The organism is Leptotrichia sp. oral taxon 498 (assembly GCF_002240055.1).
Taxonomy (GTDB): domain Bacteria; phylum Fusobacteriota; class Fusobacteriia; order Fusobacteriales; family Leptotrichiaceae; genus Leptotrichia; species Leptotrichia rugosa.
On the sequence record NZ_CP016753.1, the window covers coordinates 576,715 to 634,385 of the forward strand.

Consider the following 57,671-nt stretch of genomic DNA (forward strand, 5'->3'; position numbering starts at 1 on the left):
ACTTTATTTCATAAAATGGGACATAAAAATTTGATTGTGACAAATAGAAGCGAGAGAAAATCAACGGAATTAAAAAAAGTTTATGACAATATAAGAACCGCTAAATTTAGCCAAAAATATGAATTTATAAAAAAAAGTGATGTGATAATTAGTGCAACTTCTGCACCACATTTAATTGTGGAATATAGTGGAATAAAAGATATTTTACGTGATGAAAAAGAGCGCTTCTTCTTGGATTTAGCGGTTCCTAGAGATATTGACAGTAAAATTACAGCTTTTAAAAATATTTTTTTGTATAATTTGGACGATATTTGGGAACTTTATAATCAAAATGTGGAAAAACGGGAACAAATTGTGGAAAACTTTTTTTATATAATCAAAGAACAACTTGAAAAATTAAAAATTAAATTGGAAAAACAGAAAAAATATTCAAAAATTTAAGGAGAAAATGTGAAAAAGATTATTATTGGGACACGAGGCAGTATTTTGGCATTAGCTCAAGCTGAAAAAATTAAAGAATTGCTGCAAAAAAAATTTGATTTTTTCTTAAAAAATGATACAAAAAAAATTGAATCTATTTTTAAAGAAAATGTGAAAGAATTGGAAATTGAAATAAAAGTTATTGTGACAAAAGGCGACAAAAATATGCAGGATTTTGAAAAAATAAAATCTAATACACAAAAAGATTTGTTTGTAAAAGAAATTGAAAAAGAAATGCTAGAAAAAAAAATTGACCTAGCAGTTCATTCATTAAAGGATATGCCGCAAAAAACTCCAGAAGGTCTTATAAATATCTCTTTTCCTGCAAGAGAAGACTCAAGGGATGTCTTAATTTCAAAAACTGGAAAAAGTTTAAAAAATTTGCCAAAAGGCGTTGTAATTGGGACTGGAAGTGCAAGACGAAAAAAAGAAATTTTGAATTTGCGATGTGACTTATCTGTAAAAGGAATAAGAGGAAATATTCATACAAGACTAAAAAAACTTGAAACGGAAGACTACGATGCGATTGTTCTTGCTGCGGCAGGTTTAAAAAGAGTTGGATTAGAAAATAAAATTACTCAATATTTTAGTGATGATGAAATTATGCCGTCTCCTGGACAAGCTATTTTGTGTGTGGAATGTCGAAATGACGATGAAATTATAAAAAATTTCCTGCTTGAAATAAATGACTGCGATACAAAATTAATATGTGTTGCGGAAAGAGAGTTTTCAAAAATATTTGATGGCGGGTGCCACACTCCAATTGGCTGCTGTGCAAAAATTTTAGATGATAAAATTACGGTAAAAGGAATGTATTACAACGGAAATCAAAGAATTTCCTGCGAAATTTCTGGAAAAAAAGAAGATGCGAAAAAATTGGCACAAGAACTGGCACAAAAAATAAAAAAGCAAATATGAAAAAATTTTGAAAGGACAAAAATGGAAAATAATAAAGTTTTTATAGCTGGAGCTGGTTGCGGCGACGAAGAATTGATTACGCTAAAACTAAAGAAAATTATTGAAAAAGCCGACTGCATAATTTATGACAGACTTGTCAATCCGAATATTTTAAAATATAAAAAAAATAATGCCGAAGTCATTTATATGGGAAAAGAAAATTTTGAAGGTGGCGAGTTGCAAAAGAAAATAAACGAAAAGATTGTCGAAAAAGCGACTCAAAATTCTGAAAGTAAACCTAAAATTGTGCTTCGTCTGAAAGGTGGCGATCCTTTTGTTTTCGGTCGTGGTGGAGAAGAAATTGAAGCGATTTTGGGAAATAATAAAAAAAATGATATTAAAATAAATTTTGAAGTGATTCCAGGAATTACTTCTGCAATCGCTGTGCCAGAATACGCTGGAATTCCAGTTACTCATCGAGGAATTAATACTTCTTTTCACATTTTTACAGGACACACAAGAGAAAATGGGAAAGAGCATGATTTTTCACAAATTGCAAAATTAAAAGGAACGCTAATTTTTTTGATGGGCCTTTCAAACTTGGAAAAAATAACACAAAACCTTATAAAATATGGAAAAGATGAAAATACACTCGTTGCAGTTATAAAAGATGGGACGACTTCCAAACAAAAGACATTTGTTGGAAATTTAAAAAATATTTGTGAAATTGTGCGAAAAAATAATGTTAAATCTCCTGTAATTATTGTGATTGGGGAAGTTGTAAGATTGCGAGAAAAAATGAAATGGTTTGAAAATAAAAAATTGTTTGGAAAAAATATTTTAATTACAAGAAACAAAAATAAACAAAAAAATATTTTGCAAAAAATAAACGAATTTGGCGGAAATGCACTTTTACTGCCATTTATTGACATTCAATATTTAGATTTTGACTTGCCAGATTTAAAAAATTTTAACGCCATTTTATTTAACAGCGCAAATTCTGTAATTGGATTTATGAAAAAAATAAAAGATATGAGAATTTTGGCGAATGTAAAAATTGGTGTTGTCGGTGAAAAAACTGCCGAAGAAATAGAAAAATATAAAATTATTCCAGATTTTTATCCAAAAGAGTACACAGTCGAAAAATTGGCCTATGAAAGTACAAAATTTACATCTAAAAATGACAAAATTTTATTTGTAGTTTCAAATATTTCACCAGTAAATACTAAAAAATACAGCAATTTATACGAAAGAAAATTTGAAAAAGTCGTAGTTTACAATACAAACGGCGTGAAACATGAAGAAGAAATTGTGGAAAACTATGTCAAAAAAAGTGATATTTTGATGTTTTTAAGTTCTTCAACATTTAAAAATTTTTGGCAAAATTTAAAAAATAAAAATTTGTTAAATAAAAAAATTATCGCTTCAATCGGTCCCGTCACAACTAAAACCATTCAAAACTATGGATGTAATGTTCAAATTGAAGCAAAAAGATACACGGAAGACGGACTTTTTGAAGAAATATTAAAATATAAAAAATAATAAAATTGAGGTAAAAATATGGAAATTTATGGAATTGGAACCGATATTATTGAAATATCAAGAATAAAAAATGCAATAAATAACACAGCTTTATTCAAAAGTAAAGTTTATACGAAAAAGGAAATTGAATATATTGAAAAAAAAAGAAATCCATACGCAAGTTATGCGGGACGTTTTGCAGCAAAAGAAGCGGTTTCCAAAGCATTTGGAACAGGGGTGTACGGTTTTTCCCTAAAAGATATTGAAATTTTAAATGACGAATTGGGAAAACCCTATGTTATACTTTATGGGAAAATAAAGGAACCTGCAAAAAATCTCAAAATTCAGATAAGTATTTCACATAGCAGAGAATATGCGGTTTCAACGGTAATCATTTACAAATGAACTATAGATTAAAATAAAATTATTTTAAAAATAAAATATCCATAATCTTGTGTAAATACATGCACAAACTAAGTAATATAGCAATTTTTTTTAGCCTTACAAAAAAATTTACACTCCTACAATAAAAATACAGACTAGAAATATTTTAAATAACAAATTTTTCATTTGCTTTTAAAAATCTAAATTTTCTTATGTCTGTATAATTTTTTTATTTTTTGGAAAAAATCTAAATTTATATTCTTTGGCAGCTTTCCCGCTCAATTAATTCAATCGGTAAAAAAACCTTTTTATGATAGTCCCTTTTACCTTCCAATAATTCAATTAAAGAATTTACCGTTTCTTGAGCGATTAATTTTGTATCAATTTTTATTGTTGTCAAAGGCGGAATAGAATATTGTGATAATTTCAAATCGTTAAATCCTATTATTGATATGTCTTCGGGGATTTTTAACTTATTTTCTCCAATTGCCTTATATGCTCCCATTGCAATTGAATCATTTCCACAAAAAACTGCCGTTGGTCTATCTTCCAATTTTAAAATTTCTTTCATCATAATATAGCCACTTTCCATCGAAAAATCCCCAATTTGCAGATATTCCTCTCTATACAATCCATTTTTTACCATTATTTCCTTAAAATATTTCTCACGAAAATCCACTAAATTTTTTACAACTTTATTTCTTCCTACCAATAGTCCAATTTTTTTATGATTTAATTTAAAAATATAATTTAAAACTATTTCAACAGAATTTCTCATATCAAACTTGATATAATCTGTGATATTATCTGTGTCATATACATCTACGCAAATAATATTTTCATTTAAACTTTTAAAAAATTTCAATTTTTCCTTACTCGTTTCTCCAATGAAAATAACGGCATCTGTCAAAGAAAAATTTGATATTTCATTATATTTTATCAATTTTTCAATTTCTTCCAGATCAAAAAATTTCACTTTTGAACCTTTTTTCTTTAGTATATTTTCCAAATTTATTTTCAAAGAGACAAAATAAGGATCTTCGTTTTCAATTTTTTCATCAAAACACTTTATTACTGAAATATTTGACTGTGATATTCTATTTTTATTTTTCTTTCTTTCATAATTTAATTGTTTTATAACTTTTAAAACTTTTTCTTTTGTAATTTTACTCACATTAAAACTGTCGTCATTGTTTAATATTCTGGAAACTGTTGTTATTGAAACTCCTGCTTTTTTTGCAACTTCTCTGATTGTAGCCATTTTATCCTCCTTTCTATTAATTTAAAAATTTTTATAATATTTTATTTTTTTATTTTATCAAGATTTTTTGAATAAAAATACACCAAAAGTAAGAACTTTTTAAAAATTATAATAGAAATAAACTTATAATGAATATATTGTATAATAAAAAAAGCAAAAAATCATTTATTTAATCAAAAATTTTTACTGCAAATGGGGATAACCCAAACTATCCCCAGTTTTTTTATTCAATTTCTTTTGTCTCTGCCACTTTTTTATACCAATATGCACTTTTCTTCGGATAACGTTTTTGTGTTTCAAAGTCAACATAGAATAATCCATATCTTTTTTCATAGCCATTTGACCAAGAAAATACATCCATTAATGACCATAAGAAATATCCTTTTACATTAGCTCCATCTTTTATCGCATCTGAAATTACTTCCAGATGTTGTCTTATGTAGTCAATTCTGGCATCATCATAAACTGTATTGTCTTCAAAAACATCTTTATATCCTAAACCATTTTCAGTGATATAGATTTTTTTATAGTTTGGATAATCTCTTTTAACTCTTGAAATTTGATCATAAAGTCCTTTTGGATAAATTATCCAGTCCCAGTCAGTTCTTGGGATGCTTTCATTGGCTTTTCTTTGTCCCACGCCTTTTATCTGATATTTGGAACTTCCTTTATTTCCTGTTGCGTTGTGAATAATTTCAGTTTCACCATCATATTCAGCCATCCAGTCACTCATATAATAATTTATTCCAAGAAAATCATTCAAATCTTTTGCAGCTTTCAATTCTTCAAAGTCTTCTTCTCTTAAATCTAATTTTCCGCCATTAACTTGCAAAATATGATTTACACCTTCCATTGTATTCTTTGAATATTCACCTTTAAAAGTTGCATCTAAAATAAATTTATTATGGATAATATCGTCCAGTTCAGCGGCTCTAACATCTTTTGGATTATTTGGATCATAGGGATATTTTGTTGGCAAAGCACAAACCATTCCTATTTCTCCGTGATAGCCATTTTTCTTAAATAAATTAACTGCTTTTGCGTGTGCTAAAACCATATTATGATGTGACTGAAACAATTTTTCAAAATCATATTTTATTCCTGGAGGAAATTTTCCAACAAGATATTGACCATCTCCAATTGGTCCTATTTCATTAAATGTTGTCCAATAGTTTACTTCACTAAATTCTTCAAAACAGAATTTCGCATAATTTACAAAGTGCTCTATATTTTCACGATTTAAAAAGTCTCCATTTGAATGTAAAACTTCTGGTGTATCAAAATGGTGAAGAGTTACAAAAGGTTCTACTTTTCTTTTTTTACATTCTGCAAATAATTTATGATAAAATTCTACTCCTTTTGGATTTACTTCTCCATAGCCATTTGGAAAAATTCTTGACCATGCTATTGAAATTCTTATTCCATTTATACCGAATTCTTCGCAAAGTTTCAAATCTACTGGATATTGATGATAAAAATCACTCGCAGGTTCTGCCGTATACCAATAGTTTTCTTCTAAAAATTTATCCCATGCAACTGGTCCCTTCCCATCAATTTTGATTGCGCCTTCAGCCTGATATGCCGCTGTTGCTCCTCCAAAAATAAAATCTTCTGGTAATTTTTTCATTTTTTTCTCCTATTTTAATTTTTAACAAGAGGAATTTTTCTCCCCTTGTCATTAATAATATTTAATTTTCAAATTGTTTTTTTACAAACTCTAAACTTCCTTTTGGATCTCTTGTTAATTTAATATATTCTGCACCTTGTGTTTTTACTAATTTTATTCCTAATTTATCAGTATCTTTTTTTATATCTTCATAATTTGAAGCAACTTGAGGTGCTAAAACTATTAAATCATAATCTTTCATCATATCATAATGTGCTCCGTAAGCTCCAGCAGCTGCATCAATTGGCTCATTGTACTCTTTTGCCGCTTTTTTCAAGGCATTAGCAAGAAGTCCGCTTGTTCCACCGCCAGCACATAATACAAGTACATTTTTTTGTTCTTTTATTTTTTGTCCACCTGCTGATTCTTCAGTTTTAGTTTCTTTTTCTGGTGTTTTTAAAGCAACTTTAATTTCTTCTCTAGTTTCTACTTTATCATTTGTCATAAACTCTTTTTTACTATTTTCATTTTCTTCAGTAGCAGCTAATTTTTCTTTAGCTAATATTTCTTCATCATAGACTTTAAAGAAAGGATAATAAATAGCTGTATCGACTACAATTAATAGTAACGCTAAAATTATAGCTAAAAAACTAAATCCTGTACCTAGAACTATTCCGATTGGTCCTGGTGTAGTCCACGGCAAGAAGTATGAAAAACTGTTCATATTAAGAATATCAACGAATATTTTAAATAGCCATACATTTACAATTGGTGCTAGAATAAATGGAATAAAGAATACTGGATTTAAAACTATTGGTGCTCCAAATAAAATTGGTTCATTTACTCCAAACGCAGTAGGAATACAAGAAGCTCGACCTATTGCTTTATTTTGCTTTGATTTTGCAAGCCACATAAACATAAATGGCACTACAAGTGTTGCTCCAGTTCCTCCCATTGTTGCAACAAACATCTGTGTCCCTGGTGTTATTATGTGATTTGCATGCTGTCCAGCTTGAAATAATTTTAAATTAGCATCTAAATTTATAAATGCAACTGCTGAAATTGCTGGTTCTACAATTGATGGTCCATGTATTCCGACAAACCAGAACATTGCAATAACTCCATAAATAATTGTTATTCCAACATATCCATTTGCTGCTGAAAATAATGGTTTAAAGATTTCTATTACATTTTGTGCAAATCCATGTCCTGATACTCTCCTAATGAAAATATCAATAATATATAGAAATATTATTACGGCACTAAATGGTATTACATCTTTAAACGTTTGTGATAAGTTAGGTGGAACTTCGCTTGGCATTTTTATTGTAATATTTCTTTTTATACAAAAATTATAAATTCCAACTGTTATAAATGCTGCAAAGAATCCTGTAATTAATCCTGTTGACCCTAAATATCCCTTAGAAAATCCATCTTTTAACGGATCAGCTGCCAGAACCAAAAATCCCACTATTGATGCAAGCATTGTTGAGACATTATTTATTTGATTTGTGCTTTCTAAATTTCTATTAAATGAATCAGTCAACGCTTTTGCAGTTGTTCCTGCAACTAAAAGTCCTAAAATTCCCATCGAATAATTATATGGTTTTATAATTGCATCTTCTATTTCTTTAGGCCATTTAAATCCAAAAATATTAGGAACAAATGCAACTAATACAAATAAACTTGAAAATAAAACTACTGGCATCGCTGCAATAAATCCATCCCTTACAGCTCTTAAGTATATATTTCTTGATACTTTTTCAAAAAAAGGTTTCATTTTTTCAATTTGTTTTATTACTCCAGTCATAATATTTTACCCCTTTCTTTGGTAAAGTTCTATAAAATCTTCTATTATATCCTTTAACAAAATTGTTGTCATAAGATGGTCCTGTGCATGAACGGCAATAAATCCTATTTCAATATTTTCTCCACCTGCTTCCTGCTGTATCATTTTTGTTTGTGAATTATGTGCTTCAACAAGACATTCTTCAGCCTGTTTTACCAAAGTTCTTGCCATTTCAAATTCGTTATTTCTTGCTTTTTTTAATGCTTCCAACAATTTTGAACGTGCATCTCCTGCAAAAGCAACAATTTCAAATCCTATCATTGTTACATCGTCTTTATTCATAGAGAATCCCTTCTTTCTATATTTATTATTTTTAGTTTTTATTTTTCTTTTTCTTTCCAAGATGTAGCTGTTCTTTCAACTACTTCATTTAATTCTTCAATATTTTTTCTTCCAACTGTATTTAACCAGTTTACTGTAGCTTCTTCACCATCTTTTGCGAATACTTCCACTCCATTTGCCCAAGTTGCTCTTCCACATAATACTCCATTAAATTTAGCTCCTGAATCACAAGCAAATTTCAATGTATCTTGGAATAATTTTGCACTAACTCCAGCGCTTAAATAAATATATGGCAAGTTTGTTGCTTTGTCTTGTTGTTTGAAATAGTTTGCTGCTTCTTCTTTAGTATAAACAACTTCTCCATCAGCAAATCCTTCAACATATTTCATATTTACAGGAACTTCTACTTTCAACACATCTACATTATATCTTGGATTTGAAAATTCTTTCATTGCTTCAATAACTTTTCTTGGTTTTAGTTTTGCAAATTCTGCTGTGCTGTTGTTAGCATCTTTGTAGTTATAGCTTAAAATTTCTAAGAAGAACGGAATATCTTCAGCTACACATTCAGCTCCGACTCTTTCCATGTATGCTTTCTTTTGATTATTAATTTCATCGCTTTCATCTACATCATAGTATAACAAGAATTTTACAGCATCTGCTCCTTCTTCTTTTAATCTTTTTGCAGACCAGTCAACAAGACAATCTGGCAATCTTCCAACTGCATTTGCATCGTATCCAGTTTTTTCATAAGCTAATAGCAATCCTGCATTTTTATCTCTAGCTTTTGCTGCATCCAATCCATATTCAGGATCTAATAAAATTGAAGAAGAATATTTTGTTAAATGTTTTGAAACTAATACTTTAAATTCTTTTATCTGTTCAGCTGTTGCTTCAGATTCTTGATGTTTATTTAACATTTTTTTCAATGCTCCTCTTTGATCAATTGCCAAAGCTGATATAAAGCCATTTTTATCACTTAAATTTTCTAAATATTTTCTTTTTTGTGCTGATAATTTCATTATTTTTTCCTCCGTTTTTTTATACTTTTTCACAAAGAGATTTTTCTTCCTTGCTCTATAAATATTTTTGTTAATTGCTTTTTATTTTTGAAATTATATTTCTAAAATTTCTACTTCATTAAATAATTTGTCATAATTTTCCAAATTTACAAATCCTGTCAATTTTTCCATTGCATTTAACATTCCAAGGACATTTGCCTTTCTTAATAAAGTTTCATCACTTGCATTTTCATGAATTGCCGATGTTATTCCTGCAACAGTAGAATCTCCAGAACCTACAGGATTTACAACTTTTATGTCAGGAACATTTACTTTATAAAATTTATCATTGTGTTTTGCAAAAGCTCCATCTGCTCCAAGTGAAACAATTATCCATTCAATTTTTTCAAATAATTTATCTTTTAAAACTTTTTTTAATTCATTTGGATTTTTAGATACGTCTTTTCCAATTAATTGTGATAACTCTTCTGTATTAGGTTTTATTACTTTTGGTTTATATTCATTTTTTAAAACTTCTAACAATGCTTTTCCAGAACAGTCCAATACAACTGATTTTTTATACTTTTCACAAATTCCAATCATTTTTGAATAATAGTTGATTTCCAATCCATCTGGCAAGCTTCCTGAAATAGCGATAATTTTAATTTCTTTATTTTTTACTAATTCTTCAAAGTGTTTCAAAAAATTATCACTTTCAGATTTTGTTATAGTCGGTCCTTTTTCTAAAATTTCAGTTTGATTTCCCTCATGCAAAATTGCAATACAATTTCTAGTTTCCCCTGAAATTTCAAAAAAATTATTTTTAATCCCTTTTTCTAATAACTTTTTTTGAATATCAGTTCCTAAAGCACCACCTATAAATCCTGTTGCAACAACTTCATCATTTAACTGTTTTAGCACTCTTGTAACATTTAACCCTTTTCCACCAGGTGTTTTGCTAACTTTAACTACTCTATTTACAGTATCTAAATTAAATTTCTCCAAGGGATATGAAATATCCACAGACGGATTCATCGTTACCGTCAAAATCATTTAACTAGCTCCTTTCTTAAAATCGAACTTAAGAAGAGAAAATATTATAAATTAACAGGTTTTTTTTAAGTCCGATTTTAAACTTCATTATATAATCAAAAAATTTTGAAAATAAACTTTAAATTTTTTTAGTCTTTATATTCCCCTCTGTCCCATTTTTCCAAAAATTCATCAAAGAAATCTTCATTTTTTTGTTCAGGGTTCACAGTTTCCACCGCTTTAATTTTTTCAATTAATTTTTCACTTTCTTCAGTTTTTTTGTATTTTGCTTTTATAAAGGCTTCCACGATATCAAATAGTAATAATTTTCCAGTTATTGCACCACCAAATCCAATTACATTTGCATTCAAATGTTCTTTTGCATAAAGTGCTGAAGTCATATCTCTTACTAGAGCTGAACGGATTCCTGGAACTTTATTTACACTATTATTAATTCCAACTCCTGTTCCACAAATACAAACACCTAAGTCAGCTTTTCCACTTACTACAGCTTCTCCAACTCTTCTACCATAAATTGGATAATGTGTTCTTGTAAAATCATAAGTTCCACAATCTAAAACTTCATAACCTTTTGATTTCAAAAAATCCGATAATGCCATTTTCACATCGGTTACTATGTGATCACATCCAATTGCAATTTTCATATTTTTTCCCATCCTTCATAATTTTTTTATTATTTTTAAACTAAATAAACTAACACATCTTATTTAACATATCCACTCTAATTTGATGTCTTCCACCGTCATAAGGAGCACTTAAAAAATCTTTTACGATATTTTTAGCAAGTCCTTTTCCCACAATTTCAGAACCTATTGTAATAATTCTAGAGTTGTTATGTCTTCTAGTCATATATGCTGATCTTTCATCAGAAACTTCTGCTGCTATCATTCCTTTTATTTTTGTAGCAACCATAAAACTTCCTGCACCATATGCATCAAACACAATTCCTAAATTATCATCATCTGATAAAACTTCTTTCGCTACTGCACAAGTTGTATCTACAAAATCTTTATCTTCAGATTTATCAATTACATCATACCCATTTTCCAAAAGATAATTTTTGATATAATCTTTTAAATTTTTGCCGTCCGTATCAGCACCTAATATTACTTTCATCACGGTCATCTCCTTTATTTTAATATTCTTTTTACTTTTTCTGTTAAGAGTATACCTCAAAAAAAACAAAAAACAATAGTTTTTGTTCGTATTTCAAACATAAAATTGTTTATTTGTTTAGTAAACAAATTTTTTTATATAATGTTTTTTATATAATTTAAGTGACTTATTTTAAAGTAAACAAAGTTTTAATTGCTATTTTAGATAATAAAATAATGTTTTTAACTTATTGATTTGAATTTAAGATTTGATATAAAAAAAGTACCTCCAAACTTTTAAGTTTTTTGGTACAGTTATATTTTTTTAATTTTTATTAAATAACTAAATTTACATATTTCTCAATTTTATTTAATATTTCTTTTTCAGTATTATTTATTACAATTCCCGTCAATTTATCCAATGTGTAAAAGTTGATAAAATCTATTTTTTCAATTTTTGAATCATCCGCAAGTAAATATTTTTCTTCTGAATTATTCAAAACTATTTCTTGTGTGTAACTTTCTTCAAATGTAGAAGTCATAATATCGTTTTCTTTTATTGCATTGCAGCTAAAAAACATTTTATTAAAATTCATATTTTTTAGTGTCATATTTGCTATTTCTCCCACAAACGACTTCGTTATTTTTCTAAACTCTCCTCCAACAAGAAACACATTGAAAGTCTCACTTTTTTTTTCAGACAAAATTTCAAAGATAGGTAAACAATTTGTCAAAACTCTAAGCGACTTAAGACTGATTTCTTTTGCCATTAATTCAACCGTTGTTCCAGGACCTAAAAAAATTGTATCTCCCTCTTCTATTAATTTCACTGCCTTTAATGCTATTTCTCTCTTTTTTTCTATATTTAAGACATATTTATCCTCATGCGACAACTCCTTATACTGAAATGTATTTTTACTCTTAGCTCCCCCATGTGTTCTTTTTAATATTCCCAATTCCTCCAACTCAGTAAAATCACGCCTCACAGTCATATCGGAAACATTTAAGCTCGTAACTATCTCCGAAACTCTCACCGTTCCCTTTTTCTCAACTATTTTTGTTATCGCTTCCAATCGTTTATTTTTGCTTAGCATTTAAAAACACCCTCTTTTTTTAATTTAATTATCACAAAAATTATCATTATTAAACATAAAGCTACATATTAATATTTTACCAAACTTCTTTTATTTTTCAAAGTATAAAATTTTCAAAAAATAAAAATAATAATTTTTAGTACAAATAAATCTACAAAAATGTTATAATAAACAAAGTTATAAACTAAGAAAGGATATAAAAAAACTTTAAATGAGTATATTATCAGATATTGCAGTACCTGTTGCAAAATTAGTAAATGTGAAAAAATATAAAGAAAAAGATTTCTTAAATCCAAAAAGAAATACTGATTTTTTAAATAAAAAATTTTTTGATAAAACTCTGAATATAAAAGAACAATTTATTGACGGGTTTCAAGTACTGACAATTTTTAAAAATAATACTAAAAATAAACACATTATATTTTTACACGGCGGAGCATATGTAATGAAAGCTGTCAAAGGGCACAAAATTATAATTGAAAAAATGGCAAAAAAGTATAATTTAAAAGTCACGTTTATTGACTATCCCTTGGCACCTGAAAATGACATTCAAAAAGCACATAAAATTTTGTCAAAAACATACAAAAAAATTACTTCAAAATATAAAAATGATGAGTTTTTCTTATTTGGAGATTCTTCTGGTGGAGGGCTGGCACTATCTTTTTTACAGCAACTAAAAAATAGAAATGATATCCCTTTTCCCAACAAAACAGTATTGATGTCCCCTTGGGTTGACGTTTCTATGACAAATAATGAAATTAAAAATTTTGAAGAGAAAGACCCGCTTCTTCCATTAAATGGTTTAATAACTACGGGAAAACAATTTGCAGGAAATTTGGATACTCAAGACCCCTTAATTTCGCCGATATATGGAAATATGGACAATTTAAAAGATATTTTTTTAATTTTTGGTACAAACGAAATTTTTTATCCAGATTGTCTAAAACTAAATAATAAGCTAAAAACTTCAACTGGAACAACTGTCAAAGTGAAGGTCGGAAAAAATATGTGTCACGACTGGATTTTAGCACCATTAAAAGAAACTAATGAAACTATTGATGAAATATGTAATTTTTATCTGAATTCATAAATTTTAGGAGGGATTTTGAAACAAACTACTGAAAATGATTTTGAAAAATCAATAAATAAAGAAAAAAATGAAAAAATTTTGAAAATTTATAAAACTATCAAACCTGAAATAAAAAAAGCAATCAAAGGTTATAAAGAGGCATGGAATAAATCAGAAAAAGAAATTTTTGCAGAAATAGCATTTTGTATCTTAACTCCCCAATCCAAGGCAAAAAACGCCTGGAGTGCAATCACAACTCTTGTTGAAAATAATCTTTTATACACAGGAAACGCCGCAGAGATAGTAGATTACTTAAATATTGTAAGATTCAAAAACAACAAATCTAAGTATTTAATAGAACTAAGAAATTTAATGACAAGAGATGAAAAACTTCAGCCAAAAAAAATATTATCTGAAATAAATGATACTTTTGAAAAAAGAAAATGGATTTTAAAAAACATAAAGGGAATGGGATTAAAAGAAGCAAGCCACGTTCTAAGAAATCTTGGATTTGGAGAAAACATAGCTATTTTAGATAGACATATATTAAGAAATTTAAATGAATTAAATATTATTGACAGTATTCCAAAAACGATAACTGAAAAAAAATATTACGAAATAGAAGAAAAAATGAGAAATTATTCAAAATTTTGTAAAATAAATATGAATGAACTAGATTTGGTTCTATGGTATAAGGAAGCTGGAGAAGTTTTCAAATAAAAAAAGACTAATTTACCAATTCTGAGGAGCCAAGAGCTGGCATTCTTTTTATTTGAACAAAAAAATGGCGTCCCCGGCTGGGCTCGAACCAGCGGCCCTCTGATTAACAGTCAGATGCTCTAACCAGCTGAGCTACGGAGACGCAGAAAAAGAAAAGTTTGGCGACTGCCCATTTTCCCTGGCACATGCCAAGTATCGTAGGCGCAAGCAGACTTAACTGCCGGGTTCGGGATGTCACCGGGTGTATCCCTGCCGCAATGGTCACCAAACAAGAATGGATGTAAAGGGCAATGGGAAATAAATAGCAGGCAAGCAAAAGATTAAAAAAGCCCAAGTAATATTAGTACTGGTCAACTGAACGCATTGCTGCGCTTACATCCCCAGCCTATCGACCACATGTTCTCTGTGGATACTGCGAGCACTCATCTCAAAGCCGGCTTCTCGCTTAGATGCTTTCAGCGATTATCCTGGCCAGACGTGACTACTCAGCCGTGCCACTGGCGTGACAGCTGATACATCAGAGGTCTGTCCAACCCGGTCCTCTCGTACTAAGGTCAGATCTTTTCAGTGCTCAAGCGCCTGCAGTGGATAGGGACCGAACTGTCTCACGACGTTCTGAACCCAGCTCGCGTGCCTCTTTAATGGGCGAACAGCCCAACCCTTGGGACCTTCTCCAGCCCCAGGATGAGACGAGCCGACATCGAGGTGCCAAACACTTCCGTCGATATGGACTCTTGGGAAGTATCAGCCTGTTATCCCCGGGGTAGCTTTTATCCGTTGAGCGACGGCCCTTCCATGAGGGACCGCCGGATCACTAACTCCTACTTTCGTACCTGCTCGACCCGTCGGTCTTGCAGTCAAGCTCCCTTATGCGTTTGCACTCGAAGGCTGATTTCCATCCAGCCCGAGGGAACCTTTGAACGCCTCCGTTACTCTTTTGGAGGCGACCGCCCCAGTCAAACTGCCCGCCTAGCACTGTCTCCGCGAGCGGATTAGAATTCCGGCAGCATATGGTTGGTATTCCAACAGCGACTCGGAAGAGGCTGGCGCCTCAACTTCGCAGTCTCCCAACTATCCTATACACACATTGCCAGAACCCAATGCCAGGCTGCAGTGAAGCTCCACGGGGTCTTTCCGTCCTACTGCAGGTAGCCGGTATCTTCACCGGCATTACAACTTCACCAGGTCTCCAGCCAAGACAGCTCTCAAATCATTTCACCATTCGTGCAGGTCGGAACTTACCCGACAAGGAATTTCGCTACCTTAGGACCGTTATAGTTACGGCCGCCGTTCACCGGGGCTTCAAATCGGAGCTCTCACTCCTCCTCTTAACCTTCCGGCACTGGGCAGGTGTCAGCCCATATACGTCGCCTTCCAGCTTAGCATAGACCTGTGTTTTTGGTAAACAGTTGCTTGAGACTCTTCACTGCGGCCTGTTTCCCCTTGAGGCGCTTCTCCCCTCAGGTATGTCAGGCACCCCTTCTCCCGAAGTTACGGGGCTATTTTGCAGAGTTCCTTAGCTAGAGTTATCCTGTCGGCCTTAAGTTTCTCACTCTGTCCACCTGTGTCGGTTTAGGGTACGGGCGCTGTCCAGTCTCGCTAGAAGTTTTTCTTGGCAGTGTAGGATCTGTGACTTGTGCAGGAGCACTTGCCCATAGGGTCTCACCTTTAGGCACGCGGATTTTCCTGCGTGCCCAGGCTACGCCTTTAGAAAGGCTATTCCGTCAGCCTTCTCACATACCTTGCTGCGTCACTCCGTCACTCAGGCGACTGACAGCGGTACAGGAATATTAACCTGTTTCCCATTCGCAATCACATCTCTGCTTACGCTTAGGTCCCGACTTCCCCGGGGCGGACAAACCTTCCCCCGGAAACCTTGGACTTCCGGCCGGAGGGATTCTCGCCCTCCTTCTCGCTACTCATTCCTGCATTCTCGCTTCTGATGTCTCCAGCAGGCCTTCCGGCCAGCCTTCGCAGACCTACAGAACGCTCTCCTACCAAGCGGCATGGCCGCTTCCACAGCTTCGGTTTATGTCTTCAGCCCCGTTACATCTTCGGCGCAGATACTCTCGACCAGTGAGCTATTACGCACTCTTTCAAGGCATGGCTGCTTCTAAGCCAACCTCCTGGTTGTCTGTGAATATCCACCTCCTTTCCCACTTAGACATAATTTGGGACCTTAGCTGGTGGTCTGGGCTGTTCCCCTCTCGTCCACGGACCTTGTCATCCACGGACTCACTCCGAATCAGTAATAAATGGTATTCGCAGTTTGCTTGATTTCGGTAAGCAGTACGCCCCCTAGATCATACAGTGCTCTACCCCCAGTTATCTAAGATTCAGGCTGCACCTAAATGCATTTCGGAGAGAACGGGCTATTTCCTAGTTCGATTGGCTTTTCACCCCTAGACCTATCTCATCTCCCAACTTTTCAACGGCGGTGAGTTCGGCCCTCCACTGAGTCTTACCTCAGCTTCAGCCTGGACAGGCCTAGATCACTAGGTTTCGCGTCTATGACCAGCGACTTAGCCGCCCTGTTAAGACTCGGTTTCCCTTCGGCTTCATTAATTAGCCTTGCCACTGATCATAACTCGCAGGATGATTAACCAAAATCCACGCAGTCACCCCGAAGGGCTCCTACCGTTTGTAAGCACACGGTTTCAAATTCTATTTCACTCCCTTGCACAGGGTTCTTTTCACCTTTCCCTCACGGTACTCTTCACTATCGGTCAATAACAGTATTTAGCCTTGCGTGATATGGTCCACGCTGATTCACGCCAAGTTCCTCGTGCTTGACGCTACTCGGGAGTTTCAAGTCATGGCTCAGCATTTACGTGTACAGGACTGTCACCTTCTACGGTTCAGCTTTCCAGCTGATTCTACTTGCTGCCAGGCCACTTAGACATTATGGCGTCAGTCGTATGAAATCCCACAACCCCGCGCCGGCAACGCTGCCAGCTTGGCACCGGCACGGTTTAGGCTTCTCCCCGTTCGCTCGCCGCTACTCAGGGAATCGTTTTTACTTTCTTTTCCTCCTGCTACTTAGATGTTTCAGTTCGCAGGCTTACCACTCTCGTGCATGCTCTTCAAGCATGCGGGTTGCCCCATTCGGAGATTCAGGCGTCATTGATTATGTGCATCTCGGCCTGACTTATCGCAGCTTATCGCGTCCTTCTTCGGCTGTTATTGCCCAGGCATCCTCCGTGTGCTCTTAATTAGCTTTTTTTATCAAACAGAATAATCTATTTTGTTGTAATCTTTTACCTACTATTCATTTCCCATTGTCCTTAAAAGGAAAAACTTCAAAGAAGAAGTGCAGGAAAACATGCTCCTTAGAAAGGAGGTGATCCATCCGCACCTTCCGGTACGGATACCTTGTTACGACTTCACCCCAATCACTGTCCACACCTTAGATGCCTTCTTCCGAAAGGTTAGACCGGCAGCTTCAGGTGCAGACAACTCTCGTGGTGTGACGGGCGGTGTGTACAAGACCCGAGAACGTATTCACCGCGGCATTGCTGATCCGCGATTACTAGCGATTCCAACTTCATGAAGCCGAGTTGCAGGCTTCAATCCGAACTTGGACTGGCTTTAGAGGTTGGCTTGGCATTGCTGCGTCGCATCTCTCTGTACCAGCCATTGTAGCACGTGTGTAGCCCAGATCATAAGGGGCATGATGACTTGACGTCATCCCCACCTTCCTCCTGCTCTTCGCAGGCAGTCTCGCTAGAGTCCCCAACCTGATGATGGCAACTAGCGATAGGGGTTGCGCTCGTTGCGGGACTTAACCCAACATCTCACGACACGAGCTGTCGACAGCCATGCACCACCTGTCACTCGGCTCCCGAGGGCACAGCGGCGTCTCCGCCGCCTTCCGAGGATGTCAAGATCTGGTAAGGTTCCTCGCGTTGCGTCGAATTAAACCACATGCTCCACCGCTTGTGCGGGTCCCCGTCAATTCCTTTGAGTTTCAGCCTTGCGGCCGTACTCCCCAGGCGGATTACTTATCGCATTAGCTTCGGCACGGACACTCTTCATGCCCACACCCAGTAATCATCGTTTACAGCTAGGACTACCAGGGTATCTAATCCTGTTCGCTCCCCTAGCTTTCGCACTTCAGCGTCAGTTGCCGTCCAGTGAACTATCTTCATCATCGGCATTCCTGCACATATCTACGAATTTCACCTCTACTCGTGCAGTTCCGTCCACCTCTCCAGCACTCAAGCCGGGTAGTTTCCAAGGCAGGCTGCTGGTTGAGCCAGCAGTTTTCACCCCGGACTTACCCGGCCGCCTAGATGCCCTTTATGCCCAATAATTCCGGATAACGCTCGCGACATACGTATTACCGCGGCTGCTGGCACGTATTTAGCCGTCGCTTCTTCTGCAGGTACAGTCACTTCCTTCCTCCCTGCTGAAAGCACTTTACGATCCGAAAACCTTCTTCGTGCACACAGAATTGCTGGATCAGGGTTGCCCCCATTGTCCAATATTCCCCACTGCTGCCTCCCGTAGGAGTAAGGGCCGTATCTCAGTCCCCTTGTGGCCGTCCACCCTCTCAGGCCGGCTACCTATCATCGCCTTGGTAAGCCGTCACCTTACCAACCAGCTAATAGGACGCAAAGCTCTCGGACGGCATCCCTTTTCATGGGCCAGCCATGCGGCCAGCCCACAGTATCCGGTCTTGCCAGCCGTTTCCAGCTGTTATCCCGGTCCATCCGGCAAGTTCTTTACGCGTTACTCACCCGTCCGCCATGGTTGCCACGGCGCAAGCGCCGCTTCCCCATCGACTTGCATGTGTTAAGCATTCTGTCAGCGTTCATCCTGAGCCAGGATCAAACTCTTCATTCAACATTATATTTCACCTTATTGTTCCTTGACGAGGCCTATTGCTAAGCCTTGACTTCTATTTTCTTATCTATCACTCTGCTTTTTCTTCTTCTCTTTCCATTGTCCTTCCGCCGACCTTTTCCCAATCGACGGAATATATTATATCAAAAAAAATTTCCGTTGTCAACTCTTTTTTTTGAATTTTTTTGCTTTTTTACTTTTTTTGTTTTCTCATTCTTTCGATCTTACTTTTAATTTCTAATAATTTCTTTTTCTTTTGTAATTCTCTTTCTTTTCTTCTTTTATTTCTTTTTATAAGTCTGACACTTGCTTCTCTTTCTGAAATTAAATTTTGATATTCTTTAATCAAATCTTCTAATATAAGAATTTTTCCCATTAAATAATCTTTTCTTTTTACTGATGTCATAGATGTTTTTAAATTTTCTATACTCAATAAATATATTGGTATTTTTGAGAGATTTTTTATATCATTTATTCTGCTCGAAGTGGAAACTATTACTATTTGTCCATATCTTTTTTCAGTTTTGTTTATGCTCTTTTTAAATTCACTCAATTTACAGACTTCCATTATCTCTAAAAATCCTGCCATTTTCTGTATTTCATAAAAAATTTTTGAAACTTTATTTTCTTCTACATCCATTAAAACTAAAGTTTTTGTTCTTTTTAATTCATCAGGAAACACATATATTTTTTTTATTTTTTTATCTATAAATTCTTGATTATTGTGGTTTTGTCTCTTTTCTTCAATTTTATAAAGCTCTATTTTAGTTTCTGTTAAATTTCCTTTTAACAAATTCTCTTTGATTTTATTATTTATGTTTTCAACTTCAGATTTTTCTTTTTTTAAGTTTTTATTCACTTTTTTGTAAAGCTCTTTTATTATTTTGGGATAAAATTTTATATTTTCTTTTTTCAAAATTTTTTCGATCATTTCAAAATATTCTTCTTGCATTTGTTCTTCAAAAAAAATTTCTTTTTTTGCTTCGGATTTTTGAATTTTTAAATTTATCAAAAATTTAGTCAATATTTCATATTTTTCTTTTGTAGAATTTATACTGGTTTTCTCATCCAAATATGAAAATATTGTTTTTTTTATGTATGTAATATTTTTTATGTCCAACGTCAATTCCAAATTTTCAAGATAGAAATTTTCTGAATAAATATTATTCTTTTCTCTTCCTAATCTCTTGGACAAAATTTCTCTTAAAAATTGTTCTCTGATTTTATTTATTTTATACCCTTTACTCTTAAATAATTCTTTTGTATTTTCAAAATTTTTATATTCCGAATACTTTATTTTATATTTAAATAATACTTTTTGAACATCCCTTTTTACTTTATTTTTTTCATCTTCTTTTAAATTCATTTTTTTTATAATTCTGTAAATACTTAATTTTTTGTTACTGAAAAGCAGAAATAGTTCGATTAGTTCTCTTCTATATGTTATTTTTAATTTTTTGTCTTTACTCTCTAATTTAAAAATTTTTGTTGTGTAATTCCCAAAATAATAAATATAATCTTTATTACTGTAAATACTTTCTTCACCAATACTTTTTAAAATTTCATTGAATTTTATAAGCATATATTTTAACCGATTAAAACCGTATCTTTCTTCAATGTCCTTCCGATTTATAATTTTAAAATTTATTATTTCTCTCAAAAAATCTTTTTCTTCCAAGTCCAATTTCATTATTTTGACCCCGTATTTATAATGTTAAAATTATTTTTTATGATAACAATTATAAATTTAATTTTTTAGGTACTTTTATATTTTTCAGACTTGTGATTATTACTAATAAAATTAAAGATTTTATATTAAATTAAAATTAAAATTTTTAATACAGGGATTTTTTTAAATTAATTTAAATGTATTTTTATCACATTTTTTTCTAATTAATTAAATATAATAAAAAAAGAGAAATTAACTCTTTCTCTTTTAAAAAATATCTATTTATAACTTTTTATTTATTTGGCTCGGGAAAATGGATTCGAACCACTACTTTCTGGGTCAGAGCCAGACGTCCTACCATTAGACTATTCCCGAATAAAATTACAGATATATAATAACACTTATTTAAGATTTTTTCAAGAATTTTTTTTTAATTTTTGTATTTTTATAAATATCTTGACAAAAGTATAATTCTATAATAGAATAAAAGCATATAAAATAAGAAAAAAGATTTACTTAATTGTAATTAAAAATGGAGGACAGTCTAATGAAGAATAAAATGAAATTAGTTATAGTTGCAGCGGCAATTTGTGCATTCGCTATATCATGCGGAAATAGCGGAAAAGGTGGAAAAGTCTTATTTGAATCGGATGACAAAAAGATAAAAGTGTATGAAAACGAAGTAAACCTTGAGTTAGAAAAATCCTTATTTTCTAGTGGAGTTTCACAAAAAGATTTAACGCCAGATCAAATAACTCAAATGAAAAAAAATATTATTCAAAATATTGCTTTAAACAGAGCGTTAGTTTTAAAAGCAAAAGAACAAAAACTGGATAAAGACAAAAAATATACAGAAAGTGAAGATATTTTAAAAGAACAATCTCTAGCTTCTCTTGCGATAGTAAATGACTTGAATGAAAAAGTAAAAGTGTCTGATTCCGACGCAAAAGCAGCTTATGATGCGAATGTTGCAAAATTTCAAAGAGCTGAAGATACTGTAAAATTACAGCTTATCGTATTTAGAGCAAGTGATAAGGCAAAAGCTGATGCAGCTTTGAAAGAAGTTATGGCAAATCCAGCAGACTTTACTTCTTTTGTTCAAAAATATAACGGTAATTCAGGCACTGGAACCGGGGAAACTCAAGAAATACCAATGTCACAATTGGCAAAGAGCTTTGAACCAATCAGTAAAGCTGTGCAATCTGTTTCAAATGGCCAAGTTGTAAATAGTGTAATTCCTGTTGGAGCAAATGAATTATACATTGTAAAAGTATTACAAAAAAACCCTAAGGGACAAATTCCTTTTGAAACAGTTAAAGAAGATATAAAAACTCAAATCAGAACGCAAAAAAGGCAAATGGAACAGCAAACTTTTATGAAATCGGTAGCGGACGAATTTAAGCTAACTAATATAGCTGATAAAATAAAAGATGTCAAATAATTAATATTAACTAAATAATAATAAAAAATAGGAGCTGTTTGAAATAGAAAGATTTTCTATTTTTGACAGCTTATTTAATAAGGAGAAATTTATGAGATTTTTAAAATTTATACTCGTTTTATTTTTACTAGTTCTATTTTTTTTGCTTGGCGGAGTAATTTTTTCAAATAATATTATTTCGTATATGACTAAAACAAAAAATTCAGAATTTCAAAATGTGAAATTTTCTTTTAAAAATAAAGAGATGACTTTTGACAATTTTGCAGTAAATGGAAAAAATTTGGGAAAAGGTAGAGCTACTGTCATCCCAACTCGAAGTGGTCTATTTAAAATGATTCCTTCTGTGAAATTGGCAAATCTTAAATTGGAAGAAGTTAATTTGGAGAAAATATATAGCGAAAAAGATGGAAAAATTGACAATTTTGTTGAAAAACTGGAAGTGCCAGTAAATTCTAACAAAGAAACTAAGTCAACGGACGAGTTTGTTAGCCAGACAACACTGAATACTCAAGTTTTAACAAATAACATTGACGATTTTATTTATAATAAAATAAGAGAAAATATAATAAAAACAAATGTTCTAAAAAATGACTACAATACTTCCCAAGATTTGAAAACTAAAGCTCAAAAGATTTTGGATTTGAACAGTGAACTTGATCCGCTTGTAAAATCAATTAATGAACAGAAGGAAGATGCAGAAAAGACTGTTTCAAAAATTGAAGATGAAAGAAATCTTATGCTAGAAAATGTTTCAAATGAACTTGAAAAACTGGAAAAAGAAATTTCTCTAAATGATGTCAATAAAATGAATAATAATAATATTCAAAATATGAATTTATATATTTTTATGGACAAAGGAAAAGTAATTAGCGATACATTAAATAGATCTTTTAAAATTGTAAATTTAGTAAAAGAAATTGAAAAATTAAAACTTTCTATTAGCAACATCAATATAAATAATGGAGAAGTTGTGATAAACGATTTAAAAAATCCACAAAATTTAAACGGATATATTTCTCAAAATAATTTAAAAGCGTTGATAAATAAAAAAGATGGAGATTATCAAATTTCTTCCCATGAAAATGATTTGTTGATAAAAACATTGTATTCGGATAAAAAAATAGATCTTATAATTGAATATTTGAAAAATAATTTAATTCCTGGAAAAGCGATAAAATTGGTTTCTGAAGTTGTATCAGAAAATAATAGTTTTAAAAACTTGAATAACACGGTTTTAACAGATGAAGAAAAACAACTTCTAATGCAAAAAATGGAAAGTTTAAAAACTAATGACTATAACCAATTGATGACAAAATATGCGGAACAGACAAAAACGATTGAAAGCCTTATTGAAAATGTGAATGTTAAAATTAGCAAACTTGATGCGCTAAAAAAAGATTTGTTGTCACTTGATAAAGTTGTAACATTGGAACCACAAAATAATGAGCAAAATAAAAATAATAGTTTACCAAATTCAGAAAATATTAATAACCAAGCAAACGAAAATAATCAAACAGACAAAAAAAATAATTTGAATTCGCAAATTCAAAATTAAATTATATAAATAAAAATAGGAAAATTTTTTTATTTCCTATTTTTTTATTTTATAAAATTTTTATTTTCTTTTTTTTATTATCTCATTAATTCCCAGAATTGCTGAAATTACATAGCCTAAAAAACCAAGTGCTGGAATTCCATTTATTTTTGGCGGAACATTTGACAATACCAATATTGACGAAGCGATGAGCAATGCCGCAATAATTATTGCAGTCACAAGCCTATCCAGTGTCTTTTGCAGCTCTTTAAATCCGATGACTTCGTGTTTATGCTTTAATTCGCCGTTTAAAAGTTTTTGAGATATACTTTTTAAATCTTCAGGAAGTGAGAGCCAACTTTCAGATATTTGAGAAAATCTTTGGCTGCCTTTTTCAAAAACATAAATTGGATTCAATCTTTTTTTTGAAATTTCATCGGCATAAGGTTTCATAACTTCTGTTATATTAAGAGATGGATCCAGATATCTTCCTATTCCTTCAATTTGTCCAATCCCTTTTGCCAAAAGATAAATATCTTCAGGAAGTGTGATTTGATTTTTTCCTAAAATAATTCTTATTTTTTCAAAAATATTTCCCAAGCTAATCTCATTTAATGAATTTCCATCGACCATATACACAATCTCTGTCAATTCCCGCTCAAGACTTTTTTCATCAGGAACATTGTAAATAACCGAAAGCTCTCTAATTTTTTCTATCGCCTTTTTTATATTTTTTTGTATAAAATATAGCAAAAGACTTTCCAAAAGTTCCTTATCTTGCGGATAAAGGCTTCCCATCGCTCCAAAATCAATAAATACAATTTTTCCATCTTCCATCATCAAAATATTTCCAGGATGCGGGTCAGCGTGAAAAAATCCATATTTTAAAACTTGTTTAATATACAAATCTAATCCTGCTCTTGCTATTTCCTGAGGCAAAAATCCATATTTTTCAATTTTTTCCTTGTCTGTAATTTTAAATCCGTCAATAAATTCCATACAGAGAATGTTGTCGTTTGAAAGTTCTCTAAAAGTTATTGGTACATGAATTCTTTCATCATTTTTAAAATTATTTGCAAAGCGCTCCATATTGTTTAATTCATTTCTGAACGAGAGCTCTTTTGTGATAGAATTTGCAAAAGTATTTATTATGTATGATAAATTCATCTTTTTTATTTCTTCATTTGTTTTTTCAAGATACGCCGCTAAATCTTTCATCACAAGCAAATCTGCTGCCACAATTTCTTTTATATTTTCCCTTCTAACTTTTAGAACAATTTTACTTCCATCTTTTAATTTTCCTTTAAAAACTTGTGCCATCGAAGCAGAGGCTATTGGATTTTCTTCAATTTCTTCAAAATGCTGAAGCGGATCAATATTTAATTCTTTTTTTATTTTTTCATAAATATCTATTTTTTCCGGCTCAACTTTATCCTGAAGTTTTTGGAACTCCACGATTAATTCTTCTGAAAAAATGTCCGTTCTATTGCTGCACATCTGACCCAATTTGACATAAGTCGGTCCTAATTCTTCCATCGCAATTCTAATTCTTTCAGGAAATGAAGTTGCCTTTATATTCTCAATCCTCTTGCTTTTTTGTTTAATTCTATTCGGAATAAATTTTTCAATTCCGCTGCGGTCAAAAAGTTCTTCAAATCCATATTTAAAGAGAACTTCTGATAATTTTGCCATTCTTTTAAATTTTTGTACCATTTTTTCCTCTTTCTTTTTTTTATTTTTGGTTTTTTTGTTTTTTCTTCTTTACTCTTTACTCTTTATTCTTTATTTTTTATTCTTTATTCCCCATTCTTTATTTTTACTTTTTTTTTATTCTTTATGTCTACTTTCATTATATCAGTAAATTTCTATTTTTTCTACTAAATTAGAAAATAAAAGATTAGAAAATAAAAAAAATAGCGATAAAATTTAAACTCTTAAATTTTCACTATTTTTCAAAAAATATTTAAAAATATTTTATTTTTTATTAATCTCTCCAGTTTCCAAAATTTCAAGATTATTTCCTTCAGGAAAATCAGCTTTGCTTAAATTAATAATTTTTTTAGCGGCTAAATTTCTTGTGTCCAACATCACTTTAGAAACTCCGCTTTCCTGTTTTATAGATATAATTTTTCCATTGATAAAATTTCCGTTTTTATCAATATTTATTTTAAAAATTGGAGCAATTCCACTTATTCCAGATAAACTTATATTTCCAAAAGTAGCAAAATTTCCAGCGCTATATGAAATAAATTTATTTTTATAAAGTTCTATCGCACGAGTTATGTGCGGACCTTGTCCAAAAACGATATCAGCACCTGAATCTACAGCATTTCTAGCAAATTTAAATACATTTCCCCGATTTTCGCCGTGAAAAATCTCATTATTTCGAGTTATATGTTCATGTTCCTTTCCTTCAGCTCCACCGTGAAAAAATACAACTACAATATCAGACTTCTCTTTTACAGATTTTATAAGATTTGAAGCATATTCATAATCATTTATATCAACAGTTTTAGAATTTGGCGCAAATGATACAAATCCATATTTTATACCATCTTTTTCTAATATTGAATATTCCGCTTTTTCTTTGATTCCTGAATATTTAATTCCCAATGAATTAAGATTTTCCATTGTCTGCAAAATTCCAACTTCGCCAAAATCGTTGCTGTGATTATTTGCCAAGCTCAAATAGTCAAAACCAGCGTTTTTTAAATACTTGCCATATTTTGAAGGCATTCTAAAGACATAACAAACTGATGGATTCTCACATTTTTTTGGATCTCCTCCCTTGTCAAACAATGTTCCTTCCAAATTTCCAGCCGTTATATCGGCATTTTGTAAAATACTTTCAACATTTTGTAAAATATTCGTATTTGGCAGCAAATCTTCGCTTGGATAATTACTTCCCAGCATGATGTCTCCGACACCAATAATTGAAATTTCTTTTTTATCTTTAATTTTTTCATTATTTCCATTTTTTGAATCTTTTTTTTCAAATTTGCTGCAACTAAAACTAAAAATTAAAAATAAAATTAATAAAAAGTATTCTTTTATATTTTTCAATTTTCCTCCAAATTTTTAATAATTTTTTGTGCTTTTAATTTAAAATTATATCACAATTTTTTAGATTTGTAACAAAAAAAAGAAAAATTTAAATAAAAATTTTTATTGATTTTTTTAACTTTAATATTTTATTTATCAAAAATTTACTTTGATTTTTTTTAATAAAAAATTAAAATTTATAACAAATATTTACTATTATTAGAAAAAATGATATACTGATATTAACTTAACTCTTTTAAAAATATATTTAAAAAGTTATTAATTATATTTTGGGAAAGGAAATTTATGTTACTTAGTATAAAAAATATTTCAAAAAGATATAAAAATGGGATAGACGCTTTGAGTGATGTCTCTTTAGATGTGGAAAAAGGAGAGTTTATTTCAATAATCGGACCATCTGGTTCTGGAAAATCAACCTTACTTAGAAGCATCAACAAAATGATTGATGTCACTTCTGGTTCCATTTATTTTGAAAATCACGATATTACAAATATGAAAAAAAAAGAAATCAAAAATATCCGCAGAGAAATGGGAATGATTTTTCAAAATTATAATTTGGTGGAACGGCTTACGGCTATTGAGAACGTACTTCATGGTCAGCTCGGCTACAAATCCACATTTTCTTCCATTCTTGGAATTTACACAAAAGAAGAAAAAAAAGAAGCCTTTAATTTATTAGAAAAAGTTAATATGACTAAATATGCTTATCAAAAGTGTAGCGAATTATCTGGTGGGCAGAAACAGAGAATTGGAATTGCCAGAGCAATTATGCAAAATCCAAAACTGCTTTTATGCGACGAGCCAATCGCTTCTCTTGATCCAAAATCTTCAGAAAATATAATGGACTATTTGAAAAAAATTGTTACAGAAATGAAAATTACTTGTATAATAAATCTTCACCAAGTCGACATTGCAAAAAAATATTCAACTCGGATTGTTGCACTTAACAAGGGGAAAAAAGTTTTTGACGGCAAAGTTGAAAATTTGACGAATAAAATTATTGAAGATGTTTATAAAAACGAAGAGAATGAGTAGGAGGATTTTATGGAGTTAAATCAAAAAGATATTTTCAAAAAACGGCTTTACTCAAAAATCACATTTTTTGTAATGCTTGTAGGACTTTACATAATTTCGGCTATTTTAGCTGGTTTTAAAAATGGGACTGCTTTTTTCTCGATCCCATCTGGAATAATTTGGCTGTTTCAAAAATTTATTCCAACAAAAAATTCTATTCAATATTTTCCAGTAATCTTTGATTCTGCCATAAAAACTATTTTGCTTTCCATAAGTTCTACAATGGTTTCAGCGACATTTGCACTATTTTTGTCAATTATTGGCTCAAATACCACCGGAATCAATATTGTAACAAAAATTATATCCAAAGTTATAGCTTCATTTTTTAGAAACATGCCAGTTGTCGCTTGGTCTTTAATCCTGCTTTTTTCTTTTAAACAAAGTGAGTTTACTGGATTTTTATCGCTATTTTTTATAACTTTCGGCTATTTGACAAGAGCTTTTTCAGAAACAATAGACGAAGTTGCAACCGATAACATAGAAGCGCTAAAATCAACTGGAGCGTCCTATCTGCAAATTATTTTTTGCGGAGTTTTTCCAACTGTTTTTCCGCAATTTCTTTCATGGCTTCTATATTTTATCGAAAATAGCATAAGAGAAGCGACATTAATCGGAATTTTGACAGGAACAGGAATTGGATTTACATTTAACTTATATTACAGAAGTTTTAGATACGACGCTGCAGGATTGGTAATTTTAATTGTTACAATAATTGTAATAAGTATTGAACTGCTTTCTAATAAACTGCGAAGTGAAATGATGTAAAAAAAAAGAGAAAGAGAAAGAGAAAAAGAAAGTAAAGAAAGAAAGAGAGAGAGAGTTTGTGTGAGAAAGAAAAAAAGGAAGTGATTTTAATTTGAATGACAACTATAAAAATATAAAAATAAGAAAAATTACAAAACAAAAGATATATTTATACGTAACTTTTACAATTTTATTTCTTTTGACAATTTATACATTTGCAACGATGGACTTTGGCGGAGTAAATATAAAAATTGCAACAAAAAGTTTGCTTAAAGACTTAAAACTGATGTTTTTTGCACCAAGATTATCTGAAAGATATACTTTTTTAGAAGTTTTAAATAATCTAGTGATCACAATTGCATTGGCTGTACTTTCAACAATAATCGGTTCAATAATTGCACTTTTTTTAGCATTTTTTTCTGCAAAAAATTTGGCAAGCGAAAAAAGTTCAAAAATTATAAAAGTGATTATGTCATTTATTCGTGCGATTCCAACTATTTTGTGGGTTATGGTTTTTTCGGTTGTGGCAAATATCGGAGTGGAAGCCGCTGTAATTGGAATAACTTTTCATAGCGTAGCTTATCTTGTAAAAGCATATTCGGAAAGTTTTGAAGAACTTGACGATGGAATAATTGAAGCATTAAAGTCGACTGGAGCTTCTTTTTGGCAAATTATATTTTGTGCAATTTTTCCAAGCACGATTACTTCTATTTTATCTTGGACTTTTATCCGTTTTGAAATAAATTTTACAAATGCTGTTTTAGTTGGAGCTGCTGCTGGAGCTGGTGGAATTGGTTATGATATGTTTATGGCGGGAACGATGTACTTCGACATTCAAGAAATTGGAGTTTTTGTCTATTTAATTTTTTCAGTTGCAATCATATTAGAATTTATTTCTTATTTTTTGAAAAAAAATTATTTAAAAAAATAAATAAAAAAAATAAAAAAAGTGCTAAAAATGTTAAACATTAAAAAGCACTTTATTTTTTATCTATGTTTTTTTGATATAAAACCCTTCATTTTTTTAACCGCTAGATAAGAATCAATTTGAAGTAGTAATTCTACCGCTGTTCCGACTAAGATTAATAAACTTGTTCCCCCAAGCATAACAGGAAGATTTAGTACATATCCAAACCATATATTTGGCATAATTCCCAATACTGATAAAAACAGGGCACTTCCAAATGTTACTCTCGTTGCAACTTTTTCTAGATAATCTGCCGTTTCAGCTCCAGCTCTTATACTTGGAATTGTTCCTCCGCTTTGTTTCAAATCTTCGGCAACTTTTTCTGGATCAAAAGCTATTGTAAGTGTATAAAAAAATGAAAAAACTGTAATTAATACTGCGAACAATAATAAATATAATGCTCCTTTTGGCTCAAACTGAGCGGTCAATATATTTTTTATTCTTCCACTTTTCATCATTCCCACTAAAAATGGTGGTGCTGCCATTAATACTGAAGCAAAAATGATCGGCATTACTCCAGACATATTTATTTTTAACGGTAAATAAGTTCTTTTTCCAACTGAACTTGTTCCTCCACCAAAACCAAGACTTCCTTTTCCTGCATATTGAATCGGAATTCTTCTTTCAGCTAACTGAACATACACCATAAGAGCAATAAATACAACAAAAGCCACAAATGACAATGTCTGTAAAACTGCTCCCATTCCTGATTTTAGCGAAATCATCATCTGATTTACAACATTTGGCAATCCTGCAACAATATTTAAGAAAATCAACATCGAAGTTCCATTTCCAATTCCTCTTATGGAAATTCTTTCAGAAATCCACATAAGAAATGAAGTTCCACCTGTAATTAAAACTACTGCACTAATTACAAACTTAGCTCCCGGCTCCAATACTAAACCTTGGTTTTGTAGCATAATTGCTATTCCAAATGATTGAATAAATGTCAATACAATAGTTACATATCTAGTCCATTGAGTTATCTTATCTCTCTCTTTTCCACCTTCTTTTTGCATTTCATCAATTTTAGGAAAAATTACTCCTAGTAATTGAAACACAATCGAAGCGTTAATGTATGGAACTATTCCTAATGCAAAAATAGACGCTCTTTCCACCGCTCCACCAGAAAATAAATTTAAAAATTGAGCAATTGCATTGTTACTTTGAAAATTTTTAAAAGCTTCTTGATTTATTCCAGGAACTGCAATATGAATTCCCACTCTTGCGACAAGTATCATAAGCAGCGTAAATGTAACTCTTTTTTCCAGTTCAGGAATGTTAAATATAGCTTTTAATCTACTTGTTACTGCTTCAGCTAGAGTCAATTTCATCACTCCTTTAATATATGAAGAAAAAGCAAGATATTAAAATCTTACTTAACTTCTTCTTCTTTTTTGTTATTTCCTGCTTTAGCTGAATATGATCTAATTTCTAATAACTCTACACTTCCACCAGCTTTTTCAATTAATTCCTTAGCTGTTTTTGAAATTCTGTGAGCTTTTACTGTTAATTTTTTATCAACTTCTGTATTCCCAATAACTTTTAATAAACTTGTATATTCTCTTTCTTTTACATATGAATCAATATTTTCTTTTAAATAAGCTTTTACAGCTTTTCTTCCTTTAATATTTCTCAATGTTTCATCTGAATATTTAGTTATAAATCTTGGGTTTTTAACTACTCCATTTTCAACTAATGTTTCTAAACTAACTACATCTCCGTCATTAAATTTTTTAACAACATCATTTAATGTAATCACGACAAAATCTTTTTTAAATGGGTGATTAGAAAATCCTCTTTTAGGGATTCTTCTAACTATTGGCATCTGTCCACCTTCAAATATAGGCGATACATATGAACCTGATCTTTGTTTTTGTCCGTTATGTCCTTTACCAGCTGTTTTTCCCCAACCAGTACCATGTCCTCTTCCGATTCTTCTTCTTTCTCTTTTAGAACCTTCGGCAGGTCTTAATTCATTAAGATTCATTTATTTTTAAACCTCCTCTACTTTAAGTAAATAAGAAACTAATTTTATTTTTCCTTCTATATCAGCAGTTTTATTATGAACTGCGCTTTGACTGATTTTTCTTAATCCAAGTGATTTAACAGTCGCAACATGATTAGGCTTTCTTCCATTAATTCCTTTAACAAGTGTTACTTTTATTTTAGACATTAATTTTACCTCCTAACCTATATTATCCTAAAATTTCTTCAACTGATTTTCCTCTAAGTCTAGCTACTTCTTCAATTGTTCTTAACTGTCTTAATCCTTCTAATGTTGCTCTTGCAACGTTATCTTTGTTTTTTGAACCTCTAATTTTTGTAAGTACGTCTGTTACTCCTGCTAATTCTAATAATTCTCTTGCTGCAGAACCTGCGATAACTCCAGTCCCTTTAGAAGCTGGTTTTAATAATACAGATGTCGCATTAAATTTACCAATTTGTTCATGTGGCAAAGTTCCACCTTTTAATGATACTGTTACTAAATTTTTCTTAGCACTTGCAATTGCTTTTTTTATTGCATCAGGTACACCATTTGCTTTTCCAAGTCCAATACCTACTCTACCTTTTTCATCACCAACTGCTGCTAATACTGAAAATGATATTCTTCTTCCACCTTTAACAGTTTTTGATACTCTGCTTATTCTTAACAATTTTTCTCTAAATTCATTGTCTTTATTATCTCTTGAATCTCTATTCTCTCTCTCTCTTGCCAAAGTTATTTTCCTCCTTTTCTCCTAGAATTGTAATCCTGCTTCTCTTGCAGCATCTGCCAATGCTTTAACCCTTCCTGTGTAAATATATCCCGCTCTATCAAATACAACAGTTGTTATTCCTTTATCCAACGCTTTTTTAGCAATTGATTCTCCGACTTTTTTTGCTGCTTCAATGTTAGAACCATTTTCAATTTTTGCATTTTTTTCAATTGTTGATGCAGAAACTAAAGTATTTCCAGTCACATCATCAATTATTTGAACAAAAATATTTTTTAAACTTCTGTACACAGAAAGTCTAGGTCTTTGTGCAGTTCCTGCGATTTTTTTCTAATACTTTTATGTTTTTTTTGTCTTAATTTATTTCTATCAAGCTTTTTAATCACTAAAATCTACCTCCTATCTTTCTATCCTTTTTTACCTTCTTTTCTTCTAATAACTTCATCAGCATATTTAACCCCTTTTCCTTTGTAAGGTTCAGGTGGTCTTTTTGCTCTGATATTTGCAGCAACTTGTCCGACAAGTTGTTTATCAATTCCTTCTACTGAAATCTTAGTATTTCCTTCCACTTTGAAAGTAATTCCTTCCACAGCTTCGATTTCAACTGGATGAGAATATCCCAACGATAAAGTTAACCCTTTTCCATTAGCTTGTACTCTGTATCCAACCCCTACTAATTCCAATCCTTTAGAAAATCCTTCACTTACTCCAACAATCATATTGTTTAAGTTTGCTCTTGTAGTTCCGTGAAGTGCTCTAATATTTGGCAAATTACTTGATCTTTCAAATGTAATTTCATTACCATCTATATTTACTTTTATTTCACTGCTAAGTTCTCTTTCAAGTTGTCCTTTAGGTCCTTTTACAGTGAATTTATTACCATCTTGTTTAACTTCTACACCAGCTGGTATAGTTATAGGTTTGTTACCTATTCTTGACATTGTTTATCCTCCTATATTTATAAAATGCGTAAATTACCACACGTAGCAAAGTACTTCTCCACCAACATTATGCTTTCTGCATTCTTTGTCTATAATAACACCTTTTGGCGTTGAGACAATGGCAATTCCTAACCCACCTAATACTTTAGGTAAATTTTCAACAGATGCGTATACTCTTCTTCCTGGTTTAGATATTCTTTTTAAACCTTTGATTACAGCTTCTCCATCTATATATTTTAAAGATACAACTATATTTTTTATAGCTCCTTCTTCTTTTATTTCATATCCTGTTATGTATCCTTCATTTTTTAATATGCTGACCATACTTTCCTTAATTTTAGAAAATGGAACTGCTACTTGTGAATGTTTAGCCATTTGACCATTTCTAACTCTAGTAAGCATATCAGCAATAGGATCTGTTAAATACATTAATTTTCCTCCTCTCAATCTTTTGAAAATTTTTAATTCTAAATATTTTTAGCAATTTTATATAATAAATCGCTTAGTGTAAGACTACCAACTTGATTTTTTAACTCCAGGAATAACTCCTTCTCCCGCTAATTGTCTAAACATAACTCTTGATATTCCAAATTCTCGCATATATCCTCTTGGTCTACCGTTAATTTTACATCTATTTCTAACTCTTGTAGGCGAAGCATTTCTAGGCAATTTTGATAATTCTAAAACTGCCTCTCTATCACCTTTTTTAGCTCTTGCTTTTAATTCAGCTCTTTTAGCTGCATATTTTTCGACTATTCTTTCTCTTTTTAAGTTTCTTTCAACCATCGCTTTTTTAGCCATTGATCAAATTACACCTCCTTCAAAATACAAACTATTTTGCAAATGGCATTCCAAATGCTTTTAATAACGCTCTTCCTTCTTCATCTGTTCTAGCAGTAGATACGATTGTAATTCCCATTCCGAAAATTTTATCCACTTTATCAATTTCAATTTCTGGGAACACAATTTGTTCTCTAAGTCCCATTGTATAATTTCCTCTTCCATCAAATCTTTTAGGGGAAACTCCTTCAAAATCCCTAACTCTTGGTAAAGTAACACTAATTAATCTATCTAAAAATTCGTACATTTTTTCTTTTCTCAATGTTACTTTTACACCGATTTTTTGTCCTTCTCTCAATTTGAATCCAGCTTCTGATTTTTTAGCAGTTCTTGCAACAGGCTGTTGTCCTGTAATCAGTTTTAATTCATTTAACGCTGTATCTATTAATTTAGGATTGTTTACTGCTTCACCAATCCCCATATTTACGATAATTTTGTCAATTTTTGGCACTTGCATGATGTTTTTTAAATTTAATTCTTTCATTAAAGAAGAGATAATTTCTTCTTTATATAATTTTTGTAATCTTGGTATATATTTTTCAGACATCTATTCATCCTCCTCTCTAAAATATTATATTTCGTTACCAGATACTACTGATACTCTCACTTTTTTCCCATCTCTAAATTCTTTTCTAGTTCTAGTCGGTTTTTTTGCGCTTTCGTCCCAAATCATAACTTTAGAAGCAAAAATCGGCATTTCTCTTTCGACAACTTCTCCTTGTGGGTTCATCGCATTAGGTTTAACATGTCTTTTTTGAATATTAACACCCTCAACAATAATTTTTCCAGTTTTAGGAAATACTTTTAATATTTTTCCAATTTTCCCTTTATCTCCAGTTTGAGCGCTTTTTTCATTTCTAGGCAAATCTTTAGATCTTCCACTAATTACAATAACTGTATCTCCAGTTTTAACATGTAATTTTTTAGGTACTGATTTTACTCTTGGTTTAGCCACTTTCAAACTCTCCTTCCTATTAATTTATCTTCTATAAAAAAACTTATTTAATTATAATACTTCTGGTGCCAATGAAACAATCTTCATAAAGTTTTTACCTCTTAATTCTCTCGCAACAGGTCCGAAAATTCTCGTTCCTCTAACTTCTAACGCAGTGTTTAAAATAACAGCAGCATTATCATCAAATTTTATATAAGAACCATCTGCTCTTTTTAATTCTTTTCTTGTTCTAACGATTACAGCTTTTACAACTTCCCCTTTTTTCACATTTCCATTAGGAATAGCTTCTTTAACTGACGCTACTACAATATCACCAATTTTACCGAATCTTCTTCTTGAACCACCTAATACTCTGATAACCATAATTTTTCTAGCTCCAGTATTATCAGCAACATTAAGTATTGTTTGTTGTTGAACCATTTAAAATTTCCTCCTCTCAAAAATTAAAAATATGTCTAAATTTGAATTTTACTATTAATCTAAAACTATTTAGCTTTTTCTAAAATAGTAACAACTCTCCATCTTTTGTCTTTACTTAATGGTCTAGTTTCCATAATTTGAACTCTATCCCCTACGCCACATTCATTTTTTTCATCATGTGCTTTATATTTTTTAGAAGTTTTTACTCTTTTTTTATAAATTTTGTGCAATCTCATTGTCTCTTCCAAAACGACTACTGTCTTATCCATTTTATCAGAAACAACAATTCCTTCTCTTACTTTTCTTTCGTTTCTCTTACCTTCCACTTAGGATCCTCCTATTTAACAGTTTTTTCAGTCACAACAGTTTTTAATCTTGCTATTGTTCTTTTAACATCTTTTATTTTAGCAGTGTTTTGTAATTGTCCAAGAGTTTTTTGAAATTTTAAATTAAATAATTCTTGTTTCAATTCATTTACTTTAGTTTCCAATTCTTCTAATGATAATTCTCTAATTTCTTTGATTGTCATTACTTATCACCACCTACTTCTTCTTTTCTCACAAATTTAACTTTTATAGGTAGTTTATGTCCAGCTTTTCTTAATGCTTCTTTGGCTTTTTCTTCCGATACTCCGCCAACTTCAAACATTACTTTATCTCTTTTTACTACTGCTACCCAACCTTCTGCATTACCTTTACCTTTACCCATTCTTGTTCCTTCAGGTCTTTTAGTATAAGGTTTATCAGGAAATATTCTAATCCAAATTTTACCTTCTCTTTTAAATGTTCTGTTGATTGTAATTCTACAAGCTTCTATTTGTCTTGAAGTAATCCAACCAAATTCTTTCGCTGCAAGTCCAAATTCCCCAAAACTGACTTTGTTTCCTTTAGTTGCAACACCACCTATTTTCCCTCTGAACTGTTTTCTATATTTTGTTCTTTTAGGTATTAACATATTATTTTTCTCCTCCTTCCTTCGTAGTAGAAAGAACTTCACCATTGAAAATCCATACTTTCAATCCTAATGCTCCATATGTAGTATGCGCTGTCGCTGTTGCATAATCAACATCTGCTCTTAAAGTATGTAATGGTACTCTTCCTGAAAGTGTCCATTCACTTCTCGCAATTTCGGCACCATTTAATCTTCCAGATACCATAACTTTAATTCCTTTAATTCCAGCTTTTTCAGCTCTTTGAATAGCTTGTTGAACCGCTCTTTTGTAAGCAACCCTTTTTTCAATTGCTGTCGCAATGCTTTCAGCCACTAACTGTGCATCTTTATTTGGGTTTTTAATTTCTTGAACTTTGATCTGTACTTTTTTACCAGTCAACTTTTCTAATTTTATTTTTAAAGTTTCAATTTCTTGACCTTTTCTACCAATTAAAATTCCCGCTTTCCCAGTTTCAACGATAACCCCTACTTCAGTAGGCGATGTTCTCTCTATTTGAATAGAAGAAATTCCCGCATGGTAATAATTTTTTTTGATATATTCTTTTATTTTTAAATCTTCATGAAAGTTATTTAAATATTCTTTTCCTTCAGCGAACCATTTTGAATCCCAAGTTCTTGTGATTCCCAATCTCATCCCCCTAGGATCTACTTTTTGTCCCACAGACTTACCTCCTTTATTTGTCTAAAATTATCCTTCTTGTCTTTCATCAACTTCAACTGTTATATGAGCAGTTGGTTTTCTTATAACATCTGCTCTTCCCATTGCTCTTGGGCTGATTCTTTTTAATACAGGTCCTTTGTCAATTAAGATTTTTGAAACAAATAATTTATCAGGATCCATATTATTGTTATGTTCAGCATTTGCAATTGCTGATCTTAAAGTTTTTTCTATATATTTTGCCGCTTTTTTATTTGTAAATTTTAATATATTTAATGCTTGCAGTGCATTTTTCCCTCTTACTATATCAGCAACTAATCTTGCTTTTTGAGGACTTAATCTTTGGTATTTTAATTTAGCTACTACTGCCATTTAAAGGCCTCCTTTCGTTAATTTACTTATTTTTTAGCTTTTTTTGCATCTTTTCCGTGTCCATAGAAAGTTCTAGTTGGTGCAAATTCACCTAACTTATGTCCTACCATTTCCTCAGTTACATATACAGGTATATGTTTTTTACCATTGTACACAGCAAATGTGTGTCCGATAAATTGAGGGAATATAGTTGATCTTCTTGACCATGTTTTAATAACTTGTTTTTTTTCTCCTAATGCTTCAACTTTTTCTAATAAATATGCATCAACAAAAGGTCCTTTTTTTAATGAACGAGCCATTCTTTCCTCCTTTATCAAATTTTCTAAACTCATAAAAATGACGCTTACACACCATAAAATAATATTTCAGATGCGTTAAGCAACATTTTCATCTAATATCATTATAATACTATTTTTTTCTTCTTCTAACAATAAATTTATCACTAGGTTTTTTACCTCTAGTTTTCTTCCCAAGAGTTGGTTTACCCCAAGGTGTAACTGGCGATTTTCTACCTATTGGAGATCTTCCTTCTCCTCCTCCATGTGGGTGATCCACAGGGTTCATTACTGACCCTCTAACATGAGGTTTTCTTCCTAAGTGTCTATTTCTTCCGGCTTTACCTAATGATACCAATGAATGTTCAGAATTCCCTACTGTTCCAATTGTCGCCATACATTCTTTGTGAATTAATCTTAATTCTCCTGATGGTAATTCTACGTGGCAGTAAGTTCCTTCTTTTGCAACAAGTCTTGCAGCTGTTCCTGCAGATCTTGCCAACTGTCCACCTTTACCAGGCATAAGTTCTACATTGTGAATTACAGTCCCAATTGGTAAATTTTTCAATTTCAAAGCATTTCCCGGTTTGATATCAACATTTTCTCCAGCTATTACTGTATCACCTTTTTTCAATCCGTTTGGAGCTAAGATATATCTTTTTTCTCCATCAACATAGTGTAACAATGCAATGTTTGCAGTTCTGTTTGGATCATATTCAAGAGTCGCAACTTTTGCAGGCACTCCAATTTTATTTCTTTTCCAGTCGATTACTCTATATAATCTTTTATGTCCTTTATGTCTGTTTCTTCCTGTTCTATGTCCGTAGTTGTCAATTCCATATGAAGAATTTAATGGCTCAACTAAAGATTTTTCAGGTCTTACTTTATCTAATTCATTATTAACTAATATCGACATATGCCTTGTCCCACTAGTTATTGGTTTTAACTTTTTAATTGGCATAACTTTTTTTACCTCTTTTCTTTTATAATTTCTCTAAATTTTTTAAATATTGTATGTATTATAACATTTTTTTAAAATAATTTCCACAAAAAAATTATAAAATTTTTATTTATTTAAAATTTTATTTTTTAAAAATTATTTTAAATCTTTTTATCCTTCGTAAGCTGAGATAGTTTCTCCATCTTTTAATTTAACAATTGCTTTTTTAATAGCTGGAGTTTTATACATAGACATTCTAAATCTTTCAGATTTTGGTTTAATGTTCAATGTATTTACACCTTTAACTTTTACATTAAATAATTTTTCTACAGCTTCTTTTATTTGGATTTTGTTTGCTCTTTTATCTACGATAAAAACATATTCATTGTTTTCTAATAAAGTTCTTGCTTTTTCTGTATTAATTACAGGTTTTTTGATTATATCAGTAATATGCATTACGCTAACACCTCCTCGATAGTTGCTAGTGCTTCTTTTGTAAGAACTACTTTATCTTGTTTAATTAACCAGTAAATATTTAATTCTCTCGTACTAATTGTAGTAACTTTTTCAATATTTCTAGTAGATAGTTCTACAGAATAATCTCTATCAAAGTTTTCTGAATCAAAACTTACTACGAATAATTGCTTCAATCCATCAAAATTTAAAGCTTTTGCAAAGTTTATAAATGTTTTAGTTTTTGGTGTTTCTAATGTGAAATCATCCAATACAATTACATTTCCTTCGTTAATTTTTGTAGCTAATGCAGATTTTAAAGCTAATTTTCTAACTTTCTTATTAACTTTTTTAGCATAACTTCTTGGTTTTGGTCCGTGAGTAACTCCTCCACCTACCATGTGTGGCGCTCTTGTTGACCCTTGTCTAGCTCTTCCTGTTCCTTTTTGTCTGAAGGGTTTTCTTCCTCCACCTCTTACTTCTGCTCTAGTTTTTGTTGATGCAGTTCCTTGTCTAGCTTCCGCTAATTCTGCAACTAAAACTTCGTGCATTACATTTTTATTTGGTTCAATTCCAAAAATTTCGTTGTTTACTTCTACAGTTCCTGCTTGTGAACCGTCTAATTTGTATATGTTTAAAACTGGCATTTTATCCTCCTCTCTTTCCTACTTAATTAATATTTTTTTACTGCTTTTTTTATTATTAAAAATCCGTTTTTAGGTCCTGGAACCGCACCTTTTACTAATAAAAGGTTATTTTCTACATCAAATTTAACAACCTGCAAGTTTTGAACTGTAACTTTTTCAGCTCCCAATCTTCCAGCCATTTTTTTACCTTTAGGTACATTACTGTTTGAAGCGGCACCCCCGGCATTTGATCCTCCAAGTCTATGGTTTCTCGAAACCCCGTGTGAAGCTCTGTTTCCACCAAAGTTATGTCTTTTCATAACTCCAGCAGTTCCTTTACCTTTTGAAGTTCCTGTAATATCAATAAATTCAATTCCTTCTAAAACATCTAATTTAATTTCTTGTCCCAATGAAAATTCTTGTGGATTTTCAACTTTAAATTCTCTTAAGAATCTTTTTGGAGTAATTCCAGCTTTTTTGAAAACTCCTAATTCTGGTTTAGTTGTATTTTTTTCTTTTTTATCTCCATATGCTAAAGTTATAGCGTTATATCCTTCTTTTTCAACTGTCTTGATTTGTGTTACAAAGTTTGTTCCAGCTTCAATTACTGTAACTGGGATTAATTGTTCATTTTCAAAAATTTGAGTCATTCCGACTTTTTTTCCTAATATCATTTTTTACTTTTCCTCCTTAATATATTGGTTGAGTTTACCCCAACTTGTACTAAGCTTACGATTGCTTAATTTCAACTCCCACACCTGATGGTAAGTTCAATGATGCCAACGCATTTACGATTTGTTGATTAGAGTTTTTAATTTCTACAAATCTTCTATGAATTCTCATTTCAAATTGTTCTCTTGAATCTTTGTTCACATGAACAGATCTTAAAACTGTATATTTTTTGATTTTTGTAGGCAACGGAAGTGGTCCTGCTAATTGTGAACCATTCTTTTTAGCTACTTCTGCAATTTTTTTAGCAGATTGGTCTAACAATTTATGATCGTAAGATTGAAGATATATTCTTAATTTATCCAATTTTTTTCCTCCTATTTTTATAAAACACTTTTCAAAGTTACAAAATCTTTTTTTATTATTGGATTCCAAAGGAATAAGAAAATATTTCTCCCAGTCCTTTGAAATTTTATTTTATTAAATTAATCAATTATTTAGTAATAGTTGCAACAACTCCTGAAGCTACTGTTCTTCCACCTTCTCTTATCGCAAATCTTAGTCCTTCTTCCATTGCAATTGGGTGAATCAATTCCACTGTCATTTCAATGTTATCTCCAGGCATTACCATTTCTACACCTTCTGGCAGGTTTACTTCTCCTGTAATGTCAGTTGTTCTGAAATAGAACTGTGGTTTGTATCCTGTGAAGAATGGAGTATGTCTTCCTCCTTCATCTTTTGTAAGTACATATACTTCTGACTTGAATCCTGTATGTGGAGTGATTGTTCCTGGTTTTGCAAGTACTTGTCCTCTTTCCACTTCTTCCTTCTTAGTTCCTCTTAACAATGCTCCTATATTATCTCCAGCTTGTCCTGAATCCAATAATTTTCTGAACATTTCTACTCCTGTTACTGTTGTTTTTGAAGTTGGCTTGATTCCTACGATTTCTACTTCTTCCCCAACTTTTACTACTCCTCTTTCTACTCTTCCTGTTACTACTGTCCCTCTTCCTGTAATTGTGAACACATCTTCAATTGGCATAAGGAATGGCTGATCAACTGGTCTTTCTGGTGTTGGAATGTAATCATCCACTGCATCCATTAGTTCCATTATTGCGTCTACCCATTTTTGTTCCCCATTTAATGCTCCTAATGAAGATCCTTTGATTACTGGTACATCGTCTCCAGGGAATCCGTATTCATTTAATAATTCTCTTACTTCCATTTCTACTAGTTCTAGTAATTCTTCGTCGTCTACCATATCTACTTTATTCAAGTATACTACGATATAAGGTACACCTACTTGTCTTGCAAGCAAGATGTGTTCTCTTGTCTGAGGCATTGGACCGTCAGCTGCCGATACTACTAGGATAGCTCCATCCATTTGAGCCGCTCCTGTGATCATGTTTTTTACATAATCCGCGTGTCCTGGGCAGTCTACGTGAGCATAGTGTCTTTTTGCAGTTTCGTACTCAATATGAGCTGTGTTAATTGTGATTCCTCTTTCTCTTTCTTCAGGAGCTTGGTCAATGTTTTCAAAATCAACTTTTTCAGCTAATCCTTTTTCAGATAATACTTTTGAAATTGCTGCTGTTGTTGTCTTTCCGTGGTCAACGTGACCAATTGTTCCTATGTTTACGTGTGGTTTACTTCTCTCAAATTTAGCTTTTGCCATCTTTCTCTTTTTCCTCCATATTTTTTTTAGATTTCTTTTAATTTTTTTCTTTTATTTATTTTGTTTTGTTTTACTTTACTTTCCTTGTCTTTCATCAATAACTTGTTGTGCAATATTTTTAGGCACTTCTACATATTTTTCAAATTCCATTGAATATGAAGCTCTTCCTTGAGTTTTTGATCTTAAGTCAGTTGCATATCCAAACATTTGAGCTAATGGTACTTGTGCATCAATAATTTTTGCATTATTTCTGTCAGTCATTCCTGAAACTTGTCCACGTCTTGCATTTAAATCTCCGATTACATCTCCCATATATTCTTCTGGTGTTGTAACTTCCACTTTAAAAATTGGCTCCAATAATACTGGATTTGCAGCTCTTAGAGCTTTTTTGATTGCCATTGATCCAGCAATTTTAAACGCCATTTCTGATGAATCGACTTCGTGGTAAGATCCGTCGTATAATGTAACTTTTACATCTTGAACTGGGTATCCAGCAACTACTCCTGCTTCTAGTGCTTCCTGAATACCTTTGTCTACAGCTGGAATATATTCTCTTGGAATAGCTCCTCCTGTAATCTGGTTAATAAATTCATAACCTTTATCTGGATTTGCTTCAACTTTCATCTTAACATGTCCATATTGTCCACGTCCTCCTGATTGTTTAGCATATTTTTCTTCAACATCTGCTGCACCATTGATTGTTTCTCTGTATGCAACTTGTGGTTTACCTACATTTGCTTCAACTTTAAATTCTCTCTTCATTCTGTCTACAATGATTTCCAAATGTAATTCTCCCATTCCTGAAATCAATGTTTGACCAGTTTCCTGATTAGTTGTAACTTTAAATGTCGGATCTTCTTCAGCAAGTTTTGAAAGCGCTGTTCCCATTTTTTCTTGGTCAGCTTTTGTTTTTGGTTCAACAGCTATTTGAATAACTGTATCAGGGAATTCCATTTTTTCTAGAATAATTGGAGCATTTTCATCACACAATGTATCTCCAGTTGTAGTATCTTTCAATCCAACTGCAGCTGCAATATCTCCAGAATAAACTATATCAAGTTCCTCTCTCTTATTAGCATGCATCTGAAGTAATCTTCCCATTCTTTCTTTTTTACCTTTAGTTGAGTTTAATACATAAGAACCTTTTTCTAAAACCCCTGAATAAACTCTGAAGAATGATAATCTTCCAACAAATGGATCTGTAATGATTTTGAATGCCAATGCCGAGAATGGAGCGTCATCGCTAATTTCTCTTTCCATTGGTTCTTCAGTTTTAGGATCTGTTCCTTTTACTTTTCCTTCGTTGATGTCAACTGGTGATGGCATATAAGCAACGATTGCGTCAAGTAATGGTTGAATTCCTTTGTTTTTAAATGCTGTTCCACATAATACAGGTACAACTGTTCCTTCAATTGTAGCAGTTCTTAATGCTTTTTTGATTTCTTCTTCTGTAATTTCTTCTCCACCGAAGTACTTTTCCATTAATTCATCATCAGTTTCAACTACAGATTCGATCATATGTTCTCTTGCTTCTTCAGCTTTTTCAGCTAATTCTGCTCTGATTTCAGTAATATCGTAATCTGCACCCATAGTTTCATCTTTAAACAAATATTCTTTCATTGTTACCAAGTCAATGATTCCTTCAAAATCATCTTCAGCTCCAATTGGTAATTGAATAGGTACACCATTTCCACCTAATTTTTCTTTAATATCATTTACACACATATCAAAATCTGCACCGACTCTGTCCATTTTGTTTAAAAATGCCATTCTTGGCACATTATACTTATCCGCTTGTCTCCAAACAGTTTCAGATTGCGGTTGCACTCCATCAACCGCAGAGAACACAGCAACTGAGCCATCTAATACTCTTAATGATCTTTCTACTTCTACAGTAAAGTCAACGTGTCCTGGTGTATCTATGATATTGATTCTGTGTTTATTCCAAAATGCAGTTGTTGCTGCTGATGTAATTGTGATTCCTCTTTCTTGTTCTTGTTCCATATAATCCATTGTAGCGGCTCCTTCGTGAACCTCTCCAATTTTATGGTTAACTCCTGTATAGAATAAAATTCTTTCAGTAGTAGTTGTTTTTCCGGCATCAATATGAGCCATGATACCAATATTTCTGGTATCTTTCAAAGCAACTTTTCTTGCCATTTAAGTTTTCCTCCTTAATTTATTAACAGTCTTTTGACCAAACAAAAAATTTTTTTACAAAAACTTTTAAAAGCTCTCTTAAATCTGCTATATCAAGAGATTTTTTATATGAAAATTACCATTTATAATGTGCGAACGCTCTATTTGCTTCTGCCATTTTATAAGTATCTTCTTTTTTCTTAATTGATCCACCTTCGTTGTTAGCGGCTGCAATTAATTCTTTCTTTAGTTTAGCTACCATTCCGTACTCTTTTCTTTCTCTTGTGTATCTAACTAACCATCTGATTGCTAAAGTTTGTTGTCTTTCTTTTCTAACTTCAACTGGTACTTGGTAAGTAGCTCCTCCGATTCTTCTTGATCTAACTTCCAATTGAGGTCTAACATTTTCCATTGCTCTTCTGAATACTTCGATTCCCTCTTCGTTAGTTTCTTCCTTAATTTCGTTTAATGCTGTATAAAAAATACTTTCTGCTAATGATTTTTTCCCGTCTTTCATTAATCCATTTATGAATTTAGTTACTACTTTATCATTGTATTGCGAATCAGGCAAAACATCTCTTTTTTCCGCTCTTCTTCTTCTTGACACTATTTGTCCTCCTTACTTTTTCAAAAAATTTAATTATTTAGCTGCTGCCGGTTTTTTTGCACCGTATCTTGATCTACCCTGTTTTCTGTTTACAACTCCTGCTGTATCCAATGCTCCTCTGATTATTTTATATCTAACCCCTGGCAAATCTTTTGTTCTTCCTCCTCTTAAAAGAACGATACTGTGTTCTTGTAAGTTGTGTCCGATTCCTGGAATATAAGCAGTTACTTCAATTCCATTTACTAATTTAACCCTTGCTACTTTTCTTAACGCTGAGTTTGGTTTTTTAGGTGTAGTTGTATATACTCTTACACAAACCCCTCTTTTTTGTGGATTACCTTTTAATGCAGGTGATTTTTTCTTTTTTTCAGTTGTACTTCTACCAAATCTTACTAATTGATTAATAGTAGGCATCTTTTTCCTCCTCTCAAATTTCTTTAATTTATATATATTCTGTCGTTATTTTCAAAACTAAAACTTTTTTCAAATAAAGCTCATTTCTTCAGTTTATGTCCAAAAAACATAGGTGTACATTTATTTTAAATGTAGCAACTTACTTCTAAATTCACTCTATAAAAATATTAAAAATATTTTTAATGATTTAGTTTATGAGTTATAACGGAAAGCTCTTCCTAATATTTAATATCAGGCACACCGGAGGCTCAATCCTGAAGACATGTCACAATTTTATTTTGTAACATTTCACAAAAGACATTTTATACTAAAAAAGTCCTTTTGTCAAGGGTAAACAATAGTTTTTTTAGCTTAGCTCTTTAAAGTTTATTGTAAAAAAATAATTTAAAATTATTTTTTTAAGTTTCAAATAAAGTTATATCTTTATTTTTCTCTAAAATATTTTTCTATTCCGTTTACAATTCCTGTCACCATTTTATCTTGATATTCTTGCGTTGCCATTTTTCTATCTTCTGCAGGATTTGACATAAATCCTAATTCTATTAATGTAGTTGGAACTTTTGACCAGTTTGTCCCTGTTAAGTCATCTCTGTATGAAATTCCTCTGTTTTTAGCACCTGTCGCTTTTACATATTCAGATAAAATATCTCTTGACAATTTTTCACTCGGACGCTGTACGTTTTTTGTGTATGGATTTTTTGCTGAAGCAGTCAATACTGATACTCCGTTTGTACTCGAATTATTTATTCCATCGGCATGTATTCTGATGTAGGCTTCACATCCCATGCTGTTTGCTTTTTCCGCTCTTTCTTTGTTACTTATATTCACGTCATGTGTTTCTCTTATCATATAAACAGGGTATCCCTTTGCTTTTAGCGCATCTCTTAATTTTAATCCAACTTCAAGCGTCAATTCATATTCATTTTTTTTAGTTGCAACTCCTCTTGTTCCAGATGAAACCTTTACTTTTCTAACTTTCGAACCTGGCGCTACAGGTTCAAGTCCCGAGTTTCCTTTTAATTGATGTCCCGGATCAATACAAACTAAACTTTTATTAGCCTCTGCCGCATTTAATGGCGCTGTCGCCAAAAGTCCCATCATCACTAAATACAATATTCCTTTTATTCCTTTAAACATTTCTATTTCCTCCAAAATTTTTTAAAAAATACAGTCAAACAAGTTTTACTAAAATCTTTGCTTGACTGTCTTTTTTTAATAATGATTTTTTAAATCTTAATTATTTTCCCTGTAATAATTCCATTCATCAACTTTCGTACCATCTTTAAATTGGCATTTCCCTGTTTCATTTCCATTTTTATCTTTTACATTGATAGATTTTCCACCGTGCTTTTCGCAGAAAACTGAAGCTGGATTTGGAGTTCCAATTATTTTTTCAGGTTCTTTATTTTCATCTTTATTATTTTCTCTGTAATATTCCCATTCTTCTACTGCTGTTCCATCTTTTAGTTGGCAAACTCCATATTCTCCACCTTTACCTTTTACAATAATTGATTTTCCACCATTTTTAGTGCAATAAACAGAAGCTGGATTTTCCATTCCTACTGCAGGCTCTCTATCTTTTTTTGTATTTCTTTTAACTGCATTACTTTTTGTTGCAGCAACTCCCGTCATAGAAATGGCAATCATTGCTACACTTACTAACGCTTTTAAATTTCTCATTTTTTCTCCTTTTAATTATAATTTTCAGATTAATTTTTTAGCACAGCACTTTGCTTTACTTTAATATTATTTTCTAATTATAATAAGGCAAGAACTAGAAACTTTATTTTTCAAAAAAATTATTTATTCCAAGTTAGAACGAATCTGGTGATGAAACTACATTTAAATCTTTGTCTATTTCAAAAATTAAAGGTTTTCCAGTTGTTAAATTCAATTTCAAAATATCTTCATCTGAAATATTTAACAAATATTTTATTAAAGCTCTCAAGCTGTTTCCGTGAGCTGCTACAATAACATTTTTTCCTTCTTGCAAACTTTTTGAAATATCTGAATGCCAGTAAGGTAACACTCTTGCGATTGTATCCTTCAAGCTTTCTCCAAGTGGTGCTTCTTCATCAGTTAAATCTGCGTATCTTCTGTCTGATTTTGGATAATATTCACTTGATTTGTCAATTGCAGGTGGTGCAACATCAAAACTTCTTCTCCAGATAAGCACTTGTTCATCTCCATATTTTTTAGCAGTTTCAGCTTTGTTCAATCCTTGTAATGCACCGTAATGACGTTCATTAAGTCTCCAAGATTTGTAAACTGGAAGATACAATTCATCCAATTCTTCTAAAACATAATTTAAAGTTTTGATGGCTCTTTTTAAATATGATGTATAAGCAACATCGAAAACTAATCCCATTTCTTTTAATGCTTTTCCTCCAGCTTTTGCTTCTTCAACTCCTTTTGAACTCAAATCTACATCTTTCCAACCTGTAAATTTGTTTTCCAAGTTCCATTGGCTTTCACCATGTCTGATTAATACTAATTTCATAAATCCTCCTTTAATTTTTATCTAAATTATAAAAAACAATATTTAACAAAACTTAGATTTGATGGATAAACTATTTTTCATTTCAATTATATCAAATTTTTTCAATTTATTCAAATAATATCGAAAAATTTTTTATAAAAAGCAAATAATTTATTTTTTATTTTTACCTTCATCTTCATTACTTTCGTTTTCACTATAATTCAAGTGAATTCTCAATGCTTCAAGCGAAATCTGTATTTCCAAAAGCGAAAATAGCAGTGAAATTACAAGTAACACAAGACTTATCGCAAAACTTATTTTTCCAATAAAATCTATCTGAAAAAATAAAAATAACATTGAAACAGCACACATAAGCAGACTTGAAACTCCAAAATACTGCATTTTTTTTATATAATTAAGTCTTTTTCTCAGATTTTTCACTTGATAAAACTCATGCTCTACTTCTCCACTTGAATCCATCCGCCTAACAATTGATGTAAGCGCCAAAAATCTATTTGTGTACGCAAGCAATAGAAGAGATACAGTGGGAAATAGCACTGCTGGTGTAGTTATTTCCAAAGTCATATATTTCACCATCCTCTGAAATCCATTTTTTTAAATGAAATAAAAACGCAAGGACTTTTTAAATTTGTCCTCGCTTAAAAATACAATTATACTATTTTGTGACTTCCACAGCTGCTTCTGAAATAGTTGTATTTGTAGATAATTCTTTTTCAGCAATCAAATCTTCAAGATGTTCTTTTGTAGTCATTAATTCTTCAAGATTCATATTGTCATAAGCCGCTTGGGAAGATGTTTTTATATTTATTCCCTGTTTTCTTAAAAAACTGTCAACTTTACTTTGATTTTTTTTATACAAGTAATAACCTGCTGCAACTGTTCCCACTCCAATTGCCGCTCCTACTAAATGTTCTTTTTTTACACTTCCAAATTTTATCATATTTTTACCTCCAAATTTTATTTATTATTTTTAATTTTTTTATTTTAAAGCTATATATTTGTCATCTGACTCATTTCCCGTTTTGTTATTAAAAAATATGTGGTCTATTAAGTCGCTCAAATTTTCGATAGAATTATCATCTTTTACATCCACGACATAATGAAATTTGCCGTTATCTGCTTTTAATCGATAAATTCTCACTTCCTTATTTGAAAAATTGTTTAATACAAGATGCCGTCCAAAAGTTGTAAACCACATAAGCGCTATAGCTACAACTGATCTATTTGCCATATAGGATTTAAGCAAGTACAAGGCAGGTAATATTTCTATATCAAAAAATCCTTTTCGCTGTGTTTCCATATAGGCGTGTTCTATAATTGCTGCCGTTGTCAGTCCTGCCGCAAAGTTATTTATATCCAGCTGCAGTTTTTCAATTTTACTTTTTCCCAGTCCATATAAAAAGGAAAGAAGTATTGCCGCTCCAGAATACACAGACAACGAATCTATTGATTTTTCTTCAAAATCTTCCACCAACTTTACTGAAGTCATTTCGTGCTCGACTGATAGCGCTGTTGCAGTTCGATAAATTACTTCATCAATTAAAATTTCCTCTGGCTCAAAAGTTACAAGCAATGTCTTTATAGTCCGATTATATCGCAAGGCTATATTTTTTGTCCCGATTTTTATTGTCTCAAAAAATTTTTTGGTATCAATTATTCTGTGTGAAACTTTAAATCTGACACGATTTGGCAATTTATGCAGTACCGTCAAAGTTAATTTTTTCATATAAATTCCTCCAAAATTAGATAACACTTATCTAACATCATATTTCAACAGTCTCAATGAATTTCCAACTACTAGAATTGTTATTGAATTATGTAAAACTGAACTGTATATCGCTGGTAACAGTCCTGTTGCCCCCAATACAAGCGCAAAACTGTTTATTCCAATTGCCATCGCAAAATTTTGCTTTATTATTTTTACAGTATTTTTAGCTAAACCAATTACAGCTGGTATCAGCAACGGATCATCAGAAGTTATTGTAACATCAGCAGCTTCCATTGCAACGTCTGTTCTAGTGCTTCCAAGTGCTATTCCCACATTTGCATAAGAAAGAGCGGGAGCATCGTTTATTCCATCTCCAATCATAATAACTTTGGATCCAATTGAACGGAATTTTAAAATATCCTTTGCCTTATCTTCTGGCAACAATTCTGATTCATATCTGTCCATCGACATACTATTTGCAATAGTTTCAGCCTGCTGCCTCAAGTCTCCTGTAAGTAGTACAATATCATCTATTCCTTGATTTCTCAAACGGTTCATAGCTTTTTTGATATTTTCCCTTGGCGGATCAGAAACTCCGATTACACCAATTAAATTCCCATTTTTTGCCACATAAATAACAATTTCACCATGATTTTGCATTCCTTTTACCACATCAGTTGATATTTCTACTGAAATATTGTTTTCTTCCATATATCTTCTGCTTCCCACGCGAATAATATCCTTATTTACATAAGTTTCAATTCCTCTTGCCACTTTAATTACATCTTCTTTATGTTGTGGTATTTTTAACCCTCTATTTCTGACTTCATTTAAAATCGCACTTGCCAAAGGATGTGTAGAAGTTTCTTCAGCCGCTGCTGCTAATGCAATCATTCTATCATCTCTCATATTTTTAGCAAAAGTTTTTACTGTTTGAACTTTAGGTTTTCCTTCTGTAATTGTTCCAGTTTTATCAAATATTACCGTATCAGCCTTTGAAAGTTCTTCCAAGTAGTTACTTCCCTTAATCAGAATTCCGTTTTTAGCGGCTGTATTAATTGAAGCAGAAAAAGCTGTTGCTGTCGACAATCTTATTCCGCATGAATAGTCAATTACAAGCATACTCAACGCCTTTTGTAAATTTCTAGTCGAAATGTAAACTATTCCAGCAAGAAGAAAATTTAATGGAATTAACTGTGCAGAAAACGTATCAGCGTATGATTGAATGTCCGCTTTGTTAAATGAAGCATCTTCCACCAATTTTATAATTCTTGAAGCAGTTCTATCATCTCCAACTTTTTCTGCTCTTACAGTGATATTCCCACTTTTTAGAAGTGTTCCAGCAAAAACTTCCTGTCCAATTTCTTTTTTAGCAGGCATATATTCTCCAGTAATGGCTGATTGATCAATTATTGCACTCCCTTTTTCGATTGTTCCATCGACACTTATTTTTTCTCCAGTCTGAACGAGAATCAAATCTCCTTTTTTAATTTGTTCAATTGGAACTTTTTTCGCTACCTGGTCTTCATCTCCAGACGCTTTCCAAACATAACTTTCCCCGACACTTAACATATCTTTAATCACACCACGAGTCTTTTTCATCGTATAAACCGTCAAAAGCTCTGCAATTTTTTCCAAAATCATAATTGTCAAAGCTGTTCTTTCGCTTCCCAGAGCAATACTGCTGACAATCGCTGTGGAACTCAATGTATCTGCATTAGGCCGTTTGTTTTTGATCAATGAGAAAATTCCATTTTTTAAGATAGGCAGTGCCAAAGAAATTGTTGAAATAGTTTTATAGTTAAACAATCTTTTTATTCCTGTCAATTTTGTTTTTGGACTCGGTAATAGCAGCAATAATATTGCAGCACCTATACTTTTTAAAATTTCTTTGGGCGATTCTTCCTGCAATCGTCTTTCTATCGCATATTTACTAGATATTTTCTTTTTCTCATTTTTATAAATATCCACCAAATATACATTTAATGTCTTTTGAAGTAAAGATACCAGATTTTCTCCAGTTAGCGAAAAATTATCGAAATAAATAAGTACAGAACCTGTAACAGTTGAGATTTCAACGCTCTTAATATAATGAATCTGCATTAACCGCTTCGTCATTTCTTCTTTATGAGTGCCAAGATATTTTAATGCCCTTGACCGTATTCTGATTCTTCCACGAATCTCATGTAAAATTTCACAATTCAGCAAATAATTTCTACCAACCATAAAATTTTCCTTTCTTTAAATTAAGTTAAAACTTAAAGTTTTTTTATTAAATCATAAAAGACTTCCAAATTATCTTCTATTTCCTGCAAAGATTTGTTTTCATATAGTTCAGAATGCTCAATTATCGTTTTCCAAGTTTTATTTATCCATTCCAGTATTTCCTTTTCTGAAATTAAATTTATATTGTAATAAATCAAAATTTTATTTGTTATGTATGAATATTCAACACTTTTTATACCCTTTTTTGACAAAATAATTTTTTTAACTTCTTCATCATATTTTTTTAATTCTTCTGGAATTTTTGATAAATTTGGAACAAAAAGTCTAAGTCTTCCAGGAATACTGTGTACTACCTTTATCTGATTAAACATCAGATACGTTGCCTTAAAAAAATTTTCTAACATCATCTTTCCCTTCAATTTTTTCTTTTATTTTCTTTTTTCTTCTGATAAAAGTCTGAAAGCCCACCACAATAATGTAGCGCCTGTGGGTAATACTGGAACTTTTCTCAATTTTCTAATTCCATAAAAAACAAAGATTCCAGAAATTAATGTCTTCAAATCCAAATAACCTTTACTTTTGTTATAAATAGTCATATCCATCGCTTCAAATATCTGCTTTAGCATTACTTTCACTTTTCCAGATTTGCTTTTCAAGGCTTCTTCATCCAAATGAAGTAATTTTAACACTATTAGATACAAAAAAGAATTCTCAAGCACTTTTTCATCAAAATAAATTAGGATACTTCCAATTACAGAATTTACTTTTACTTCATTTATTCCCGATAATTGTTTCATATTATTTAAAAACTCTTGCTCTAATTCCACATTTTCCTTTAGTACATCCGTTTGAAGCCTTAAACGTCCAGTTTGATAATGTTCCACCTGAATAACGCCATAAAAACTTTGTAACATAATCGACTCCTTAAATATTTTTCTAATTTATTATATAACTTTTTATTTTAAATTACAAGGTCATTTTTCTAAACTGACAAGGTAAGAATTTTAGAGTCAGATTTTTAGTTTCAATATTTTTTATCTATTTCTGATTACAAGATGTTATTTTACTTAATATATTTTTTTATATTTTTTTACATAAAGGGAGAAAATCTTCATTTTCCTTTATAATCTTCACATTCGCCTAAGCATTTTGTTCCCGTCTTTTAAATCCATATTAAATTTTTTTAAAAAATACTCTTGTTTTTTTTTGAAATCAGGCTATTATATTATTAGCAGAATAAATTTTAAAATTTTTATACAGTAAATAAATGAATATTCAAAACTATAGGAGGTTTTCATTATGATTTCTTTTATTTTAGCAATAGTTGCTCTTATTTTGGGTTACGCATTTTACAGTAAATTTGTAGAAAAAGTTTTTGGAATAGAACCTGATAGAACACCACCCTCAATTGAATATTACGACGGTGTCGATTATGTGCAAATTAGCACTCCAAAAGCATTTTTGATTCAATTCTTAAATATTGCTGGAACAGGACCGATATTTGGAGCTATTGCAGGTGCTTTGTGGGGACCAGCCGCATTTTTATGGATTGTCTTTGGATGTATATTTGGAGGAGCAGTTCACGATTTCTTGATTGGTATGCTTTCGCTTAGGAATAAGGGAAGCAGTATTGGAGAACTTGTCGGACAAAATTTAGGTGTTGTCATGCAGCAGATTATGAGAGTTTTCTCAATTGTTTTACTTATTTTAGTTGGAGTGGTATTTATCAAATCACCTGCTGATATTCTTCACAATTTAATTCCAGGTGTAAGTGCCATGACTTTTACAATTATTATAATTGCTTATTATATTTTAGCGACAATTCTCCCACTTGATAAAATCATTGCCAAAATTTACCCAATCTTTGGTTTTGCATTGTTATTTATGGCGATTGGTATTGGGACAATGCTAATTTACGGGCAATTTAAAGGTGCTTTTGCAATTCCTGAAATTACTGAAATTTTTAAAGGAAATCCGCATCCTAAAGGAACTTCAATGTTTCCCTACTTATTTATTTCAATAGCCTGCGGTGCAGTAAGCGGTTTCCATGCTACTCAATCCCCAATGGTTGCACGTTGCCTAAAAAATGAAACTGAAGGAAGAAAAGTTTTTTATGGTGCCATGATTTCAGAAGGTGTAGTTGCGTTAGTATGGGCTGCCGCTGCGATGACAGTTTTTGGCGGAATTAAGGAACTTGCCGCTGCCGGAACTCCTGCAGTTGTTGTAAATAAAGCATCTGTTCAATTGCTTGGTGTATTTGGGGCATTTCTAGCTGTACTAGGTGTTGTTGCTTGTCCTATTACTTCGGGAGATACTGCCTTTAGAGGTTCAAGATTAATTATTGCTGATATTTTCAAAATTAAACAGGCTCCAATAAAAAACAGATTTTTAATTGCAATACCTTTATTTGTCGTTGGTATTTATTTAACAACTATTGACTTTAACATTATTTGGAGATATTTTGCATGGGCAAACCAAACTTTGGCGGCGGTTTCATTATGGACTGCAACAGTATGGCTTGTTAAAAAAGGAAAACCATTCTTATTCGCATTAATTCCTTCAATGTTTATGACAATGGTTGTTACAACTTATATCATAATCGCTCCAGAAGGATTTGTAAGATTTTTCAAAAATGTGCCTGTTCATACTATTGAATTTTACGGTACTTTAATCGCAAGTATAGTTACAATTATCTGCACAGCATTATTATTTAACTACAAGCATCATTTACACGGAAAATCTCATCACGCTGGACATTTAAACGTTGCAAAATAAATAGGCTAAACAAAAAATACAGTCAAACAAGGTTTTATTCAAAAATCTTTGCTTGACTGTTTTATTATATTCTCTATTATTTCAAGGGATTCCAGCTTCTTTCAACGCTTTTTTGCATTTCATTCACATTTTGAGGCGAACCTTCAACACTTAGTGAACTACTCCCGCTTTTAGAAGCGGGAGCTTCTTGGGAAGTATCTGCTTTTGCTAGCCAAATATATTTACCAAGCTCTTCGGGTAGTTCCTACCCTGTCTTCTTTTATTTTCTTAATATTTCAACATCGCTTTTCCAATGTTTCTTATATTCAATGCCGCATTGTAATCTCTATCAATTTCAATCCCACAGCATTCACATTTATAACTTCTTTCTGATAATTTCAGCTCCTCTTTAACGTTTCCACATCTACTACAAGTTTTCGACGATGGAAACCACTTATCTATCTTCAAAAATTGCTTTCCTAAAAACATCAGTTTATACTCAACCATCCTCAAAAACATTCCCCATCCATTATCTCCTACACTTTTCCCAAAATTTAATGCCTGACTCATCCCTTTTATATTCAAATCCTCAACAACCACAGCATTATACGCTTCAGACAATTTTTTTGATAATTTATGCAGAAAATCTCTTCGACAATTCTTGATATACTCATGTAATTTTGATATTTTCATTTTTTGTTTATACCAATTTTTAGAAAATTTTACTTTTCTCGATAATGATTTCTGTAATTTCTTCAATTTTTTCTCCAACATCCTAAAATATCTTGGATAATCAGCCCTTTGGTTTTCAGAACTGACAAATAATTCAGACATTGAAAAATCAAGTCCAATCACTTTATCATTACTTGGATTTTTTTGAATTTCTTTTTCAAATTCTGTCAAGATGGAAACATAGTAATTTCCATTACTGTTTGTCAATGTTACTGACTTTATCTCGTAATCCTTTGGTATTTCTCTATGATATTTTAATTTAACTTTTTTCAATTTTGGCAAAACCAAATATTTTGTTTCCTCAATTCGTATTGAATTATTCACACAATTTGTCGTGTAACTTTTAACATTATTCTTTTTAGATTTGAACCTTGGAAACTTTGCTCTCTTCTGAAAAAAATTCGTAAACGATCGTTTTACATTCAATTGAGCATTTGAAAGTGCCAGACTGTCTACTTCTTTCAAAAATTGGTTTTCACTTTTCAAACCGGCAGGTGTAATTATTTTATTTTTTCCAGTCTCTTCATAAAATTTATTCGCAGTATACAAAATCGTATTGTAGACAAAACGAACACATCCAAAAGTCTTGTTTATCAATAATTCCTGATCTTTATTTGGATAAATTCTGTATCTGAATGCTAAATTATATTTCATAAAATTACACCTCCTTTTGATTTTGAATATATTTTTTAATTATCTCTAACGGTGCACCTCCGACACTTACAACTAAGTAACTTCTACTCCAAAAATATTCTTTCCACAATCTTCCCCTTATTTCAGGAAATTCTTTTTTTATCAACCTGCTGGAAGCACTTTTGTAAGTATTTACAAATTTAGAAAGTTCAGTATTAGGCATAGCATTAATCAACATATGAATATGATCAACATCATGTTCCCATTCTTTAAGAACAATGTTATACTTCGGACATATTTTTTCAAAAATCTCTTTCAATCTATTAGAAATTTCATCATTAATGACTTCTCTTCGATATTTTATACAAAAAATCATATGATAATTTATATCAAATACTGAATGATAATTGCTATTATATGACATTATTATTACCTACTTTTATATTATTTCACTGAATAAATTATATCATAAATATATCCTTTTTTCAATTTTTTTTACAAAAAAAGCAATTCATCTCCCGCTTGTAGAAGCCGGAGAACTTCTTGCTATCTTTTGTTAAAAAATATAGTAATTTTAGTTTAAAACATAATCAGAAAGTTTCTTTTTACATATTTTTATTCTCATTTTTAAGTGGATTGACTACAATTCCCACTTTATTATTCATAAATTAATACTCTGAACATTTTATAATCAGTTGCAGTATAAAAATTATAATTCCAAATATCATCCAAAAATTTGATTTTTTTCTTTTATAAGTTTCTTCCTTTATATTTCTGCCTTTAGAATTTTTTTCTATAAAATATATCAAATCGTTATCATATTCAATTTCATAATTTTTTTCTGAAATTTTATCGCCCGTATATTCTCCCATTTCTTCCAGAAAATCCTGTGCATCTCTTATTGCTTCTCTCCCAAGTTCAATCAATCCTGTTTCATTTAATACTTTAAATGCCCATTCCTTTGATTTGTTCCCATTTTCATGTCTATTATTGTAATATATCATATCACTAATTGCAGGAGCATATTTCATATTAGCAGCTTTTTCATATAGCTTGTATGCTTCCTCTTCACTTTTTCCAAATTCCTTACTGCATTCATAAAGTATCCCAAGTTCATAAATAGATTTTACATCTCCCATTTCCTGCCCAATTTTATACCATTTTTCAGCTTCTTTCTCATTTTCTTCAATCGTATCAAAATATTTCCCCAGTTCATAAGCTGCCTCTTTCACTCCTAAAGAATAAGCCTTTTCATACGTATCTTTGGCTTTTTCTCCATTGCCTGCAACATAATATGATTTTGCAAGTAACAAATATCCTCTTTCATTATACTGTGTTGCTTCAAGAAACAGTTTTTTAGCATTTCCCTTATCTTTCTTTTCCAAAAGTTCATTTCCCTGATTAATCAGTTCCACATATTTTCTGTCTTTTTCATTTCCAAGCATAAATTCAATATTCTTGATTATTTCAGAATTCAATCCCATAATTTGCTTTTCATTTAACAATTTTTCCTGCCATTCTAGTATTTTTTCTCTTTTATTCTGCTTAAAGTAAATTCTTACAAGATTGTATATTAATTCAGCATTTTTTGTATCAGCAATTTTTAAATAAATACTTTCAGCTTCTTCATAATCCTTCTTTTCTTCAGCAATTTTTCCTAGCCTAATTATTGAATTAATTTCGCCATTTTCCGCACCTGCCACATACCAGCCTTTTGCAATTTCATAATTTCCCGATTCTTCTTCAATCAGCCCTATGTAATACATAGCCTCCTTTATTCCTGAATTGTATGCCAAATTTAATGCGTTTACAGCGCTT

General features: G+C 31.6%; 61 protein-coding genes, 2 tRNA genes, 3 rRNA genes and 1 pseudogene (2 of these 67 only partly in view). 12 read left to right on the plus strand and 55 right to left on the minus strand.

The annotated features are described in order from the left end of the window. The 4 genes in view from hemA to acpS are tightly spaced (at most 21 nt apart) and all read left to right on the plus strand, a layout consistent with a single transcriptional unit that may run on beyond the window. Positions 1–441, plus strand: partial view of a glutamyl-tRNA reductase gene (gene hemA / locus BCB68_RS02655; RefSeq protein ID WP_094079424.1) — the final stretch only. 576 nt of this gene lie to the left of the window's left edge; only the last 441 of its 1,017 coding nucleotides appear in the window; the start codon falls outside the window, past its left edge; the stop codon is at positions 439–441. Between the two features lie 9 nt (positions 442–450). Next, a complete protein-coding gene (gene hemC, locus BCB68_RS02660; protein ID WP_094079425.1) occupies positions 451–1,398 on the plus strand; it encodes a hydroxymethylbilane synthase in 948 nt (315 codons plus the stop codon). Positions 1,399–1,419: 21 nt separating this feature from the next. After that, complete coding sequence (gene cobA, locus BCB68_RS02665) at positions 1,420–2,919, plus strand: uroporphyrinogen-III C-methyltransferase (RefSeq protein ID WP_094079426.1); 1,500 nt, start codon at positions 1,420–1,422, stop codon at positions 2,917–2,919. Positions 2,920–2,937: 18 nt separating this feature from the next. Next, positions 2,938–3,303, plus strand: a complete 366-nt coding sequence (gene acpS / locus BCB68_RS02670; protein ID WP_094079427.1) for a holo-ACP synthase — start codon at positions 2,938–2,940, stop codon at positions 3,301–3,303. 232 nt (positions 3,304–3,535) lie between these two features. Here acpS and BCB68_RS02675 read toward each other — a convergent pair whose 3' ends face one another. The 9 genes from BCB68_RS02675 to BCB68_RS02715 all read right to left on the minus strand — a co-directional run bounded on the left by BCB68_RS02675 (position 3,536) and on the right by BCB68_RS02715 (position 12,522). After that, entirely contained in the window at positions 3,536–4,543 is a 1,008-nt protein-coding gene (locus tag BCB68_RS02675) for a LacI family DNA-binding transcriptional regulator (RefSeq protein ID WP_094079428.1), read from the minus strand. Between the two features lie 223 nt (positions 4,544–4,766). After that, positions 4,767–6,170 carry a 6-phospho-beta-galactosidase gene (gene lacG / locus BCB68_RS02680; protein ID WP_094079429.1) on the minus strand — a complete coding sequence of 468 codons (1,404 nt, stop codon included), beginning with the start codon at positions 6,168–6,170 and terminating at the stop codon, positions 4,767–4,769. A 61-nt stretch (positions 6,171–6,231) separates the two neighbouring features. Next, the gene (locus BCB68_RS02685; protein WP_094079430.1) at positions 6,232–7,959 is read right to left on the minus strand and encodes a lactose-specific PTS transporter subunit EIIC; all 1,728 of its coding nucleotides are present in this window, start codon (positions 7,957–7,959) and stop codon (positions 6,232–6,234) included. A gap of 6 nt (positions 7,960–7,965) precedes the next feature. After that, entirely contained in the window at positions 7,966–8,280 is a 315-nt protein-coding gene (locus BCB68_RS02690; protein WP_094080747.1) for a PTS lactose/cellobiose transporter subunit IIA, read from the minus strand. A 38-nt stretch (positions 8,281–8,318) separates the two neighbouring features. After that, the gene (gene lacD / locus BCB68_RS02695) at positions 8,319–9,302 is read right to left on the minus strand and encodes a tagatose-bisphosphate aldolase (RefSeq protein ID WP_094080748.1); all 984 of its coding nucleotides are present in this window, start codon (positions 9,300–9,302) and stop codon (positions 8,319–8,321) included. Positions 9,303–9,395: 93 nt separating this feature from the next. Further along, entirely contained in the window at positions 9,396–10,334 is a 939-nt protein-coding gene (locus BCB68_RS02700; RefSeq protein ID WP_094079431.1) for a tagatose-6-phosphate kinase, read from the minus strand. Positions 10,335–10,462: 128 nt separating this feature from the next. Further along, the gene (gene lacB / locus BCB68_RS02705; RefSeq protein ID WP_060918037.1) at positions 10,463–10,978 is read right to left on the minus strand and encodes a galactose-6-phosphate isomerase subunit LacB; all 516 of its coding nucleotides are present in this window, start codon (positions 10,976–10,978) and stop codon (positions 10,463–10,465) included. A 49-nt stretch (positions 10,979–11,027) separates the two neighbouring features. After that, positions 11,028–11,450 (minus strand): galactose-6-phosphate isomerase subunit LacA, encoded by a 423-nt coding sequence (gene lacA, locus BCB68_RS02710; RefSeq protein ID WP_060918038.1) that lies wholly within the window; start codon positions 11,448–11,450, stop codon positions 11,028–11,030. Between the two features lie 313 nt (positions 11,451–11,763). Then, positions 11,764–12,522, minus strand: a complete 759-nt coding sequence (locus BCB68_RS02715) for a DeoR/GlpR family DNA-binding transcription regulator (protein ID WP_094079432.1) — start codon at positions 12,520–12,522, stop codon at positions 11,764–11,766. Between the two features lie 211 nt (positions 12,523–12,733). Between BCB68_RS02715 and BCB68_RS02720 the strand changes: the two genes are divergently transcribed. After that, entirely contained in the window at positions 12,734–13,612 is an 879-nt protein-coding gene (locus BCB68_RS02720; protein WP_094079433.1) for an alpha/beta hydrolase fold domain-containing protein, read from the plus strand. Positions 13,613–13,627: 15 nt separating this feature from the next. Continuing rightward, a complete protein-coding gene (locus BCB68_RS02725) occupies positions 13,628–14,311 on the plus strand; it encodes an N-glycosylase/DNA lyase (RefSeq protein WP_237048687.1) in 684 nt (227 codons plus the stop codon). A gap of 65 nt (positions 14,312–14,376) precedes the next feature. Here the strand turns inward: BCB68_RS02725 and BCB68_RS02730 are convergent. From BCB68_RS02730 to BCB68_RS02755, 6 genes are all read right to left on the minus strand, one after another. Next, a tRNA-Asn gene (locus BCB68_RS02730) sits at positions 14,377–14,453 on the minus strand. Positions 14,454–14,467: 14 nt separating this feature from the next. Then, a 5S ribosomal RNA gene (rrf, locus tag BCB68_RS02735) occupies positions 14,468–14,580 on the minus strand. Positions 14,581–14,631: 51 nt separating this feature from the next. Next, positions 14,632–17,534: ribosomal RNA gene (locus BCB68_RS02740) — 23S ribosomal RNA — on the minus strand. Positions 17,535–17,644: 110 nt separating this feature from the next. Then, positions 17,645–19,156: ribosomal RNA gene (locus tag BCB68_RS02745) — 16S ribosomal RNA — on the minus strand. Together the 16S, 23S and 5S rRNA genes with 1 tRNA gene alongside form the textbook arrangement of a ribosomal RNA operon. Before the next feature lie 193 nt (positions 19,157–19,349). After that, on the minus strand, positions 19,350–20,846 hold the full coding sequence (locus BCB68_RS02750) for a hypothetical protein (protein ID WP_094079435.1): 1,497 nt from the start codon (positions 20,844–20,846) through the stop codon (positions 19,350–19,352). Positions 20,847–21,126: 280 nt separating this feature from the next. Further along, positions 21,127–21,200 (minus strand) — tRNA-Gln (locus tag BCB68_RS02755). Between the two features lie 172 nt (positions 21,201–21,372). Between BCB68_RS02755 and BCB68_RS02760 the strand changes: the two genes are divergently transcribed. Continuing rightward, positions 21,373–22,266 (plus strand): peptidyl-prolyl cis-trans isomerase, encoded by an 894-nt coding sequence (locus tag BCB68_RS02760; RefSeq protein WP_094079436.1) that lies wholly within the window; start codon positions 21,373–21,375, stop codon positions 22,264–22,266. Between the two features lie 91 nt (positions 22,267–22,357). Next, positions 22,358–23,821: a hypothetical protein gene (locus tag BCB68_RS02765; protein ID WP_094079437.1), complete on the plus strand. Its 1,464-nt coding sequence runs from the start codon at positions 22,358–22,360 to the stop codon at positions 23,819–23,821. A gap of 60 nt (positions 23,822–23,881) precedes the next feature. Here BCB68_RS02765 and BCB68_RS02770 read toward each other — a convergent pair whose 3' ends face one another. After that, complete coding sequence (locus BCB68_RS02770) at positions 23,882–25,513, minus strand: ABC1 kinase family protein (protein WP_094079438.1); 1,632 nt, start codon at positions 25,511–25,513, stop codon at positions 23,882–23,884. A 261-nt stretch (positions 25,514–25,774) separates the two neighbouring features. After that, positions 25,775–26,854, minus strand: coding sequence for a CapA family protein (locus BCB68_RS02775; RefSeq protein WP_094080749.1), 1,080 nt, complete (start codon positions 26,852–26,854; stop codon positions 25,775–25,777). A 294-nt stretch (positions 26,855–27,148) separates the two neighbouring features. On the opposite strand from BCB68_RS02775, the gene phnC reads away from it, so the two are divergent. The 3 genes from phnC (at position 27,149) to BCB68_RS02790 (ending at position 29,612) form a co-directional block, all read left to right on the plus strand. Further along, the gene (gene phnC, locus BCB68_RS02780) at positions 27,149–27,898 is read left to right on the plus strand and encodes a phosphonate ABC transporter ATP-binding protein (protein ID WP_094079439.1); all 750 of its coding nucleotides are present in this window, start codon (positions 27,149–27,151) and stop codon (positions 27,896–27,898) included. A gap of 9 nt (positions 27,899–27,907) precedes the next feature. Continuing rightward, complete coding sequence (locus BCB68_RS02785; RefSeq protein ID WP_094079440.1) at positions 27,908–28,702, plus strand: ABC transporter permease subunit; 795 nt, start codon at positions 27,908–27,910, stop codon at positions 28,700–28,702. A gap of 91 nt (positions 28,703–28,793) precedes the next feature. After that, a complete protein-coding gene (locus BCB68_RS02790; RefSeq protein ID WP_094079441.1) occupies positions 28,794–29,612 on the plus strand; it encodes a PhnE/PtxC family ABC transporter permease in 819 nt (272 codons plus the stop codon). Positions 29,613–29,668: 56 nt separating this feature from the next. Here the strand turns inward: BCB68_RS02790 and secY are convergent, their stop codons facing one another. The 35 genes and pseudogenes from secY to BCB68_RS02965 form a co-directional block, all read right to left on the minus strand. Continuing rightward, positions 29,669–30,976, minus strand: coding sequence for a preprotein translocase subunit SecY (gene secY, locus BCB68_RS02795; protein ID WP_094080750.1), 1,308 nt, complete (start codon positions 30,974–30,976; stop codon positions 29,669–29,671). A gap of 47 nt (positions 30,977–31,023) precedes the next feature. After that, entirely contained in the window at positions 31,024–31,638 is a 615-nt protein-coding gene (gene rplO / locus BCB68_RS02800) for a 50S ribosomal protein L15 (protein WP_094079442.1), read from the minus strand. 6 nt (positions 31,639–31,644) lie between these two features. Then, on the minus strand, positions 31,645–31,824 hold the full coding sequence (rpmD, locus tag BCB68_RS02805; RefSeq protein ID WP_068155850.1) for a 50S ribosomal protein L30: 180 nt from the start codon (positions 31,822–31,824) through the stop codon (positions 31,645–31,647). A 22-nt stretch (positions 31,825–31,846) separates the two neighbouring features. Continuing rightward, entirely contained in the window at positions 31,847–32,368 is a 522-nt protein-coding gene (gene rpsE, locus BCB68_RS02810; protein ID WP_094079443.1) for a 30S ribosomal protein S5, read from the minus strand. Positions 32,369–32,389: 21 nt separating this feature from the next. Next, a pseudogene (gene rplR, locus BCB68_RS02815) lies at positions 32,390–32,751 on the minus strand (50S ribosomal protein L18). 21 nt (positions 32,752–32,772) lie between these two features. After that, the gene (gene rplF / locus BCB68_RS02820) at positions 32,773–33,306 is read right to left on the minus strand and encodes a 50S ribosomal protein L6 (RefSeq protein ID WP_094079444.1); all 534 of its coding nucleotides are present in this window, start codon (positions 33,304–33,306) and stop codon (positions 32,773–32,775) included. A gap of 33 nt (positions 33,307–33,339) precedes the next feature. After that, positions 33,340–33,735 carry a 30S ribosomal protein S8 gene (rpsH, locus tag BCB68_RS02825; protein ID WP_094079445.1) on the minus strand — a complete coding sequence of 132 codons (396 nt, stop codon included), beginning with the start codon at positions 33,733–33,735 and terminating at the stop codon, positions 33,340–33,342. Positions 33,736–33,819: 84 nt separating this feature from the next. Beyond that, positions 33,820–34,107 (minus strand): 30S ribosomal protein S14, encoded by a 288-nt coding sequence (gene rpsN / locus BCB68_RS02830; RefSeq protein WP_094079446.1) that lies wholly within the window; start codon positions 34,105–34,107, stop codon positions 33,820–33,822. Positions 34,108–34,138: 31 nt separating this feature from the next. Beyond that, positions 34,139–34,693, minus strand: a complete 555-nt coding sequence (rplE, locus tag BCB68_RS02835; protein WP_094079447.1) for a 50S ribosomal protein L5 — start codon at positions 34,691–34,693, stop codon at positions 34,139–34,141. A 24-nt stretch (positions 34,694–34,717) separates the two neighbouring features. After that, complete coding sequence (gene rplX / locus BCB68_RS02840; protein WP_094079448.1) at positions 34,718–35,101, minus strand: 50S ribosomal protein L24; 384 nt, start codon at positions 35,099–35,101, stop codon at positions 34,718–34,720. A gap of 51 nt (positions 35,102–35,152) precedes the next feature. Continuing rightward, complete coding sequence (gene rplN / locus BCB68_RS02845) at positions 35,153–35,521, minus strand: 50S ribosomal protein L14 (protein ID WP_094079449.1); 369 nt, start codon at positions 35,519–35,521, stop codon at positions 35,153–35,155. 65 nt (positions 35,522–35,586) lie between these two features. Continuing rightward, on the minus strand, positions 35,587–35,790 hold the full coding sequence (gene rpsQ / locus BCB68_RS02850) for a 30S ribosomal protein S17 (RefSeq protein ID WP_068158286.1): 204 nt from the start codon (positions 35,788–35,790) through the stop codon (positions 35,587–35,589). A 68-nt stretch (positions 35,791–35,858) separates the two neighbouring features. Further along, entirely contained in the window at positions 35,859–36,050 is a 192-nt protein-coding gene (gene rpmC / locus BCB68_RS02855; protein ID WP_068155820.1) for a 50S ribosomal protein L29, read from the minus strand. Then, on the minus strand, positions 36,050–36,475 hold the full coding sequence (gene rplP / locus BCB68_RS02860; protein ID WP_094079450.1) for a 50S ribosomal protein L16: 426 nt from the start codon (positions 36,473–36,475) through the stop codon (positions 36,050–36,052). Before rplP ends, rpmC begins: the two co-directional genes overlap by 1 nt. Before the next feature lies 1 nt (position 36,476). Continuing rightward, positions 36,477–37,133, minus strand: a complete 657-nt coding sequence (rpsC, locus tag BCB68_RS02865) for a 30S ribosomal protein S3 (RefSeq protein WP_068155814.1) — start codon at positions 37,131–37,133, stop codon at positions 36,477–36,479. Positions 37,134–37,160: 27 nt separating this feature from the next. After that, positions 37,161–37,502: a 50S ribosomal protein L22 gene (rplV, locus tag BCB68_RS02870; RefSeq protein WP_094079451.1), complete on the minus strand. Its 342-nt coding sequence runs from the start codon at positions 37,500–37,502 to the stop codon at positions 37,161–37,163. Between the two features lie 26 nt (positions 37,503–37,528). Continuing rightward, positions 37,529–37,801: a 30S ribosomal protein S19 gene (gene rpsS / locus BCB68_RS02875; protein ID WP_094079452.1), complete on the minus strand. Its 273-nt coding sequence runs from the start codon at positions 37,799–37,801 to the stop codon at positions 37,529–37,531. A 109-nt stretch (positions 37,802–37,910) separates the two neighbouring features. After that, positions 37,911–38,738, minus strand: coding sequence for a 50S ribosomal protein L2 (rplB, locus tag BCB68_RS02880; protein ID WP_094079453.1), 828 nt, complete (start codon positions 38,736–38,738; stop codon positions 37,911–37,913). A gap of 150 nt (positions 38,739–38,888) precedes the next feature. Next, the gene (gene rplW / locus BCB68_RS02885; RefSeq protein WP_094079454.1) at positions 38,889–39,173 is read right to left on the minus strand and encodes a 50S ribosomal protein L23; all 285 of its coding nucleotides are present in this window, start codon (positions 39,171–39,173) and stop codon (positions 38,889–38,891) included. After that, positions 39,173–39,817, minus strand: a complete 645-nt coding sequence (gene rplD / locus BCB68_RS02890) for a 50S ribosomal protein L4 (protein ID WP_094079455.1) — start codon at positions 39,815–39,817, stop codon at positions 39,173–39,175. The genes rplW and rplD overlap by 1 nt, the downstream gene beginning before the upstream one ends. A 26-nt stretch (positions 39,818–39,843) precedes the next feature. Continuing rightward, positions 39,844–40,470, minus strand: a complete 627-nt coding sequence (rplC, locus tag BCB68_RS02895) for a 50S ribosomal protein L3 (RefSeq protein WP_094079456.1) — start codon at positions 40,468–40,470, stop codon at positions 39,844–39,846. 55 nt (positions 40,471–40,525) lie between these two features. Continuing rightward, positions 40,526–40,831, minus strand: coding sequence for a 30S ribosomal protein S10 (rpsJ, locus tag BCB68_RS02900; RefSeq protein WP_068158281.1), 306 nt, complete (start codon positions 40,829–40,831; stop codon positions 40,526–40,528). 127 nt (positions 40,832–40,958) lie between these two features. Continuing rightward, complete coding sequence (gene tuf / locus BCB68_RS02905; RefSeq protein ID WP_094079457.1) at positions 40,959–42,140, minus strand: elongation factor Tu; 1,182 nt, start codon at positions 42,138–42,140, stop codon at positions 40,959–40,961. 75 nt (positions 42,141–42,215) lie between these two features. Further along, a complete protein-coding gene (fusA, locus tag BCB68_RS02910) occupies positions 42,216–44,300 on the minus strand; it encodes an elongation factor G (protein ID WP_094079458.1) in 2,085 nt (694 codons plus the stop codon). A gap of 115 nt (positions 44,301–44,415) precedes the next feature. Beyond that, positions 44,416–44,886 (minus strand): 30S ribosomal protein S7, encoded by a 471-nt coding sequence (rpsG, locus tag BCB68_RS02915; RefSeq protein ID WP_094079459.1) that lies wholly within the window; start codon positions 44,884–44,886, stop codon positions 44,416–44,418. 33 nt (positions 44,887–44,919) lie between these two features. Beyond that, complete coding sequence (gene rpsL / locus BCB68_RS02920) at positions 44,920–45,300, minus strand: 30S ribosomal protein S12 (RefSeq protein ID WP_068155792.1); 381 nt, start codon at positions 45,298–45,300, stop codon at positions 44,920–44,922. Positions 45,301–45,723: 423 nt separating this feature from the next. Beyond that, entirely contained in the window at positions 45,724–46,437 is a 714-nt protein-coding gene (locus BCB68_RS02925; protein ID WP_094079460.1) for an N-acetylmuramoyl-L-alanine amidase family protein, read from the minus strand. A gap of 96 nt (positions 46,438–46,533) precedes the next feature. Further along, positions 46,534–46,980 (minus strand): DUF333 domain-containing protein, encoded by a 447-nt coding sequence (locus tag BCB68_RS02930; protein WP_094079461.1) that lies wholly within the window; start codon positions 46,978–46,980, stop codon positions 46,534–46,536. A 133-nt stretch (positions 46,981–47,113) separates the two neighbouring features. After that, positions 47,114–47,800 (minus strand): 2,3-diphosphoglycerate-dependent phosphoglycerate mutase, encoded by a 687-nt coding sequence (gpmA, locus tag BCB68_RS02935; protein ID WP_094079462.1) that lies wholly within the window; start codon positions 47,798–47,800, stop codon positions 47,114–47,116. A gap of 150 nt (positions 47,801–47,950) precedes the next feature. Beyond that, the gene (locus tag BCB68_RS02940) at positions 47,951–48,364 is read right to left on the minus strand and encodes a DUF2721 domain-containing protein (protein ID WP_094079463.1); all 414 of its coding nucleotides are present in this window, start codon (positions 48,362–48,364) and stop codon (positions 47,951–47,953) included. Positions 48,365–48,455: 91 nt separating this feature from the next. Further along, positions 48,456–48,740: a hypothetical protein gene (locus BCB68_RS02945; RefSeq protein WP_094079464.1), complete on the minus strand. Its 285-nt coding sequence runs from the start codon at positions 48,738–48,740 to the stop codon at positions 48,456–48,458. Positions 48,741–48,779: 39 nt separating this feature from the next. Further along, a complete protein-coding gene (locus BCB68_RS02950; RefSeq protein WP_094079465.1) occupies positions 48,780–49,526 on the minus strand; it encodes a hypothetical protein in 747 nt (248 codons plus the stop codon). Between the two features lie 27 nt (positions 49,527–49,553). Next, positions 49,554–51,734 carry a heavy metal translocating P-type ATPase gene (locus tag BCB68_RS02955; protein ID WP_094079466.1) on the minus strand — a complete coding sequence of 727 codons (2,181 nt, stop codon included), beginning with the start codon at positions 51,732–51,734 and terminating at the stop codon, positions 49,554–49,556. 32 nt (positions 51,735–51,766) lie between these two features. Further along, positions 51,767–52,138, minus strand: a complete 372-nt coding sequence (locus tag BCB68_RS02960) for an HMA2 domain-containing protein (RefSeq protein WP_094079467.1) — start codon at positions 52,136–52,138, stop codon at positions 51,767–51,769. 24 nt (positions 52,139–52,162) lie between these two features. Further along, positions 52,163–52,648, minus strand: coding sequence for an HMA2 domain-containing protein (locus BCB68_RS02965; protein ID WP_094079468.1), 486 nt, complete (start codon positions 52,646–52,648; stop codon positions 52,163–52,165). A gap of 385 nt (positions 52,649–53,033) precedes the next feature. On the opposite strand from BCB68_RS02965, the gene BCB68_RS02970 reads away from it, so the two are divergent. After that, entirely contained in the window at positions 53,034–54,509 is a 1,476-nt protein-coding gene (locus BCB68_RS02970; protein ID WP_094079469.1) for a carbon starvation CstA family protein, read from the plus strand. Between the two features lie 267 nt (positions 54,510–54,776). Here the strand turns inward: BCB68_RS02970 and BCB68_RS02975 are convergent, their stop codons facing one another. The 3 genes from BCB68_RS02975 to BCB68_RS02985 form a co-directional block, all read right to left on the minus strand. Further along, positions 54,777–55,874, minus strand: coding sequence for an RNA-guided endonuclease TnpB family protein (locus tag BCB68_RS02975; protein ID WP_094079470.1), 1,098 nt, complete (start codon positions 55,872–55,874; stop codon positions 54,777–54,779). A gap of 4 nt (positions 55,875–55,878) precedes the next feature. After that, a complete protein-coding gene (gene tnpA, locus BCB68_RS02980; RefSeq protein WP_094079471.1) occupies positions 55,879–56,277 on the minus strand; it encodes an IS200/IS605 family transposase in 399 nt (132 codons plus the stop codon). A 244-nt stretch (positions 56,278–56,521) separates the two neighbouring features. After that, positions 56,522–57,671 carry the 3' portion of an SEL1-like repeat protein gene (locus BCB68_RS02985; RefSeq protein ID WP_094079472.1) on the minus strand. The gene runs 506 nt beyond the window's last position, so 1,150 of the gene's 1,656 nt are visible here — the last part of the coding sequence; its start codon lies off the right edge, out of view — the gene reads right to left on this strand; it ends in the stop codon at positions 56,522–56,524.

Bases quoted from the DNA above. Each gene is read 5' to 3' on its own strand.
- cobA (WP_094079426.1), top strand. From the start codon at position 1,420: ATGGAAAATAATAAAGTTTTTATAGCTGGAGCTGGTTGCGGCGACGAA.
- acpS (WP_094079427.1), top strand. From the start codon at position 2,938: ATGGAAATTTATGGAATTGGAACCGATATTATTGAAATATCAAGAATA.
- BCB68_RS02675 (WP_094079428.1), bottom strand. From the start codon at position 4,543: ATGGCTACAATCAGAGAAGTTGCAAAAAAAGCAGGAGTTTCAATAACA.
- lacG (WP_094079429.1), bottom strand. From the start codon at position 6,170: ATGAAAAAATTACCAGAAGATTTTATTTTTGGAGGAGCAACAGCGGCA.
- BCB68_RS02685 (WP_094079430.1), bottom strand. From the start codon at position 7,959: ATGACTGGAGTAATAAAACAAATTGAAAAAATGAAACCTTTTTTTGAA.
- BCB68_RS02690 (WP_094080747.1), bottom strand. From the start codon at position 8,280: ATGAATAAAGACGATGTAACAATGATAGGATTTGAAATTGTTGCTTTT.
- lacD (WP_094080748.1), bottom strand. From the start codon at position 9,302: ATGAAATTATCAGCACAAAAAAGAAAATATTTAGAAAATTTAAGTGAT.
- BCB68_RS02700 (WP_094079431.1), bottom strand. From the start codon at position 10,334: ATGATTTTGACGGTAACGATGAATCCGTCTGTGGATATTTCATATCCC.
- lacB (WP_060918037.1), bottom strand. From the start codon at position 10,978: ATGAAAATTGCAATTGGATGTGATCACATAGTAACCGATGTGAAAATG.
- lacA (WP_060918038.1), bottom strand. From the start codon at position 11,450: ATGAAAGTAATATTAGGTGCTGATACGGACGGCAAAAATTTAAAAGAT.
- BCB68_RS02715 (WP_094079432.1), bottom strand. From the start codon at position 12,522: ATGCTAAGCAAAAATAAACGATTGGAAGCGATAACAAAAATAGTTGAG.
- BCB68_RS02720 (WP_094079433.1), top strand. From the start codon at position 12,734: ATGAGTATATTATCAGATATTGCAGTACCTGTTGCAAAATTAGTAAAT.
- BCB68_RS02750 (WP_094079435.1), bottom strand. From the start codon at position 20,846: ATGAAATTGGACTTGGAAGAAAAAGATTTTTTGAGAGAAATAATAAAT.
- BCB68_RS02760 (WP_094079436.1), top strand. From the start codon at position 21,373: ATGAAGAATAAAATGAAATTAGTTATAGTTGCAGCGGCAATTTGTGCA.
- BCB68_RS02765 (WP_094079437.1), top strand. From the start codon at position 22,358: ATGAGATTTTTAAAATTTATACTCGTTTTATTTTTACTAGTTCTATTT.
- BCB68_RS02770 (WP_094079438.1), bottom strand. From the start codon at position 25,513: ATGGTACAAAAATTTAAAAGAATGGCAAAATTATCAGAAGTTCTCTTT.
- phnC (WP_094079439.1), top strand. From the start codon at position 27,149: ATGTTACTTAGTATAAAAAATATTTCAAAAAGATATAAAAATGGGATA.
- BCB68_RS02785 (WP_094079440.1), top strand. From the start codon at position 27,908: ATGGAGTTAAATCAAAAAGATATTTTCAAAAAACGGCTTTACTCAAAA.
- rplO (WP_094079442.1), bottom strand. From the start codon at position 31,638: ATGAATCTTAATGAATTAAGACCTGCCGAAGGTTCTAAAAGAGAAAGA.
- rpmD (WP_068155850.1), bottom strand. From the start codon at position 31,824: ATGTCTAAAATAAAAGTAACACTTGTTAAAGGAATTAATGGAAGAAAG.
- rplF (WP_094079444.1), bottom strand. From the start codon at position 33,306: ATGTCAAGAATAGGTAACAAACCTATAACTATACCAGCTGGTGTAGAA.
- rpsH (WP_094079445.1), bottom strand. From the start codon at position 33,735: ATGTATTTAACAGATCCTATTGCTGATATGCTTACTAGAGTTAGAAAT.
- rpsN (WP_094079446.1), bottom strand. From the start codon at position 34,107: ATGGCTAAAAAAGCGATGGTTGAAAGAAACTTAAAAAGAGAAAGAATA.
- rplE (WP_094079447.1), bottom strand. From the start codon at position 34,693: ATGTCTGAAAAATATATACCAAGATTACAAAAATTATATAAAGAAGAA.
- rplN (WP_094079449.1), bottom strand. From the start codon at position 35,521: ATGGTTCAACAACAAACAATACTTAATGTTGCTGATAATACTGGAGCT.
- rpsQ (WP_068158286.1), bottom strand. From the start codon at position 35,790: ATGGATAAGACAGTAGTCGTTTTGGAAGAGACAATGAGATTGCACAAA.
- rpmC (WP_068155820.1), bottom strand. From the start codon at position 36,050: ATGACAATCAAAGAAATTAGAGAATTATCATTAGAAGAATTGGAAACT.
- rplP (WP_094079450.1), bottom strand. From the start codon at position 36,475: ATGTTAATACCTAAAAGAACAAAATATAGAAAACAGTTCAGAGGGAAA.
- rplV (WP_094079451.1), bottom strand. From the start codon at position 37,502: ATGGCAGTAGTAGCTAAATTAAAATACCAAAGATTAAGTCCTCAAAAA.
- rpsS (WP_094079452.1), bottom strand. From the start codon at position 37,801: ATGGCTCGTTCATTAAAAAAAGGACCTTTTGTTGATGCATATTTATTA.
- rplB (WP_094079453.1), bottom strand. From the start codon at position 38,738: ATGCCAATTAAAAAGTTAAAACCAATAACTAGTGGGACAAGGCATATG.
- rplW (WP_094079454.1), bottom strand. From the start codon at position 39,173: ATGCATATTACTGATATAATCAAAAAACCTGTAATTAATACAGAAAAA.
- rplD (WP_094079455.1), bottom strand. From the start codon at position 39,817: ATGCCAGTTTTAAACATATACAAATTAGACGGTTCACAAGCAGGAACT.
- rplC (WP_094079456.1), bottom strand. From the start codon at position 40,470: ATGATATTAGGAAAAAAAGTCGGAATGACTCAAATTTTTGAAAATGAA.
- tuf (WP_094079457.1), bottom strand. From the start codon at position 42,140: ATGGCAAAAGCTAAATTTGAGAGAAGTAAACCACACGTAAACATAGGA.
- fusA (WP_094079458.1), bottom strand. From the start codon at position 44,300: ATGGCAAGAAAAGTTGCTTTGAAAGATACCAGAAATATTGGTATCATG.
- rpsL (WP_068155792.1), bottom strand. From the start codon at position 45,300: ATGCCTACTATTAATCAATTAGTAAGATTTGGTAGAAGTACAACTGAA.
- BCB68_RS02925 (WP_094079460.1), bottom strand. From the start codon at position 46,437: ATGTTTAAAGGAATAAAAGGAATATTGTATTTAGTGATGATGGGACTT.
- BCB68_RS02930 (WP_094079461.1), bottom strand. From the start codon at position 46,980: ATGAGAAATTTAAAAGCGTTAGTAAGTGTAGCAATGATTGCCATTTCT.
- gpmA (WP_094079462.1), bottom strand. From the start codon at position 47,800: ATGAAATTAGTATTAATCAGACATGGTGAAAGCCAATGGAACTTGGAA.
- BCB68_RS02940 (WP_094079463.1), bottom strand. From the start codon at position 48,364: ATGACTTTGGAAATAACTACACCAGCAGTGCTATTTCCCACTGTATCT.
- BCB68_RS02945 (WP_094079464.1), bottom strand. From the start codon at position 48,740: ATGATAAAATTTGGAAGTGTAAAAAAAGAACATTTAGTAGGAGCGGCA.
- BCB68_RS02950 (WP_094079465.1), bottom strand. From the start codon at position 49,526: ATGAAAAAATTAACTTTGACGGTACTGCATAAATTGCCAAATCGTGTC.
- BCB68_RS02955 (WP_094079466.1), bottom strand. From the start codon at position 51,734: ATGGTTGGTAGAAATTATTTGCTGAATTGTGAAATTTTACATGAGATT.
- BCB68_RS02960 (WP_094079467.1), bottom strand. From the start codon at position 52,138: ATGTTAGAAAATTTTTTTAAGGCAACGTATCTGATGTTTAATCAGATA.
- BCB68_RS02965 (WP_094079468.1), bottom strand. From the start codon at position 52,648: ATGTTACAAAGTTTTTATGGCGTTATTCAGGTGGAACATTATCAAACT.
- BCB68_RS02970 (WP_094079469.1), top strand. From the start codon at position 53,034: ATGATTTCTTTTATTTTAGCAATAGTTGCTCTTATTTTGGGTTACGCA.
- BCB68_RS02975 (WP_094079470.1), bottom strand. From the start codon at position 55,874: ATGAAATATAATTTAGCATTCAGATACAGAATTTATCCAAATAAAGAT.
- tnpA (WP_094079471.1), bottom strand. From the start codon at position 56,277: ATGTCATATAATAGCAATTATCATTCAGTATTTGATATAAATTATCAT.